The organism is Streptomyces sp. S3(2020) (assembly GCF_013044505.1).
Taxonomy (GTDB): domain Bacteria; phylum Actinomycetota; class Actinomycetes; order Streptomycetales; family Streptomycetaceae; genus Streptomyces.
Map to the genome: position 1 here is coordinate 1 of NZ_JABERD010000031.1, position 57,671 is coordinate 57,671.

Annotated in this window: 47 protein-coding genes and 1 tRNA gene (1 of these 48 running past the window's edge); 21 read left to right on the top strand and 27 right to left on the bottom strand. The window is 68.7% G+C overall.

Annotated elements, in window-relative coordinates; translation table 11 throughout:
- A partial coding sequence (locus HLK59_RS13080) for a MerR family transcriptional regulator (RefSeq protein WP_171141550.1) occupies window positions 1–838 on the bottom strand: 838 nt, incomplete at its 3' end.
- A 382-nt stretch (window positions 839–1,220) separates the two neighbouring features.
- Window positions 1,221–1,294: transfer RNA gene (locus HLK59_RS13085), tRNA-Gly, on the bottom strand.
- Between the two features lie 501 nt (window positions 1,295–1,795).
- Between HLK59_RS13085 and dcd the strand changes: the two genes are divergently transcribed.
- From dcd to HLK59_RS13105, 4 genes are all read left to right on the top strand, one after another.
- Window positions 1,796–2,371: a dCTP deaminase gene (gene dcd, locus HLK59_RS13090; protein ID WP_171141551.1), complete on the top strand. Its 576-nt coding sequence runs from the start codon at window positions 1,796–1,798 to the stop codon at window positions 2,369–2,371.
- A 5-nt stretch (window positions 2,372–2,376) separates the two neighbouring features.
- Window positions 2,377–2,886, top strand: a complete 510-nt coding sequence (locus tag HLK59_RS13095) for a phosphoribosyltransferase (protein ID WP_171141552.1) — start codon at window positions 2,377–2,379, stop codon at window positions 2,884–2,886.
- Between the two features lie 808 nt (window positions 2,887–3,694).
- Entirely contained in the window at window positions 3,695–4,681 is a 987-nt protein-coding gene (locus HLK59_RS50940; protein WP_240982369.1) for a hypothetical protein, read from the top strand.
- A 26-nt stretch (window positions 4,682–4,707) separates the two neighbouring features.
- A complete protein-coding gene (locus HLK59_RS13105; RefSeq protein ID WP_171141554.1) occupies window positions 4,708–5,130 on the top strand; it encodes a hypothetical protein in 423 nt (140 codons plus the stop codon).
- Between the two features lie 50 nt (window positions 5,131–5,180).
- On the opposite strand, the gene HLK59_RS13110 is transcribed toward HLK59_RS13105, so the two are convergent.
- Complete coding sequence (locus HLK59_RS13110) at window positions 5,181–6,533, bottom strand: tetratricopeptide repeat protein (protein ID WP_171141555.1); 1,353 nt, start codon at window positions 6,531–6,533, stop codon at window positions 5,181–5,183.
- Between the two features lie 264 nt (window positions 6,534–6,797).
- Here HLK59_RS13110 and HLK59_RS13115 point away from each other — a divergent pair, with 264 nt between their 5' ends.
- Window positions 6,798–7,361, top strand: a complete 564-nt coding sequence (locus HLK59_RS13115; RefSeq protein ID WP_171141556.1) for an ATP-binding protein — start codon at window positions 6,798–6,800, stop codon at window positions 7,359–7,361.
- A gap of 1,004 nt (window positions 7,362–8,365) precedes the next feature.
- Here HLK59_RS13115 and HLK59_RS13120 read toward each other — a convergent pair.
- The gene (locus HLK59_RS13120) at window positions 8,366–9,145 is read right to left on the bottom strand and encodes a GntR family transcriptional regulator (protein WP_171141557.1); all 780 of its coding nucleotides are present in this window, start codon (window positions 9,143–9,145) and stop codon (window positions 8,366–8,368) included.
- 164 nt (window positions 9,146–9,309) lie between these two features.
- Here HLK59_RS13120 and HLK59_RS13125 point away from each other — a divergent pair, with 164 nt between their 5' ends.
- The 4 genes from HLK59_RS13125 (at window position 9,310) to HLK59_RS13140 (ending at window position 12,806) form a co-directional block, all read left to right on the top strand.
- Window positions 9,310–9,657, top strand: a complete 348-nt coding sequence (locus HLK59_RS13125) for a hypothetical protein (protein WP_171141558.1) — start codon at window positions 9,310–9,312, stop codon at window positions 9,655–9,657.
- On the top strand, window positions 9,657–10,958 hold the full coding sequence (locus tag HLK59_RS13130; protein ID WP_171141559.1) for an FtsK/SpoIIIE domain-containing protein: 1,302 nt from the start codon (window positions 9,657–9,659) through the stop codon (window positions 10,956–10,958). The genes HLK59_RS13125 and HLK59_RS13130 overlap by 1 nt, the downstream gene beginning before the upstream one ends.
- Window positions 10,955–11,152 (top strand): hypothetical protein, encoded by a 198-nt coding sequence (locus HLK59_RS13135; RefSeq protein ID WP_171141560.1) that lies wholly within the window; start codon window positions 10,955–10,957, stop codon window positions 11,150–11,152. Before HLK59_RS13130 ends, HLK59_RS13135 begins: the two co-directional genes overlap by 4 nt.
- Before the next feature lie 100 nt (window positions 11,153–11,252).
- Window positions 11,253–12,806 carry a replication initiator gene (locus HLK59_RS13140; RefSeq protein ID WP_346779721.1) on the top strand — a complete coding sequence of 518 codons (1,554 nt, stop codon included), beginning with the start codon at window positions 11,253–11,255 and terminating at the stop codon, window positions 12,804–12,806.
- Window positions 12,807–12,971: 165 nt separating this feature from the next.
- Here HLK59_RS13140 and HLK59_RS13145 read toward each other — a convergent pair whose 3' ends face one another.
- Complete coding sequence (locus tag HLK59_RS13145) at window positions 12,972–14,435, bottom strand: recombinase family protein (protein WP_206327084.1); 1,464 nt, start codon at window positions 14,433–14,435, stop codon at window positions 12,972–12,974.
- A gap of 187 nt (window positions 14,436–14,622) precedes the next feature.
- On the opposite strand from HLK59_RS13145, the gene HLK59_RS13150 reads away from it, so the two are divergent.
- Entirely contained in the window at window positions 14,623–15,138 is a 516-nt protein-coding gene (locus HLK59_RS13150) for a hypothetical protein (protein WP_171141561.1), read from the top strand.
- Window positions 15,139–15,499: 361 nt separating this feature from the next.
- Here HLK59_RS13150 and HLK59_RS13155 read toward each other — a convergent pair whose 3' ends face one another.
- Entirely contained in the window at window positions 15,500–16,276 is a 777-nt protein-coding gene (locus tag HLK59_RS13155) for a hypothetical protein (protein ID WP_171141562.1), read from the bottom strand.
- Between the two features lie 250 nt (window positions 16,277–16,526).
- On the opposite strand from HLK59_RS13155, the gene HLK59_RS13160 reads away from it, so the two are divergent.
- Window positions 16,527–16,967 carry a hypothetical protein gene (locus HLK59_RS13160; RefSeq protein ID WP_171141563.1) on the top strand — a complete coding sequence of 147 codons (441 nt, stop codon included), beginning with the start codon at window positions 16,527–16,529 and terminating at the stop codon, window positions 16,965–16,967.
- A 42-nt stretch (window positions 16,968–17,009) separates the two neighbouring features.
- Here the strand turns inward: HLK59_RS13160 and HLK59_RS13165 are convergent, their stop codons facing one another.
- The 3 genes from HLK59_RS13165 to HLK59_RS13175 are packed head-to-tail and all read right to left on the bottom strand — an operon-like array spanning window position 17,010 to window position 20,889.
- Window positions 17,010–17,969 (bottom strand): Yip1 family protein, encoded by a 960-nt coding sequence (locus HLK59_RS13165; protein WP_171141564.1) that lies wholly within the window; start codon window positions 17,967–17,969, stop codon window positions 17,010–17,012.
- Window positions 17,970–18,012: 43 nt separating this feature from the next.
- On the bottom strand, window positions 18,013–19,434 hold the full coding sequence (locus tag HLK59_RS13170; RefSeq protein WP_171141565.1) for an FG-GAP repeat protein: 1,422 nt from the start codon (window positions 19,432–19,434) through the stop codon (window positions 18,013–18,015).
- Between the two features lie 3 nt (window positions 19,435–19,437).
- Complete coding sequence (locus HLK59_RS13175) at window positions 19,438–20,889, bottom strand: FG-GAP and VCBS repeat-containing protein (protein ID WP_171141566.1); 1,452 nt, start codon at window positions 20,887–20,889, stop codon at window positions 19,438–19,440.
- A gap of 208 nt (window positions 20,890–21,097) precedes the next feature.
- Here HLK59_RS13175 and HLK59_RS13180 point away from each other — a divergent pair, with 208 nt between their 5' ends.
- Window positions 21,098–22,300, top strand: coding sequence for an IS110 family transposase (locus HLK59_RS13180; protein WP_171141567.1), 1,203 nt, complete (start codon window positions 21,098–21,100; stop codon window positions 22,298–22,300).
- 42 nt (window positions 22,301–22,342) lie between these two features.
- Here the strand turns inward: HLK59_RS13180 and HLK59_RS13185 are convergent, their stop codons facing one another.
- From HLK59_RS13185 to HLK59_RS13220, 8 genes are all read right to left on the bottom strand, one after another.
- On the bottom strand, window positions 22,343–23,698 hold the full coding sequence (locus HLK59_RS13185) for an FG-GAP-like repeat-containing protein (protein WP_171141568.1): 1,356 nt from the start codon (window positions 23,696–23,698) through the stop codon (window positions 22,343–22,345).
- Window positions 23,699–23,716: 18 nt separating this feature from the next.
- Entirely contained in the window at window positions 23,717–25,162 is a 1,446-nt protein-coding gene (locus tag HLK59_RS13190; protein ID WP_171141569.1) for an FG-GAP repeat protein, read from the bottom strand.
- A 30-nt stretch (window positions 25,163–25,192) separates the two neighbouring features.
- Complete coding sequence (locus HLK59_RS13195) at window positions 25,193–26,677, bottom strand: integrin alpha (protein ID WP_171141570.1); 1,485 nt, start codon at window positions 26,675–26,677, stop codon at window positions 25,193–25,195.
- A 205-nt stretch (window positions 26,678–26,882) separates the two neighbouring features.
- Complete coding sequence (locus HLK59_RS13200; protein WP_171141571.1) at window positions 26,883–27,341, bottom strand: hypothetical protein; 459 nt, start codon at window positions 27,339–27,341, stop codon at window positions 26,883–26,885.
- Window positions 27,301–28,575 (bottom strand): VCBS repeat-containing protein, encoded by a 1,275-nt coding sequence (locus HLK59_RS13205; protein ID WP_171141604.1) that lies wholly within the window; start codon window positions 28,573–28,575, stop codon window positions 27,301–27,303. The genes HLK59_RS13200 and HLK59_RS13205 overlap by 41 nt, the downstream gene beginning before the upstream one ends.
- Before the next feature lie 356 nt (window positions 28,576–28,931).
- Window positions 28,932–29,849, bottom strand: coding sequence for an RNA polymerase sigma-70 factor (locus tag HLK59_RS13210; RefSeq protein ID WP_171141572.1), 918 nt, complete (start codon window positions 29,847–29,849; stop codon window positions 28,932–28,934).
- Between the two features lie 42 nt (window positions 29,850–29,891).
- The gene (locus HLK59_RS13215) at window positions 29,892–30,275 is read right to left on the bottom strand and encodes a DoxX family protein (RefSeq protein WP_171141573.1); all 384 of its coding nucleotides are present in this window, start codon (window positions 30,273–30,275) and stop codon (window positions 29,892–29,894) included.
- Window positions 30,276–30,416: 141 nt separating this feature from the next.
- Window positions 30,417–32,684 carry a 4Fe-4S dicluster domain-containing protein gene (locus HLK59_RS13220; protein ID WP_171141574.1) on the bottom strand — a complete coding sequence of 756 codons (2,268 nt, stop codon included), beginning with the start codon at window positions 32,682–32,684 and terminating at the stop codon, window positions 30,417–30,419.
- 219 nt (window positions 32,685–32,903) lie between these two features.
- Here HLK59_RS13220 and HLK59_RS13225 point away from each other — a divergent pair, with 219 nt between their 5' ends.
- From HLK59_RS13225 to HLK59_RS13245, 5 genes are all read left to right on the top strand, one after another.
- Window positions 32,904–33,884: an MraY family glycosyltransferase gene (locus HLK59_RS13225; RefSeq protein WP_171141575.1), complete on the top strand. Its 981-nt coding sequence runs from the start codon at window positions 32,904–32,906 to the stop codon at window positions 33,882–33,884.
- Between the two features lie 94 nt (window positions 33,885–33,978).
- A complete protein-coding gene (gene dnaK, locus HLK59_RS13230; RefSeq protein WP_171141576.1) occupies window positions 33,979–35,823 on the top strand; it encodes a molecular chaperone DnaK in 1,845 nt (614 codons plus the stop codon).
- Complete coding sequence (gene grpE, locus HLK59_RS13235; RefSeq protein WP_171141577.1) at window positions 35,820–36,485, top strand: nucleotide exchange factor GrpE; 666 nt, start codon at window positions 35,820–35,822, stop codon at window positions 36,483–36,485. Before dnaK ends, grpE begins: the two co-directional genes overlap by 4 nt.
- A 45-nt stretch (window positions 36,486–36,530) precedes the next feature.
- The gene (dnaJ, locus tag HLK59_RS13240; RefSeq protein WP_171141578.1) at window positions 36,531–37,715 is read left to right on the top strand and encodes a molecular chaperone DnaJ; all 1,185 of its coding nucleotides are present in this window, start codon (window positions 36,531–36,533) and stop codon (window positions 37,713–37,715) included.
- A gap of 5 nt (window positions 37,716–37,720) precedes the next feature.
- Window positions 37,721–38,167 carry a helix-turn-helix domain-containing protein gene (locus HLK59_RS13245; RefSeq protein ID WP_171141579.1) on the top strand — a complete coding sequence of 149 codons (447 nt, stop codon included), beginning with the start codon at window positions 37,721–37,723 and terminating at the stop codon, window positions 38,165–38,167.
- Between the two features lie 70 nt (window positions 38,168–38,237).
- Here HLK59_RS13245 and HLK59_RS13250 read toward each other — a convergent pair whose 3' ends face one another.
- The 3 genes from HLK59_RS13250 to HLK59_RS13260 all read right to left on the bottom strand — a co-directional run bounded on the left by HLK59_RS13250 (window position 38,238) and on the right by HLK59_RS13260 (window position 42,650).
- A complete protein-coding gene (locus HLK59_RS13250; protein WP_171141580.1) occupies window positions 38,238–40,235 on the bottom strand; it encodes a PA14 domain-containing protein in 1,998 nt (665 codons plus the stop codon).
- 86 nt (window positions 40,236–40,321) lie between these two features.
- On the bottom strand, window positions 40,322–40,834 hold the full coding sequence (locus HLK59_RS13255) for a hypothetical protein (RefSeq protein WP_171141581.1): 513 nt from the start codon (window positions 40,832–40,834) through the stop codon (window positions 40,322–40,324).
- 109 nt (window positions 40,835–40,943) lie between these two features.
- Window positions 40,944–42,650 carry a PA14 domain-containing protein gene (locus HLK59_RS13260; RefSeq protein ID WP_171141582.1) on the bottom strand — a complete coding sequence of 569 codons (1,707 nt, stop codon included), beginning with the start codon at window positions 42,648–42,650 and terminating at the stop codon, window positions 40,944–40,946.
- Between the two features lie 256 nt (window positions 42,651–42,906).
- Between HLK59_RS13260 and HLK59_RS13265 the strand changes: the two genes are divergently transcribed.
- Window positions 42,907–46,419 (top strand): DNRLRE domain-containing protein, encoded by a 3,513-nt coding sequence (locus HLK59_RS13265; RefSeq protein WP_171141583.1) that lies wholly within the window; start codon window positions 42,907–42,909, stop codon window positions 46,417–46,419.
- 42 nt (window positions 46,420–46,461) lie between these two features.
- Here the strand turns inward: HLK59_RS13265 and HLK59_RS13270 are convergent, their stop codons facing one another.
- A complete protein-coding gene (locus HLK59_RS13270) occupies window positions 46,462–48,159 on the bottom strand; it encodes a fibronectin type III domain-containing protein (RefSeq protein ID WP_171141584.1) in 1,698 nt (565 codons plus the stop codon).
- A gap of 259 nt (window positions 48,160–48,418) precedes the next feature.
- Here HLK59_RS13270 and HLK59_RS13275 point away from each other — a divergent pair, with 259 nt between their 5' ends.
- Window positions 48,419–49,525: a substrate-binding domain-containing protein gene (locus HLK59_RS13275; protein ID WP_171141585.1), complete on the top strand. Its 1,107-nt coding sequence runs from the start codon at window positions 48,419–48,421 to the stop codon at window positions 49,523–49,525.
- A 1-nt stretch (window position 49,526) separates the two neighbouring features.
- Here HLK59_RS13275 and HLK59_RS13280 read toward each other — a convergent pair whose 3' ends face one another.
- The gene (locus tag HLK59_RS13280) at window positions 49,527–50,078 is read right to left on the bottom strand and encodes a DUF4352 domain-containing protein (RefSeq protein ID WP_171141586.1); all 552 of its coding nucleotides are present in this window, start codon (window positions 50,076–50,078) and stop codon (window positions 49,527–49,529) included.
- A gap of 138 nt (window positions 50,079–50,216) precedes the next feature.
- Here HLK59_RS13280 and HLK59_RS13285 point away from each other — a divergent pair, with 138 nt between their 5' ends.
- Window positions 50,217–51,659: a hypothetical protein gene (locus tag HLK59_RS13285; RefSeq protein WP_171141587.1), complete on the top strand. Its 1,443-nt coding sequence runs from the start codon at window positions 50,217–50,219 to the stop codon at window positions 51,657–51,659.
- A gap of 57 nt (window positions 51,660–51,716) precedes the next feature.
- Here HLK59_RS13285 and HLK59_RS13290 read toward each other — a convergent pair whose 3' ends face one another.
- From HLK59_RS13290 to HLK59_RS13300, 3 genes are read right to left on the bottom strand one after another with little or no spacing between them, the layout of a single operon-like run.
- A complete protein-coding gene (locus HLK59_RS13290; RefSeq protein WP_171141588.1) occupies window positions 51,717–52,559 on the bottom strand; it encodes a transglutaminase family protein in 843 nt (280 codons plus the stop codon).
- Between the two features lies 1 nt (window position 52,560).
- Window positions 52,561–53,493 carry an alpha-E domain-containing protein gene (locus HLK59_RS13295; RefSeq protein WP_171141589.1) on the bottom strand — a complete coding sequence of 311 codons (933 nt, stop codon included), beginning with the start codon at window positions 53,491–53,493 and terminating at the stop codon, window positions 52,561–52,563.
- On the bottom strand, window positions 53,490–55,034 hold the full coding sequence (locus HLK59_RS13300; protein ID WP_171141590.1) for a circularly permuted type 2 ATP-grasp protein: 1,545 nt from the start codon (window positions 55,032–55,034) through the stop codon (window positions 53,490–53,492). The genes HLK59_RS13295 and HLK59_RS13300 overlap by 4 nt, the downstream gene beginning before the upstream one ends.
- Window positions 55,035–55,344: 310 nt before the next feature.
- On the opposite strand from HLK59_RS13300, the gene HLK59_RS13305 reads away from it, so the two are divergent.
- The gene (locus HLK59_RS13305) at window positions 55,345–56,382 is read left to right on the top strand and encodes a helix-turn-helix transcriptional regulator (RefSeq protein WP_171141591.1); all 1,038 of its coding nucleotides are present in this window, start codon (window positions 55,345–55,347) and stop codon (window positions 56,380–56,382) included.
- On the opposite strand, the gene HLK59_RS13310 is transcribed toward HLK59_RS13305, so the two are convergent.
- Complete coding sequence (locus HLK59_RS13310; RefSeq protein WP_171141592.1) at window positions 56,345–57,325, bottom strand: helix-turn-helix transcriptional regulator; 981 nt, start codon at window positions 57,323–57,325, stop codon at window positions 56,345–56,347. The genes HLK59_RS13305 and HLK59_RS13310 overlap by 38 nt on opposite strands.
- Window positions 57,322–57,671, bottom strand: the end of a protein-coding gene (locus HLK59_RS13315) for a helix-turn-helix transcriptional regulator (protein WP_240982374.1). It continues 604 nt past the right edge of the window; only the last 350 of its 954 coding nucleotides appear in the window; the start codon falls outside the window, past its right edge — the gene reads right to left on this strand; its stop codon occupies window positions 57,322–57,324. The genes HLK59_RS13310 and HLK59_RS13315 overlap by 4 nt, the downstream gene beginning before the upstream one ends.

Genomic DNA, 57,671 nt, shown 5'->3' on the forward strand with positions numbered 1-57,671 from the left:
GCTCGTGTTGCTGGTGGGTATCATGCTCAGCTCTCACCTTTTTTGTGTTACGGCGCGGTGTATCAGAGGTGTATAGACGAAACTGCGCGTCGGCAGCGTCAGATGTGTACAAGCGACAGGCCCTGACCTCCAGGTGAAGGAGAGGGCCGTCGAAGTGGAGACGGAAGTCGAAGAAGGGACAGCACCTCTGCTCGGCCGCGGCGAGGGCGGCCACGGCTCCGGCCCGGCCGGCGGCCAGGGTCAGCCGTGTCCCGCCGTCGGGAGTCGTGGCGCGCTCGGCTCCAGCGATCGCCGTACGCCACTGTGCCGCCCGCTCGCTCATACCGTCCCCGGTGAGCGAGCAGGCCACGGGGGCGGACCGCTTTCGGACGTCCTCCCGCTCGGGGGACGGGCGCCCGGGGCCGAGTACGACGTCGACGGGGCCGGTCGTCGCCGGGTTCAGGAAGCCGCACTCGGGATCGCAGCGCCCGGCGCGGTCCGGCAGCGCGTCGAGGTGCTCCAGCGCACCGCGCAGCGAGGCGGCGAACGCCTCCAGCTCGGCGACGCGCTGTTCCGCGCCCGCCAGACGGGCGGCGACGCGTGGCCGCAGGTCCGCCCGTACGTCCGCGCAGGCGCCGGACTCCCACACCCCGAGCAGGGCGGCGATCTCCTCCAGCGGCAGGCCGAGGTGCTTGGCCGCGCCGATGAACGCCAGCCGCTCGACCGCTTCCTCGCCGTAGACCCGGTAGCCGGACGGCGTCCGGTCGGCGGGCAGCAGCCCGGCACCCTCGTAGAAACGCAGGGTGGTGGCCGGTACGCCGGAACGCTCGGCGAGCTGGGAGATGCGCATCCTGCTCATGCCCTCGACGGTAGACCTTCGACCCGGCTCGAAGGTCAAGCCCGGCCGACGTCGTTCTCGCAGGCGCTGGACCTCGATGTGCGAGCCCGTGTCGCGTCCTCATGTCAGTCTCCTGGTGGCCTGCTCCTCAACGCCACCCTCGGGACGCGTGGCTGGGCGAGGGGTGTTGCGCGGTCCCCGCGTCCACGGCCGGGACGGCAGACGTGGAGACGGACGCTTGCCGCCGCCTGCGCCGACTGCCGTGAACTGCGGCTTTGCGTAAGCGACTTCGACGCCTCCCGTGTGCCCAATTGCCGCGACTTAGGGCACGCGGAGGGCATGCCGCCCCTGAATTGGACTGGACAACAAACAAACCCCAAGCCGCTGGCCTGGGGTTTCGATGTGGAGCGGGTGACGAGAATCGAACTCGCACTCTCAGCTTGGGAAGCTGATGTTCTACCACTAAACTACACCCGCGTAAGACGCCGATTTAGACCGGTGTCCGAACGCCTCGTCACTGTACCCCATGCCAGACCCCCGGCGCCGGAGCCGCGGGGTCTGTGTGCGTTCCGGGGCGGCGATGGGGCTGCGGGGGCCGGGAGTTGGGGCGTACGGTGGAGGGGTGGGAGAGGGTCCGGGTGAGGTCGGAGTGCCGCCTGGAGAGTCGTTCCGTCCATCCCGTAATGTGGCATTTGTCGTCCGGCGAGCAGCAGCCGGACGCGGCTCTTGGGGAAGGGACTCCAGAACTTGATGGAGCGCACTGTCGTCCGTTGTGCCGATGGGCACCTGTTCAGCACCGCTTCGTTCCCGATGCAGCAGGCCGAGCGGCTCGGTCCCGGACGGCTCGTCCGGTGCCCGCGTTGTGCCCGGCTTCGCAGCGTCGTTCCGGTGACCTTGGAGAAGCAGTGAAGGAGTAGCACCCGGGCGCGCGGAGCGACCGATGTCGGCCGATCCGCGCGCCTTGCGTATCCTCGGGGCGTGCTTCTCTCAGACAAGGACATCCGGGCCGAGATCGACGCCGGGCGGGTACGGATCGATCCCTACGATGAATCCATGGTGCAGCCGTCCAGTGTGGACGTGCGCCTCGATCGCTTCTTCCGGGTGTTCGAGAACCACCGTTACCCCCACATCGACCCCTCCATCGAACAGGCGGACCTCACACGCCTCGTGGAGCCGGAGGGCGACGAGCCCTTCATCCTCCACCCCGGCGAGTTCGTCCTCGCCTCGACGTACGAGGTCATCAGCCTCCCCGACGATCTCGCCTCGCGCCTGGAGGGCAAGTCCTCCCTCGGCCGCCTCGGTCTCGTCACCCACTCCACCGCCGGTTTCATCGACCCCGGCTTCTCCGGGCACGTGACGTTGGAGCTCTCCAACCTCGCCACCCTCCCCATCAAGCTCTGGCCTGGCATGAAGATCGGCCAGCTGTGCCTGTTCCGGCTGTCCTCGCCGGCCGAGTTCCCGTACGGCAGCGAGCGTTACGGCTCCCGCTACCAGGGCCAGCGCGGTCCGACGGCCTCCCGTTCCTTCCTCAACTTCCACCGGACGCAGGTGTGAACGCGGTGAGCGACGTACGGGAGAACCTGACCTACGAGCGGTTCGGCACCGCCGTCCGCGAACTCGCCCAGACCATCGCCGACGACGGCTACGAGCCCGACGTCGTCCTCTCCATCGCCCGCGGCGGAGTCTTCGTCGCCGGGGGCCTCGCCTACGCCCTGGACTGCAAGAACATCCACCTCGTGAACGTCGAGTTCTACACCGGCGTAGGCACCACCCTCGACATGCCCGTCATGCTCGCCCCCGTCCCCAACGCCATCGACTTCTCCTCCAAAAAGGTCCTCATCACCGACGACGTCGCCGACACCGGCAAGACCCTCAAGCTGGTCCGCGACTTCTGCCTCGACACCGTCGCCGAGGTCCGCAGCGCCGTCATCTACGAGAAGACGCAGTCGCTGGTGAAGTGCGAGTACGTGTGGAAGCGGACCGATGAGTGGATCAACTTCCCGTGGTCTGTTTTGCCTCCATGCCGTAAGTCTGGCACGCCTGTCACGCCTTCGAAAGACGCACTCTGAGACTTGGAGTGATCAATCAGCACCAACGACGCGGCGGGAACCTCCAGACTTGGAGCCCAGACGCCTATCGCAGGTGTGAAGGCCCTGCCATAGGGACTTGCCCCGCTTTCGGCGGGTGCGGAGTGGGATAAGACTCAACGCCATACGCGACTCAGGTAAGAACCTATTGCGAACAACCAAAGATGGGTCACAATCGGCTCGTTACTCACATCGCGTGAGTCGACAAGTTTGAGAGCGGCGGGCAGGCACTGTGCAGGACAACCTCGATGTGGTCTTCGTTCACGGACTCTTCTCCAGCCCAGCCACGTGGGACTCCATCGGGTCCCTCATGGTGGCGGATACCGAACTGTCATTCGTGTCCGCACACCAATTCACCTACTCATCGCCTAAGGTTCGATTCCGACCGGATCGGCGTATCCCGGCAATCGATGACATTGCCGATCTTCTAAAGACGTTCGTACATGAACAACTAGGTGATCAAAGCCCTATTTTCTTGGTGGCACACAGTCAAGGCGGGCTAATTGTCCAGCGCTATTTGGCAAGAATGCTGATGGAGGGGCGAGGGCAGGAACTGGAGAGGATCAGAGGGGTTGTGCTGTTCGCCTGCCCGAACAGCGGGTCAGAATTCGCTCTAAGCCTCCGTAGGTCCTGGTGGCAGCGGCACCCTCAGGAGCAAAGCCTTCGCCCCTTCGATAGCTTGGTTACGGACACTCATCGCACAGTTCTGAATCAGATAGTCAATGCGAATAGTATAGGTCCTTCTTCTTGCCGAATCCCTTTCTGGGCATACGGTGGATCGCAAGATAATGTGGTCAAGAGAGCTTCGGCGCAGAGTACGTTCATTCACACCTCGATGCTGCCGGGGGATCACAACAGCATTATCAGGGCTAATGCCATGAATGATGCTGTCTACGCTGTGCTTCGTGCGCGCTTGATTTCAGCGCATTCGGCAGACCAAGAAGTCGGATATGCAAGTATTGCTGCACCTTCGATGACAAGTAAAACGCCGAACGTGGCGCATACGGGCGATCGCGCTAGAGCAGAGAGTTTTCTACAGGCCCTCCCTCCTCTGGCGGGCTGGGTTAGAACTCTGCGAGTTCAAGATTTCTTCAGGGTGAGCGGAAAGACGTCGCGCCTGTTTGATGCAGGGCTCACTAGCATGACGACAAATCCAATTCAGTACGTAGATCCAGATCTTCGCCAAGCGGAGCTTGCTTGTCTTCATTCAGGCGGGAAACTCATGGCAGCAATGATCGACCTACTCTTTGCTGATCCGCTTGACGGCGAGGCTGAGAAGTTTGAGCATCCAGAAGACGCTTGGGTACTCAAGCTTGGGGAATATCAGCCAAGCGTGGATGAGTCGCGTCTTCGCGGTCTACGTGATGACTTCTTCGTGACGTATGACCACTTTGTAAACTTGTTGAATGAACGTGACCTCATTGATCACGACCAACAGCAAGTGCCGAAAGGGAGGATTCTCCAGAGCGCGCCTCAAAGGAAAGAGGCTGCCAGATTGGTGGCTCGATTGGAGGGCTCTAGGGGGAGTCGTCGACTGGCCATCTCTAACACGGGTACTGTCGATGTCCGTGGAGTCTCTGTGGCAATTCCTCCCGAAGCTTCTAGCTTTCAACTGCTCGAAAATGATCTCCCTATCGATGTAATGAGGCCTGGCGATAACGTGAAAGTTCTCGCCGTTGTCGTAATGGGTGGGGGGAAATCGATTTTCGACGTGGAGATCACGGGGACTCTAGAGGATGGGAGCGACGTTCGTTTCTATTCGAAAATCAGCATTTAGTCTGGGGGTAGGCTTTGGAATTCTCCTTGCAGATTACGCTCGATGGTTCTGGGTTCATCCGGCGGGAGTGCCCAGCTTGTCAGGTAGAGTTCAAATGGTTTTATGGTGAGACAGCCGAGAGGCCGGAAAATTTTCTTGAGCCAGAAAGCTACTTTTGCCCATACTGTGCCGAGCCTGCCGCGAAAGATGCTTGGTGGACTCCTGCTCAGTTGAGCTATATGGAGGAAATGGCAAAGGAAGTGGTCAAAGATGAGCTAGAGTATGAATTTTCACGATCGGGCCTCAAGTTTACGCGTGCTGCTAGCTCCGAGCCTTCGACGCCACCCTACGATCCGGACGATATGGTGATTGTTGAACCACCATGTCATCCCTTTGAGCCGCTCAAGGTCATTGAAGATCGACTAGGTGAGCTCCACTGTCTAATGTGCGGCATGGCCTTCACGGTCTAGTGCGGCTTCTCTGGTTTTGGCCGGGTAGTTCAGATGAATCATGGGTGGAATTAAAATGGGAGCTCGGCCCTTGCGGTGCCTCGCTTAATAAGCATGACCTGTTCGTGGAAGTCCCGAGCGGCGGCTTCGCGGGGGTATCGGGACCTTAGTTCCTTATCAAGCTCGTCGGCGACTAAAAGCAAAGACGGGAGGGACTTGCGATCGGCTTCCAAGGCAGTGGTACCCAAGCCGATGGCCTCTTCGATGTCGCCAGTGCGCGCGGCGGCGACTCCAAGGGTGAGCCGTGCCTCTGCCGCTCGCATGGGCGAGATCTCAGTTCCGTCGGGGCCGGTGCTGATGCGGATCACTGACCGGGCGTGGGTTGCGGCGCGCTCGTCGTCTCCGAGGAGACGGTAGGCGTCCATCTCGTAGAAGTCCCACTTGTCGGGGTCGATGATGAAGTGGTGTTCGGGGTGGTCAGGCCTGGGGAGTCGGTCCAGCCTGGCGCGCCCGGCGTCAAGGGATTCGCGGACGAGTCGGCCGTCTCCCATGCGGGCGGCGGCGCGGGCCTTGTGGGCGTAGAGCTGGACGCCGACGGAGTGGGTTTGGTCGGCCACGTGCCCGGCCTCGACCGCATCGAGCATGTCTTGCCAACGGCTCTGGGTGAGGGCGAACCATGCCTCGATCTCCCATGCCCACGCCATGATCTCGCCGTGTCCGGCTTCCTCGCCGATCCGGAGTGCGGCGGCCTTGCTGAGGTTGGCTGCCTCGCGTTGGCCACGGTCGTATTGCACGCATGCGTTCAGCAGGAAGAGCCAGCCGGCATCGACGAGTAGCTCTCGGTGCTGGCGGAGTGTCATCCGGCCTTCGAGTTGCTTGGTCACGTACTGCAAGCCGTTGCGGGTGCGCTCGTGCAGGTAGTCGGCGTCAGCGTAGGGGTAAGCACGGGCCAGTTGATCAATTCCCTGCTCGATCGACTCCAGGGCCACGCTGTTGATGTTGGACATCTCGGTGCGGCGCAGCATCTCGGCGATGTCCCATATGCCTGCGCCGCCCTGGGCGATCAGGGTGCTGGGGTCTTCCGGCTGTGTGGCTCTGGCTGATCGCTCTAGCTCCCATGGGCGGGGGGCGAGCCCTGCTAGGTGACCAGGGATGCGTAGGCCGTCCACCACTTCCAGGATCTTGTGGAACTGGATGATCCGTGGGCGGACGCCCTTGCCATCGGTCTCAGGGCGGGCCATCTTGCCGATGTGCTCCGGCTTGTAGCCGGTGGCCTCGGCGATCTTGGCGTAGCTGATGCTTCCGTGGATCTTGGCGAGTCTGAAGACCTCACCGAAGTCGTGGTTGGAGATCGCCGACCGCACGTCTGCGCGTTCCAGAACGTGAGGCGGGAGAGCTGCCGGTGTCGGTGCAGCTACGGTCATCTCACTTCCCCATCGTGATTGACCAAACGTCTCTTCTAGTCGATCTGCTCTTTCGATCTTCGCGCCCTGTCCGTCTGCCGAGTCTACCCAGGTGAACTCCCAAGCGGAGAGGGCCAAGTGGGGGCGGGGAATACCCAAGGGGCCGGGGGTCCCCAAGAGGGGGGTCCCCCACTAGGGGGAGCGACGGTCGGGAACAGAGGTGCACTCTGGGGCACCCTGCCGGGAGGGTCCCGGTGGACGTGACCAGAGACGGTGGTCCGTGCCATGGACGCGAGGAGAGTGCGGCATGAGCGAGTGGTGGAGGAGTTAGACGCGTTCGCTCATTGGTTTGCGGTGCCCGATCCGTCTTCCGATGGGCACTTCCTGACACTGACCCTCTTCGCTGAGTACCGCGACACAGCGCGAGTGGCACGCGACATGACGGCCGTGTTCCTGGAACGCTCGGGCATGAGCCAGATCGTGGACGATGCTCGCCTGGTCGTCTCGGAACTGGTGGGCAATGTCGTGAACCACGTGGTTCCGGAACCCTGTCTGGCGCAGCCGGGCGGCTCTCGGCGCATCGATGTGATCTTGAAGCTGTGGCCGAAGTGGCTCTTCATCGGCATCAAGGATGAGGACTCGACGCCTCCTTTGCTGCCCATGGGTGAGACGTTTCCGCCGGGGCTCCTGGGCCAGCTGTCAGAGGCGATCTTGCCGGACAGCGGGCGGGGTCTGCTTATCGTGCAGCGTCTGGCGGCGGCGACCTGGTGGACGCCCGAAGACAAGGGCGGCAAGACCGTGTGGTGCCGCCTCGACCTTGATGAGGGAGTCGACGACAGCCCGTCTTGATGATCTCCGGGCTGTCGCCTCCTCGTAACTCCCACGTGTTTGGGAGTGAGCGGCAGTCAGGGGCCGGAGGCTGAGACCTCCGGTGATCGGGGCGTGGCTCCTCGGGACTGTCCGCCGGGTTCCCCACCCGGACCCGAGGGCCATGCTTCACAACCTCATATAGAGACCGGACCACCCCCGCGCCTGGCAGCAACCGGGGTGGTCCGGGAGGGGATACAGCGATCCCCGGTGCCTGATGGTACCGGGGTCGTTGTGCTGTGTATTCGCCCTGGGCCAAAGAGAGTTGACGATCCGTTACTCAAAGGGGCGTGGCAAAGTGACTGGCTCGGGAGTCGATGGGTCCGGTGAGGGACTGGACCTCGGAGTGTGGGTTCGCGGTGTCGACTACATCGCGGGGTGGCGTGAGGCCCGTAAGGCTGCCGACCGGCTGAACTTAGCTTTCCTTGGAGCGGAGTTCGAGCCCTTCGAGTTACGGGCCACGGCTTCCGCGAATGAGGACGGGTGCGGGGTCGTGCGTCTGCTGGGTTCGCCTGGTGCGGTGGAGCGGCTTGCTCGGCTCCTGGAGGTCCTTGGGGACGGCGACGATGGTGCGGCGTGAGGGTTTTTCTGCTGGTGAGCGGTGCACGTGGGCACGTCGCCGGCCGCAGAGACTTTGGGCGGGAGCTGCCATGGGGCGAGTGAACAGGGGGCCTTACGCTCGCCCGCGGATCGGGCAGTCCTTGGAGCTGCCCGCAAGAGCCCGATCGGCCCCCTGTTCTTCGAGGCTCGCCCCATGGCGGCTGCCTAAAGTCTCGGAGGCCGTCGACCCCCAGCCCCGAGGGCCCCTGCCTGCGACCGCTGGTCGACGCCTCGGCTTCTTGGGTGTGCTGCGGGCGGGGGCGTCGGGCGACCGGACGGGACCGGCGGTCACGCCGCACGCCCGGCCGGGGCGGCCGGGCGACCCGGCGCGCCGCAGGCGCGCCCTTGAGGCAGTGAAGGCTGTTTCGACCGATGCTGTTCGGCGCTCAGCTGCGGGCGCGTCGCGCGGGCTGCTTGTCGGCGGTGATCCGGTAGGCGAGTTCGGCGCGGTCGGCTCCGAATCGAAGCTCTTCGAGGAACAGCGGGCGGTCGTCGGCATCGTGTGCAACGCGGGACACGTGCAGGACCGGGGTTGCGTCCGGGAGCTGGAGTGCGGTGCGCTCGTCGGGCAGGGGCATGTGCGCGCGTACCGTCTCGGTCCACGACAGCTTGTATCCGGCTTGGGTGAGCAGCTGGTAGATCGCTGCCGTGGGATGGCACGGCTCCTTGCCGAGCGGCGGGACAGCTTCGACGACCTCGAACGGGATCAGCGTGCGGTGCAGGGCGCGGGTCCCGGTACTCGGGTCGATGAGCAGTCGGTCACAGCCGAACAGGGCTTCCTCCTCCCCGAGTTGGAGGAGTCGGCCGGTGGCCTTGGTGGTACGGGTGCGGTACGTGCTCGGCTCCTCGGCCTTCTGCCAGATATCGCCGTTGGGCATCACGAAACGGCCGTCCGATGTGCGGCTGATGCGGCGCTCGATGGTGAGGGCGGGCTGTCCGCTGGAGCGTACGAAGCTGCCCTTGCCGTGATGGACGTCGATGAGTCCTTCCGCCCGCAGCGCCGCGACTGCGTTGCGCACCGTGGGGCGCGAGACGCCGTAGCGGGCCATGAGCTGGGCTTCGGACGGCAACAGGGACTCGGGCGCGAACTCGCCGGACAGGATCGCTTCGCGGATCGCGGCGGCCACCTGCTGATAGAGGGCTCCGGGGCGCTGGATCTCCGACATCGGGTCATCTCCGGTGTGAGGTCGTAGTCACGTCGCACGCGCGACATCACTCGTCAGCATAAGTAGTTGCAGAGGCACCGTACAGAACTCCATAGTCATAACTCGTAAGGACAAGTGACGTCAGCATTAGAGCTGGCGTTCCGATGGCCAAGGAGGCCAGAGAAATGCAGTCCATTCCCGTGGACACGGCGCGACTCGGCGTACTGCGGTGCGCCAACGTGCCCGAAGCGAAGATCGTCAACTCTGAGACACAGGAGGTGAAGAGGGACCGGGACGGCAACCCGGTCTACACCGTCGCCGTCACCGTGCGGCCGGACGGGCGGCGGATCTCCGTCATAGAGATCGCCGTCAGCGGTGAGCCCCGCGGCATCGAGCCGGGGCACGTCGTCAAGGTCACCGGGCTGACCGCGTTCATGTGGTCGATGGGCGACCGGCACGGCGTCAGCTTCCGCGCCGACGCCATCACGGCCACACCCGCAACTTCCGGGCAGGGCAAGGGCGGTGACGCCTGATGGGGCCGATCCTGCTCGCCTTAGCCCTGGCCGTGCTGGCCTGGCTGCTCGTCGTCGGTGACCTGGTGCGTCGGCATCGTCCGGCCTGGCACTGGTACCTGATCGGCTACCCGCTCACCGCATGCCGGGTGCTGACGACCTGGCGCAAGATCGCCATCCTCAACGACCTGGCTGTCTCCCGTCGTCCGCCGCGCGGACTGCTCGGAGACCTGGTGGTCAAGGGCGATCCGCTGCGGCCGGTGGCTCCCCGGTACTCGTTCCCGCGCGCCACCCGCATGGGCCTGACCGTGATCGTGCGGCTGCACGCGGGACAGACCCCGGCGACGTACATGAGGGCAGCTGACGCCCTGGTGCACGCGTGGAAGGTCCACGCCGTCCGGGTCACCTCACCGGAACGCGGGCTCGTGCTCCTCGCCGCGACGGCCACTGATCCTCTGGAACGGCCCGGCTTGGTCACGGCTCCGGCCGAACTCCTCTCAGCACTCATCGGAGCCCTGGAGACCGGCGGCGCCTGGGTGATGAACCTGCGCCTCGTGCCGCACTGGCTGATCACCGGGGCCACCCGGTCGGGCAAGTCCACACTCCTTGCCCGGCTGATCACCCAGCTGGCGACGCAGCCGGTCGCCCTGGTCGGCATCGACTGCAAGGGCGGCATGGAACTCGGACTGTTCACCGGACGGTTGAGCGCCCTGGCGACGTGCCGACGCGAAGCGGTCGCCGTGCTCTCCGCGCTGGTGATCGACATGCAGGACCGGATGAGCGCGTGCCGGGCGGCCGGAGTGCGCTCGATCTGGGAGCTGCCTGACAAGCTCCGGCCGGTACCGGTCGTCGTGATCGTCGACGAGATCGCGGAACTGTACCTCTCGGACGGCACCCGCGAGAGCAGGGCGGAAGCGGAGCAGTGCTCCACGCTCCTGCTGCGGCTCGCCCAGCTCGGGGCCGCACTCGGCCTGCACCTGGTCGTCGCCGGACAACGCGTCGGCTCCGACCTCGGGCCCGGAGTCACCGCCCTTCGGGCCCAGCTCGGCGGCCGGATCTGCCATCGGGTCAATGACCCCGGCACGGCAGAGATGACCTTGGGCGACCTGAACAAGGACGCCGTGGCGGTCGCCCAGTCGATCACCGCAGGGGAACGCGGTGTGGCTGTCTGCACCGGACCGGACGGCGGTTGGAGCCGGGCACGCTCCCACCTCACCGACACGGATGAGGCCGTGGCCACGGCCCGCAAGTACGCAGCGCTGACCCCGGAACTGCCCGCCATAGACCGCGCCCTCGCAGCGCTGGAAGGAGACGAAACGTGATCAGCACAGGTACGGCCATCTCGCTCGTCGTGCTCTTCGGGATCATCACCTTCCTCCTCGTCCGCTCCCGCGACGTACGCGCATGGGAAGCGGTCTGCATCGCCCTGTTCGGCATGTACCTCGGTGAAACGCCCGTCGCTCTGACGATCAACGGCTTCATCACCTGGTTCCTCAGCGGCTTCTCCCACTTCTGATCAGGAAGGACCCACGTCATGCCCATGCCTCGCGTGAGGTGCCCGAACTGCAAGGGCGACGGAGCACGCAGGACCTGGACCGGACGACTGCGGCGCTGCCGTGTCTGCCGGGGCACCGGAACCATCCGCTGAACCCCGCCCTATTCGACACACGCAAGGGAGTGATCCCCATGCCTCACGGCGCACCACCACCCAACCAACGTGCCGCCGCGGCGGCCCACCCCGGAAGGCCACCACCATCACCCCGGAGTTCACCCCGGCTGACAGGCGCGCCGCCCTCGACCGCGCGGCGCGTCTGCGTCAGCTTCCCGAAGCAGACCGCGACGCGATTCGCCTCGCCCAAGATCCGAAGTTCTCCCGCCTGCTGGAGCAGATCACCGCGACCGGCGGCTGCTCCCACCCCATTCACCTCTCGGGTTCGACCACCACCCTGGACGGCACAACCGGCGAGATCCTCCGCCAGTACGACACTGGCCATGAACCCGGCGAACGCCTCCTCGTCCGGTGTCGCAACCGGCGCGCGACCGTTTGCGCTCCGTGCTCCCGTCTCCACGCCGGAGACACCTTCCACCTCGTCCGCACGGGCCTCCTCGGCGGCAAGAACATCCCCGAGACGATCCGATACCGGCCCCGGCTCTTCGTCACCCTGACCGCTCCGTCCTTCGGGGCCGTGCACCGGCCTGGGGAACTGTGTCGCCCTCGCCGTGATGGCGGCCGGTGTGAGCACGGTCGGCCTCTTGGTTGCGGCGCCGTTCACTTCCCGGATGCTGCCGACGTCGGCCAACCGCTGTGCCCCGACTGCTACGACTACCCGGCTCACGTGCTCTGGCACGCGCACGCCTCCAAGCTGTGGGACCGGTTCGTGATCGACGTGAGGCGGCGCCTCGCCTCCTCGGTCGGCCTCGTACAGTCCCAATTCGCCCGGCACGCCCGACTGTCCTTCGCCCGCGTCGCTGAGTACCAGAAGCGGGCTGCTGTCCACGTGCACGCCGTCGTCCGCCTCGACGGCCCGGCTGGACTCGACGACGAAACCCCGGCCTGGGGCACGGCCGAAGTGCTCACCAATGCTGTGCACGCCTCCGCGCAGCGGGTTCTGGTCCGCACTCCCTACAGCCCGGCCGTGGGTGAGCTGGCTCTGCGCTGGGGCGTCCAGGTCGACGCCCGGCTCCTGCGTGCCGACGGTGACGGACCCGACGATGACGCGGTCGCCTCGTACGTCGCTAAGTACGTCACCAAAGGAGCCAGCGAGACAGGCGCCGGCGTAGACCACCCGCTCTCGACCTGCGCCGACATCGAGTCGGCCCTCGTCAGCGCACACGTCCGGACCCTCATGCGCACCTGCTGGCGCCTCGGCGGCCTCCCCGAGTACGAATCTCTCCGCCTCCGCGCCTGGACTCACGCCCTCGGCTACCGGGGCCACATCCTCACCAAATCCCGCGCCTACTCCACGACCTACGCAGCGCTCCGCGCCGAACGCGCCCAGCACATGGGCCATGCCGACATCCCCGACACGGTCACCGAACGGAGCTGGCGCTACGTCGGCTCCGGCCACACCCCCGGTTCCGCGCTCATCGCAGTCGGGATTGCCGAAGAGCACGTGCTGAACCGCGAGATGGTCCGCGAGTCCCGGAACGGTGGGTGGGCCTATGACTGAGCCGAAGGAGATCATTAGCGGGGAGGAGTGGATAAGGAAGCACCTGGCGCGAGCCCCGGTGCGAAACAGGGAGTGGGCGGAGCGTGTACGGAGACTGCATCGGAAGTGATCGCACGAGGGAGGCCCCGGATGTGACACTCCGGGGCCTCCGTATGGCGCTTGGCGTCACTCTCGCCAGACAGGATCGATCAGGTCTGGATCAAACCTGCGATTCCCTCGCCCGACCGGATTGATGATCACTGCTGACAGGCTGTGAAGAATGATCTCCTGCTGGCGCTCAATGGGGAGATCGAAGAACTCATCCTCTGTGAGATCGGCCGTGTTGCCCTTGGCCTGCTTCTGCTTCTGCTCCTTGAAGAAGCGGGAGCGCTCCAACCTCAGCTCGTCGCGGAGCCGTTCTTTCGGAGGCAGCAACTGCAAGAGTGTGGACACGGTAATTTGCTTGGTTTTCTCGGCCTCCAAGAGCTGAGCGATGTCACCGACGACATCCGCCAACTCCTGTTCCTTTGCCCACTGTTGCTCGATAGGTACGCCTGTCGCGGCAGCCTTCTCGCGCTGTTCCTCAAGTACCAGCCGAGCAATCAGCCTGTCCACGGGCTCGCCCACGCGGCCCACCTTGCCGCAACCGCCGTTGACGACGGAGCATTGATACGTGTACTTCGTGGCCTTGGAACCGGGCTTCCACAGACGGTTGTTCTGCCCTCTGATCTTGTTCTTGCAGAGCCCGCACCGTGCGATCCCCGAGAGCAGGTACCGGCGGGCTAGAGAGCGGCCTGGATCCTTGCGCTTGCGCTCGGCGATGACCACGCACACGGCCTCCCACTCCTCGACTGTGTTGATCGGCTCCCACTCGCCCATGACGGGGCGGCCGTCCTCGCCGAACAAGATCTCGCGGTGGTACGTCTGGTAGCCGACCAAACGAGGGCTGGTGAGGATCTGCTCCACGTGATGGTGTGCCATGCGCTTCGTGCCAGCGCGGGGGTTTCCGAGTCCCTGTTGCTGCCATCGTGTGCGGATAGTGCCGATGCGGACACCAGCGAGTACATCGCGCTGCGCCTCACGAATGGCTTTGGCTGCCTCGGGGTCGACCTTGTTGCGGTCGTCCTTGCGCCACCCATACGGGGCCGCACCTCCGGTCGACTTGCCCTGCTGGGCCAACTCCAAGTGCTTGCGCTTGATCCGGCGTGAGGTGTCGTGGGAGGACTTGTTGGCGAACGCCACCATGACCCGAGCCATGGTCCGTCCGTCGGGTGTCGCGAGGTTGATGTCGTTAGTGACCGTCGCGAACTCCAGTCGCGGGCGCTCGTCGAAGATCTCGATCAACCGCTCAAGGTCACGCGGTTGGCGGGCGAGCCGGTCCAGGTCGTACGCGACCACTCCGTTGATCAGTCCGGCCCGAAGATCCTTCAACATCAGCTCGAATTCGTCGCGCACCACGTTGCGCTTGAACGCGGACACGTCGTTGTCCTCGTAGACCTTCACGGCTTGCCAGGACCGGAGATCGGCAAGCCGCTCGCAGTCGTCACGCTGCCGTGCCACGCCTAACGCGTCGCCCTCGTCATCCCGCGAGATGCGGGTGTAGATCCCCACCTTGCGTGCCACTGTCGGGGCCTCCCCGGCCTGCGCCATGCTGCGACGATGCAAGGGGAAGAGCCTACTACCCTCATTCAGTTCAGTCAGCCTGGAGTGTGTTGCCTCCGGTGGGGAAGTCGGGCGAGGCGCCTAAAGAGAACAAGGAAGCGGTCTAGTACGCCTTCATCGGCGCGTGTCGGCATCCGGCGTTAGCGGAAGTCCTTCACCTGGGTAGCACGTCCAGGTGGACTGGATATCTCCGGTGAGCACCTTGGCTGGTGCCGTGGTCGGCGTGAGTTCCGCTCTGCTCGCTGAGCGCATTCGCTGGCGTCGTGACCAGGAGAAGGAGGGCGTCCAGACACGCAGGGTCGTGTACTCGGAATTCCTCATGGCGCTGAGTCGCGGACACTCAGACATGCGGACGGTTGTGTTCCGATCCGATGGCGCGACCGATGATCGACTTTATGCCGACCTCCATCAGGCTCTGGACGGCTCGGGCATATGGCGGCTGAGGCAGAGCCTGTCCCTCACTGCTTCGGCCGAGATCATCGAGCTGGCGGTGAAAGCCTGTCGCGCGTTGACCGACATGAGGGACGGGCTTGTCGCAGATCCAGACCTCCGAGGGGACGCGTACTTTCAGGTACGGGCCGGTCTCTGGCGGGAGAACGCTCATCTTCGTGAGGCCATGCGCAGAGACCTGGGCATGAACGGCCTGCCGGATCCAGAGGTCGGCCACTACCGATTTCCCGGCGCATCGTGAACAGCCGGCGGGGTCGCCTGGAGCATGCTGCTTCCGGTTGGGGTATCGGGTGAGGCGCCGAGGGAGAACAGGGAAGCGGTCTGGCCTGCCTCTTGTCGTAGTCGCTGCGGGTGCCCTACCTCGCGAGTCGGCCCGTCTGGGCGTACCCCGGCGCAGCAGTGGCCGAAGGCAGCCGGGCTGGCTGCCGTCGTGGCCGAGCTTGTCGGGCTGACGCAGGCCGCGAAGGTGAAGAGGATCATCGTTTCGCCCCTGGCTTTCGACCCCTGTCTCTACTGCTGCCGGATTTTGGGCGGCGCCGTGATGAGCAGGCTGGTCGAGTCTGTGTGGCGCTGACCGGTGATGTGCATTCGGGTGGTCCCGCCTACTGGCCCCGCGCCGCGGGGACAGCCGGGACACCCGCGGCCCCGGTCAGGGCGAGGGGAGTGATGAGGTCCGCCACCACGGCTTGGACGATGACGTCGTTGGCCGCTCGTTCGCTTCCTACGCCGGCGATGTACAGCCGGGCGGAAACGATCAACAGAAGTGCCCACCAGGGGGATTGCAGCCAGCTGAGCGTGGCCGTCAGGCCTACGAGGGCGTAGGCGACGTTCTTTCGGAACTCTGCTTCACCCACGGCGCGGTCGTATTCGTTGAACAGGTCGTAGTTGGCGATCAGCAGTTTCGTGCGCAGCTGGCGTGTCTCACCGAGGATGTCCCGGGCGGCCAGGTTCACCACGAGACGCTCTCCGCGCTCGCGTTCCAGATCCCCGTTCGCGGCGACTTCGGGTTTCGGGGGCACGCGTCCCTGATCGCGCAGAAAGCCCACCAGGTCGTCGTACGCGAGACGCGACACGCGAGGTGTGAGGGTCGTCCTGGCGTCCCAGAACCGAGCGGCCTTCGGGGCTTCCTTCGCGTTCACGGTGACCACGCGGACGGAAAGCATGGCGCCGATCAGATAGGCGAGGAAGGCTCCGGACGCGAGCACTCCGGCGGGACCTATCAGGTCGCCGAGGCGGTACAGCGAAGCCCAGATGCCGTGGGCCTGTCGCGGGGCGGGTACGCGGTCCTCCAGGAGGAGCCAGAGCGTCAGGAGCCAGATGCAGCCTGTCGAGAGTGGCGCTCGGACGTCACGAAGGCCCGGCAACAGATTCGCCAGCAAGTTCTCCCCCTGTCCGGCATGCCGCCCAAGGGGCAAGCAGGCCTCCTGCGCATCCCGAGTATCCGAGACGTGAATCCTCGCCGTCTACGGCGATGGGCTGCCGTCGTCGTCGGGGCCCGGGCCGTCCTGCCAGCCGTCAGCAGGGTGGGCGTTCGGAATGCCGACGGAGAGGTGGCGTGACAGGGTGGAAGGGATTGTTCCGCTCCGAGGGCCGGGGCGGCGGACGGCTCTGCGACCTGAGGAGTCCGACATGGCCAGTGATGTCGTTCCACCCAGAACGGACCGGCCCGCCCCGCGTCCGTGGCATGCGCCCGCCTCGGGCACCACCGTTCTCGCCGCGGCACTGATGATCTTCGGTGGGGCGATGGCGTTGTTCGAGGGGATCGCGGCCGTCGCGAAGGACGACCTGTTCCTCGTGACGCGTCACTACGTGTTCGAGTTCAGCCTCACGGGCTGGGGGTGGGTGCATCTCGTTCTGGGCGCGGTCATGATCTTCGCGGGGTGCGCAGTGCTCGGCGGGGCGCTGTGGGGGCGTTTCTTCGGCGTGCTCGTGGCGGGGCTCGGGGCGATCGCCAACTTCCTGTGGGTGCCGTACTACCCGCTGTGGGCGCTGACCCTGGTCGCCGTCAATCTCTTCGTCGTCTGGGCGCTGTGCGCGGGCATGCACCGTGAGGCCGCCGGGGACGAGTGAGGGCTCCCCGCGACAACGGGGAGCCCCTCTTCGCGTGCTACGTCAGAACGTGCCCAGCTTCACGATCGACAGCAGGGCGATCAGCTGGATCGAGGAGGCGCCCAGGGCCTTGGGCCAGGGGAGGTCGTGGGACCTGGAGACCATCAGCGTCAGGAGGGCGCCCGCCGCCACCCAGGTCGCCCAGCCGACGCCCTGGACGAAGGTCGCGTCGCCGCCGAAGAACATGGCGAGGACCAGACGGGGGGCGTCCGTCAGGGACATGATCAGCATCGACAGGCCCACCGTGGGCTGCCAGGCGCCGTCGCCGCCGAGCTGGCGGGCCAGGGTGTGGGTGACCACGCCCAGGACGAAGGACGACAGGACCATCGCCACGGCCGTCGTCAGGACGATCGGGACCGCGTTGGCCAGGGTGGCGTTTATGGCGTCCTTGCGGGCGCCGTCGAAGCCGAAGACCGCGAGCAGGCCGTAGAGGAACGTCACGATCAGGGCCGGGACCCACATCGTGTAGTCGCGCATCTGGAGGAAGGTCTGGTTGGGGGCCGTGATGATGCCCCTCAGGAGGTCCTTCCAGTGCAGGCGGGGGCCCACCGGGGCGGACGGGGCGGCCGAGCCCGCGCGGTAGGTGCCGCCCTGCTGGTAGGGGTCCTCGCCGACCGAGAAGGCCTGGGTGTGGCCCGGGTTGTTCGCCGCGTACGGGTCGTGGCCGCCCTGGGGCTGCTGCCCGTATCCGCCGTCGCCGAAGTACTCCGGCTCGTCATAGCCGCCGGCCCGGGGAGCACCGTACGGCTGCTGCCCCGGCGGCGGCGCGGGGTAGCCGCCGTACGACGGTCCCTGCGGGGCCTGCTGCCCGTACGGAGGTTGTTGCGGTCGCGTGTGAGGAGCGCCGTTGTCCCGGCCGCGTCCGATCCTGAATCCAGCCACGCCTTCGAACGTACCTGGTCCTGGAGATCCGCGGGCCGGGCCCGGGGGTTCGGGCCCGGCTTTGCTGCCGAGCTGTGACATCCCCTAAGGGGTTGTCATGGCTGTCCCTGACACATCGTGAGGGTCAGCCCGTGATCGGGGTGCCGAGCTCCGGCTGGGGGTGTGCGCCCAGTCCGACGGTGCCCGCGCCGAAGCTGACCACGCCCTTCGTCGTCAGCCGGGTCGAGGTGCCCTTGAGGAACCACACGGCGCCGTCGCGGGCGTTCTCGCCGGGGGCGCCGACGGACAGGTCGGCCTTGCCGTCGCGGTTGGTGTCGGCCAGCTGGACGGCGGTGCCGAACTGGTCGAACGTCTCGGAGGCACCGGGGACGCCCGCGCTGTCCTGCTGGTAGCTGTACGACGTGCCGGGCGACAGGCCCTTCGTGCCGGCCGGGATGATCGTGACCGAACCGGCGTACTCCACGCTGCCGATCGTCTCGTGGCGGGCTCCGACCGCGAGGTCGGCGCGGCCGTCGCCGTTGATGTCACCGAGCGCCACCGACCAGCCGAACCAGTCGCCCTCCTCGCCCGTGCCGGGCACACCGGCCGTGTCCTGGCTGATGGTGACGGCGGCGCGGGAGGTGGACGGGCCGGTCGCGGAGCCGTACGTCACGGTGACGCTGCCGCCGACCGCGCCGCGCGAGTAGTTGCCGCTGACGATGTCGTCGTAGCCGTCGCCGTCGATGTCACCGACCGCGGTGGCGTAGCCCGGGGCCGCGTCCCCGATGTACTTCTTGGCGGAACCCCCGGGCGACAGGTACACCATCTGCCGGTTGTCCGGCGCCGAGTTGACTCCGCTGCCGCCCAGCACCAGGTCGTCGGTCCCGTCGCCGTTGATGTCGCCGGCGGCGAGGGTGAGGATGCCCGCGAACGGGACCAGGCCGCCCGAGGCGAAGCCGGTGCGGCCGGACAGGGTGCTGCCCTTGCCGGTGCCACCGCGGTAGATCGAGATGCCGTTGTAGTTGCCCGAGCCCACGGCCAGGTCGTCGCGGCCGTCACCGTCGAAGTCGCCCGCGGCCAGGTGCTCGCCGAAGTACTTGGGCTTGTCCGCGGTGGGGGCGGCGAGCACGGTGCCGCCGGACAGGCCCGACTTGGAGCCCCACAGGACGGTGACGGAGCCGGAGAGGAGGCCCGCGCTCGTGCCCTCGTTCGGGGTGCCGACGGCGAGGTCCGCGTAGCCGTCGCTGTTGAAGTCGCCGGTGGCCGTGGCCGAGCCGAAGCCGTCGCCGGTCTCCGAGGTACCGGGGACGCCGCTCGAACTCTGCGAGATCACCTTGGAGTCGGCCGCCTTCGGCCCCGTGGCGGAGCCGTAGGTGATGACCACGGCGCCGGTGTACTCGGCGGAGCCGATGGTGGCCAGTCCCGCCGAGACGGCCAGGTCCCGGTAGCCGTCGCCGTTGAAGTCGCCGGGCAGGCCCGAGGGGGCCGCCGCGGCCGGTGCGGACAGGGTCAGCGGGGTGAGGCCCGCGGCCAGCAGGGCCGCGAGCGCCGTCGTACGGACGCGCATGGGTCAGCCTTCCAGGACGTCGCCGAAGTACGAGTCGCCCGCGGGACCGCCCAGGGTCGGGCCGCTGAAGGACTTCGAGCCGGTGGCGGTGATGCCGGAGGTGGTGGACTTGAGGAACCAGACGGCGCCGTCACCGCTGTTCTCGCCGGAGGCGGAGGTGACCAGTTCCGTGCGGCCGTTGTTGTCGATGTCCGTGAGGTGGACCGCGTAGCCGAAGTGGTCGTACGACTCCGCCGTGCCGGGGACGTTCGCCGTGTTCTGCGAGTAGGACTTCGATCCGGTGCCGGTCAGGCCGGAGGCCGAGCCGCGCAGGATCGTGACGGTGCCCGCGTGCTTCGCCGAGCCGATGGTCTCCTGCTCGGAGCCGACCGCGATGTCGGTGTAGCCGTCGCCGTTGACGTCGCCCGCCGACAGGCTCCAGCCGAAGAAGTCGAACTTCTCGGCCGTGCCGGGGACGCTCGCGGAGTCCTGGGTGAACTTCGCCGGGGTGCGGGTGGACAGGCCCGTGGACGCGCCGTAGGTCACCGTCACCGCGCCGCCGAGGCCGCCGTTCGGCTCGGAGGCGTCCTTCTCCATGAAGTTGCCGGTGACGATGTCGCCGTAGCCGTCCTTGTTCACGTCGGCGATGACGCCGGCGTAGCCGCCCGCGAGCTCCTTGCCGGCCTTGAGGGTGGTGGTGGCGTTGCCCGTGTAGAGGACGCTGCGGGTGCGGTAGTCGCCCGAGCTGGTCTCCTCCTGGCCCATGACCAGCAGGTCGGTGCGGCCGTCTCCGTTGACCTCGCCCGCGACGAGCCGGTCGGAGTTGATGCCCGTCTGGTCGTACGTGTCGATCGCCGTGAGGGAAGCGGCCTTGCCGGTACGGGAGACGGGGCCGTGGAAGATGTTCAGCTCCGGGAACGCCAGGTTGACCGCGGCCAGGTCGGTGTCACCGTCGCCGTCGAAGTCGCCGGTGGCGACGGACCAGCCCAGCTCGTTGCGGTTCTCCGGGAGCGGGGCGGAGATGTCGGTGCCGGACTTGATGCCGGTCGCGCCGCCCCAGAGCACGGTCAGGGCGCCCGAGTCGTCGGTCGAGCCGATCTGTTCGCCGTGCACGCCGACCACGATGTCCGTGTAGCCGTCGCCGTCCAGGTCGCCGGTGGTGAGACGGTCGCCGAAGTACTCGCTGCTCTCCGGGGTGCCGGGGATCCCGGCCGTGGCCTGGCTGATGATCTGGCGCTTGGTGGTGTCCAGGCCGCTCTTGGTGCCGTAGACGACGGCGATGTAGCCCGCGCCGGTCTTGCCGGAGACCTTGGCGATCGGAGCGGCGATCACGGCGTCGCGGTAGCCGTCGCCGTTGAAGTCGCCGTCCAGACCGGAGGGGGCGGCGCTCGCGGTCGTCGCGGCCGAGAGGGTGAGCAGACCGCCGGTGAGCGTGGCCGCGACGGCGGTCGCGAGGGCGGTTCTGAGGTGACGCATCGGGTTCCTTAAGAATTAGTGCCGGTCCGGGAGGACCGGGCGTGGCTGATCGGGTGAGTGCCCTCGATGGCTCCAGGAGAATGGCCACCCGGTCCTCCGGGACGCTCCGGCCGCTGATTGAGAGCTGCGAAGCATCGCTGATTAAGGACCTGCCGGCGGGGTGTTCCTCGGGCCATGAAGTAACGGTCTGGCGGAAGGGAGCAGCGCGTTGAGTACAGCGGCTGAGCGGATCTGGGTCGGTATCGACGCCGGCAAGAGCCACCACTGGGCGGTGGCGGTCGGCATCGATGGCGAGAAGCTGTTCTCGCGGAAGGTCGACAACGACGAGACAGCCATCCTTGAACTGATCGTGCTGGCCTGCGGGTCGGCCGAGTCGGTGACCTGGGCCGTCGATATCTCCGGCCGGTCCTCGGCTCTGCTGCTGGCCCTGCTCGTCGCCCACGCTCAGCAGGTGTTCTACATCCCCGGCCGCACGGTGCACCGGATGTCCGCCGCTTACCGCGGCGAGGGGAAGACCGATGCCAAAGACGCACTGGTCATCGCGGACACCGTCCGGATGCGCCGCGATCTGGCACCGGTCCGCACCGAGGACGATCTGGTCACCACGCTCCAGCTGCTGACCGCCCACCGGGCCGATCTGATAGCCGACCGTGTCCGGCTCATCAACCGGCTGCGTGACCGGCTCATGGGGATCAGCCCGGCCCTGGAACGTGCCTTCGACTACTCGGCAGCCAGAGGCGGTCTGGTCCTGCTGACCGAGTACCAGACGCCGGCCGCGATCCGTCGCATCGGTGTCAAGCGGCTGACCACCTGGCTGGAGCGGCGCAAGATCCGCAATGCTGCCACTGTCGCCGCCACGGCCGTTGGGGCGGCCCAGGCCCAGCACACCGCGCTGCCCGGGGAGAAGCGGACGGCCAAGCTGGTCTGCGACATCGCCCACCAGATCCTTGCCCTGGACGAGCGGATCAAGGACAACGACCGGGAGATCCGCGAGACCTTCCGCCTGGACGACCGCGCGGAGATCCTCGAGTCCCTGCCCGGCATGGGCCCCATCTTGGGAGCCGAGTTCATCGCCGCCGTCGGCGACATGAGCAGCTACACGAACCCCGACCGTCTCGCAGCAGCAGCCGGCCTTGCCCCAGTGCCGCGGGACTCCGGCCGTCGTACCGGCAACCTGCACCGGCCCAAGCGCTACAACCGGCGTCTGCGCTGGCTGTTCTACATGTCCGCGCAGACCGCCATGATGCGGCCAGGCCCATCGCGTGACTACTACCTCAAGAAGCGCGCCGAGGGGCTGCTGCACACCCAGGCAGTGCTGTCGCTGGCCCGCCGCCGTATCAATGTCCTCTGGGCGATGCTGCGTGACAACAGACTGTTCACCTCCACCCCGCCAGTCACGCAGACGGCTTGACACGGTCATTGAGATTCTCCTGGAAGAGCGGGAAGGGAAAGGTCAGTTGAGGAAGCCGCCGCCGTATTCCGGCAGGTGGACGGAGCCTGTCGCGGTCGGTGTGGTGCTCGTGCCGCGCATGAGCAGGGCGTCGCCGTTCGCGCCCACCGTCAGGTCGGCCTTGCCGTCGCGGTCGAGGTCGCGCAGGCGGACCGGGGAGCCGAAGGAGACGTAGGAGTCGGCCGGGCCGAGCACCGTCTGCGGGATCCAGGTGGAGCGGCTGCCGGTCAGACCGTCGGAGCCGCCGCGGAAGACGGTGACACCGCCCTGGTCCTCCTTGCCGGCCACGTCCTCCTGCGGCACGCCGACCGCGAGGTCCGCGTACCCGTCGCCGTTGGTGTCGCCGGCCGAGACGGAGTAGCCGAAGTTGTCGCCCGCCTCGGGGGTGCCGGAGACACCGGAGGAGGCCTGGTTGTACGTCATCGAGCCGCTCGGCCCCGAGGACGTGCCGCGCCAGACGCTGACGATGCCCTTGCCGTCGTTGTTGTCGGGCAGGCCGACGGCGATGTCGCCGTAGCCGTTCTTGTCGAAGTCGCCGATCGCGGCGCTCCACGGCTCACTGGCGTACGTCTTGGAGGCGCCCGAAGTCAGGCCGGACGAGGCGCCCTTGAGGTACCAGATGCGGTGGGCGGGCTTGTTGTCGACGAACTGCGTGCCGAGGACGACCAGGTCGGTCCTGCCGTCGCCGTTGACCTTGCCGGCCGCGAGGCCGGTGGAGTACCAGCCCTGGCCCGCCTTGTCGATCTTGCTGACGCTGCCCGTGCCGCCGGCCTTGGTGAAGCCGCCGCGGTACAGCCAGGTCTCCTCGCCGCCGATCAGGGCGAGGTCCGGCGAGCCGTCGCCGTTGAAGTCGCCGGTGGCGAGGGCGCGGCCGAAGTAGCTCCCCGCCCCGGACTTCGGGGCGACGCTGGTGCCGCCGGACAGGCCGGACCTGGAACCCCAGACGATGGTGACCGTGCCGCGGTAGGCCGCGTTGCCGACCTTCTCCATGGGGTTGCCGACGACCAGGTCCGCGTAGCCGTCCTTGTTGAGGTCGGCGCTGCTGATCGACTCGCCGAACTGGTCGTCGTCCTCGCCGGTGCCGGGGATGCCGGGGCTGTCCTGGTGGACGACCTGGGTGCGGGTGGTGTCGAGGCCGCTCGCGCTGCCGTAGACGATGTTGACGGCGCCGCCCTTCCAGCCGTCCGCGCCGGAGATGCCGGAGTAGAAGTGGCGGTACGCCAGGTCCCGGTAGCCGTCGCCGTTGAAGTCGTCGTAGTGCTTGGCGACCGCCGCCGACGCGGGGGCGGCGAGGAACAGCGGGGTGAGGCCCGTTGCCACGAGGGTGACGGTCAGGGCGGCTGCGGTGCTTCTGCGCATGGGTATCGCTCCTGTGGGTCAGCCGATGAGGCCGGCGCCGAACGCGCCGTACCCGCTGGACATGCCGAGGGAACCGGGGCCGAGGGAACGGACGCCGGCGGTGGTGATGCCGCTCGTCGTGCCGCGGAACGACCAGACGGCGCCGGTGCCCTCGTTCTCGAAGCCGGCGGCCACCGTGTAGTCGGCGCGGCCGTCTCCGTCGACGTCCGAGAGCAGGACGTCCGAGCCGAAGTAGTCGGTGGACTCCGGGACACCGGGAACGGCGTAGGTGCCCTGGGAGAGCTCGCGGCCGCCGGAGAGGAGCGGGCCGGGCAGGACCACGGAGGAGCCGGAGTCCTGGATCTCGCTGCTGGTGTCCTTGAAGGGGACGCCGATCGCGAGGTCGTCGTAGCCGTCGGCGTTGAAGTCGCCGAGGGAGACCGCGGCGCCGAAGCCGTCGCCCGCCTTCTCCGTGCCGGGAACTCCCTCGGTGTCCTGGGTGAGTTCGGCCAGCGGGGCGTCCCCGTTGACGGGTCCGCCCGCCGAGCCGCCGATGACGACGACCTTGCCGCCGCGGCTGCCGGACTGGTCGTCCTCCTCGGTGAAGACGTTGCCGAGGGCGATCTCGTCGTAGCCGTCGCCGTCGATGTCACCGAGCGCGATCGACGTGCCGCCGTTCAGGGGGCGCGGCGAGGTGGTGTCGGGGCCGGCGGCGGCGCCGAGGTAGGCGACGCCCCTGGACCAACTGCCCGAGGCGTGCGAGGTGTCGTGGGTGCGGTAGGTGAGGACCAGGTCGGACTTCTTGTCGCCGTTGGTGTCACCGGCCTTCATGGCGTCGACGGAGTACGCCGTCTGAGGCAGGCCGATCTTCTTCACCGTGCCGGTGGTGCCGGACCTGGTGAAGCCGCCGCGGATCACATACGACCTGGTGCCGCCCGTGCCGACGGCGAGGTCGGCCCTGGCGTCGCCGTCGAAGTCCCCTGTGGTGAGGAGCCGGCCCCAGCCGTCGTGGGAGGAGACCGCCGGGTCCTTGACCGCGGTGCCGCCCTTGACGCCGCTCGCGGAGCCCCACAGCACGGTGACGGAGCCGCCGTCGACGTCCGTGCCGACGTCCTCGCCAGGGGCGCCGACGGCGAGGTCGGTGTAGCCGTCCTTGTCGAGGTCGGCGATCGCGAGGGCCTCGCCGAAGCCGTCCTCGGCCTCGGCGGTGCCGGGCACGCCCGTGGTGTTCTGGCTGAGGACGGTGCGCTTGGCGGGGTCGAGGCCGTTCTTGGTGCCGTAGAGGACGGCGACATAGCCGGCCATGCCCTTGCCGCCGACCTTCGCGTAGGGCGCGGCGAACGCGACGTCGCCGTAGCCGTCGCCGTTGAAGTCCGCGGTGTACCGCTTCGGCGAGGCGGCCGTCGCGGACGTCGCGGCCGGGGCCGCGAGCGTGAGCAGGCCGCCGGTGAGCGCCACGGCGGTGGCGATGCGCAGAAGTCGCATGGGGTTCTTCCGTTTTGGGGGTACGTCGGCTCAGTCGGCGAAGTTGGCGCTGAAGGCCGGGGTGCCCGTCGTCAGGACGCCGGAGGTACTCGGGGAGACCGTGCGGGCGCCGGTCGTGGTGATCTTCGTGCCGTTGGAGGGCAGGTAGAGGACCGCGCCGTTGCCGTCGTTCTCGTACGAGCCCGCGATCAGGTCGGCGCGGCCGTCGCCGGTGACGTCGTCGAGCTTGACGTCGAGGCCGAGCCGGTCGTTCGGCTCGTCCTCGCCGGGCACGCCCGCGGTGGACTGGGCGAAGGACTGGATGCCGGAGGCGGTGTTCAGGCCGGCGGCCGAGCCGTACAGGACGGTGACCATGCCGGTGTCGGCGGCGCTGCCGATGCTCTCGCCGGCGACACCGACCACGAGGTCCTGGAAGCCGTCGCCGTTGATGTCGCCGAGGTCCAGCTCGTAGCCGAACCAGTCGTCCTTCTCCGCGGTGCCGGGGACGTTGCCGGTGTTCTGGGTGATCCCGGTGACCGAACCGGCGCCGCTCGCGGAGCCGTAGGTGATCCACACCTTGCCGCCGTCGACGCCGCCCGGGAACGTGGTCTCGCCGTCGCTGGTGGTCTTGTTCCAGTACATGCCGGTGACGATGTCGCCGAAGCCGTCGGCGTTGATGTCGCCGATCGCGGTGATGACGCCGGGCTTGAGGGTCTGCGCGGACGCGGCGGACAGGCCGCTCGCGGTGCCCGGGACCAGGTAGTTGGTGTTCCAGCCGTGGTCGGTCTCGGTCTCGTAGCCGTCGACCACCAGGTCGGTGCGGCCGTCGCCGGTGACATCGCCCGCGGTGAGGTTGAGCGGGCCGCGGGCGGTGCCGCCGGACTTGATCGGGGGCTTGACGGTGGAGCGGCCGCCGACCGCGGTGCCGGAGGCGCTGATGCCGCCCTTGTAGACGTAGATCGTGCTGGAGGTGTTGGCCACCGCGAGGTCGTCCTTGCCGTCGCCGTCGAAGTCGCCGGCGGCGAGGGACTTGCCCCAGTTGTCGTGTGAGGAGACGGCCGGGTCGGCGACGGTCACGCCGCTGCCGGTGATGCCGTTGGCCGAGCCCCAGAGCACGACGAGGGTGCCGCCGTCGGTGTCGCTGCCGACGTCCTCCCAGGGGGCGGAGACGGCGAGGTCGTCGTAGCCGTCGTCGTTGAAGTCGCCGTACGCGGAATCGCCGCCGAAGAGGTCCTCCGTCTCGGCGCTGCCCGGAACGCCGGCCGTGTTCTGGCTGATCACGGAGCGCTTCGCGGACGACACCCCGGTGCCGGTGCCGTACAGCACGATGAGCTGGCCGGCGCCCTTCTTGCCGTTCACGTACGCACCTTCGGCCGAGAAGGCCACGTCGCCGATGCCGTCACCGTTGAAGTCGGCCTTCGGTACGACCGTGGAGTCCGCGGCGGTCGCCGTCGCGGCCGAGAAAGTCAGCAGACCGCCCGTCAGCGCGGCAGCGGTGGCCGTCGCGAGGGCGAGTCGCAGGTGGTGCTGGTGCATGCGGGTTCTCCTGCGGCATGCGGGGACGCCTGGCGGGGCGTCCACAGTCGATGGGGGCGGACCGACCGTGTTCGCCGGGAGTTCTCCTCGGCTACACAGGTCGGTCGGCGCACAGGAGACCTCTGGAGATCCGTAAGGGTTGTACGTGTGTTCGGTAAATTCTTGTGCCCCCTGTGAACTTGTGTCCCCTGTGAAAGGGGGCCGGTCAGCCCGCCAGGTCGTTCTCCTGGGCGACGATCGCGGTGAGGTCCGCGCGGCCGTCGCCGGGGACGTCGGAGGCGAGGAGGGTCGCGCCGAACTTGGCGTAGGCCTCCGCCGATCCCGGTACACCCGGGGTGTTCTGGCTGATGACCTTCCGCTTCGCCGGGTCCGGACCGCTCGCCGAGCCGTGGACGACGGCGACCTGACCGGTGAGGCCCGCGACGGTCAGTGCGGCGAGGGCGGTGGTGGCGCGCAGCGGGTGCTTCGCGGTCAGGGGCTCCAGGAGGAAGGCGGTCGCACAGGGCGCGTGACCTCGATGCGGCGGAATCGCATGGGTGTCACGGGTACGGCGATCAGGGGACCCCCGGCGGGGCCGGTGGGTTGTGCGGGAGTCCGGTGAACTCCCGGGGTTTCCCGCCGGCTTACAGGAACTCCGAGGTGGAGAAGGTGACGGCCGGCTCACTGCTCACGAGCCCCTTCTTCGCGCCGGGGAAGACCGCGACGGTGTCCTTGGTCTCGCCCCGGTACGTCCGCACCGCGAGGTCCGCCCGCCCGTCCCCGTCGAAGTCGCCCACGGCGATGACCCGGCTGGTGCCCACGGCCCCCGGCTCGACGGTGACCATGCCCGACGCCGACAGTCCGGCCGTACGGCCCCGGAACACCTTGATCCGCGACCCGCTGGAGACGAGTTCGCTCAGCCCGTCGCCGTCGAAGTCGGCCGCGTCGAGCATGGAGCCGGGGGAGGCGAGGGTGGCGCGGCCGGCGGTGGGCAGGTCGTAGCGCAGGGCGGTGCCGCCCATCGCGCCGATCGCCGCGTCCAGGGCCTTGCCCTTGCCGAAGCGGCCGAGGGCGACGTCGATGCCGGCCGGCAGCAGGGTGCCGGTGCGGTCCGGTCCGGTGGGGCCGCCGAGGACGAGGGCGGAGGTGGCGGTGCCGTCCGCCGTACGGACGACCAGGTCGTCGTATCCGTCACGGTTCACGTCGGTGGCCGGGCCCGTGGGGAGCTCGCCGGGTGCGGGGACGGGGGCGGCGGCCTCCTTCGGGGCGCCCTTCCTGGTGAACGGGCCGCGCAGATAGGTGAGTCGGGACCCGGAGGCGTGCAGGACGAGATCCTGGGCGTCGTCCCCGTCGAAGTCCCCGCACACCGGCTGGTCCGGCCAGTCGTTGCCGGCCCGGGCGCGTGCCGGGACGACGAGCTTGACCGCCTTGCCGGTCAGTCCTGACGGGGAGCCGAAGAGGATCTGGAGGGGGACCGGCGGCTGCCCCTGCCCGTCGTAGGGCGGATCGGTCGACACGACGAGGTCCGTGAAGCCGTCCCCGTCGAGGTCACAGGTGGCCTCCGCCTCGAACACGGCGGGCAGCTGTCCCTTGGTGGCGACGGCCTGCTTCGCCGGACTCAGCAGCTGTCTCGCGCCCGGAGTCAGCCCGCGCGCACTCCCGTACACGATCCCGATGCCGGCGTCGTCCGCGTGCGCCTGCGCCTTGACCAGGTCGTCGAGTACGAGGTCCCGGTGGCCGTCGCCGTTGAAGTCGTCGGCGACCTCGCTGCCCTTGCCGCGCGGGACGGGCAGCTTCGCCGGAGCGTTCGCGGCACGCACGGGCGGCGTGCTGCGGTCGGCGCTCCCGGTGTGCTGGGTGGGTCCGCAGGAGACGAGCAGGAGAGCGCCACAGAGCACCGCCGTACCGGCTCCGGCCATTCGCACACGCACCGCACACCTCGTCAGCATCATCGACAACGAACCCCGGCAATGATGCACGCGTTCGAGCCCGGGGTTAAGGGGGAGTTCAGCCGGGGTTTGCGGCCGGTGGACCGGGGGAGCGCCGCGACCGTGCCTTCGTGAGGGGCCCTGGCGGGTCCCGGCCTGGCTGCTGTTCGTCGGGAGGTACCGCCCGCCCGCCCTTCAGCGCCGCTGCTCGGAGAAGTACGCCGACACCCCGGAGGGGAGCGACGGCGCCTGCTTCACGGACGCCCCCGGCATCGGGCCCGAGGCCCGCGCCAACCGTTGCCGCCCCGGGCGATCTGGATGGGGGGCCGCCCGCCGAGGGGCCCGTGTCACGGTGTGTTCCGCACCTCGTGGTGGACCGCCCAGGCGTCCGCCACCGGGCCCAGGTGGTGGAGTTTGTCGGGGTTGATGACGTTGCGGATCGTGTGGATCCGTCCGTCGTGGATGTCGAGGACCATGGTGTGGAGCACCTTGCCGTCCCGGTCGTGGAAGACCGCGCCCGGCTCGGAGTTGACCTCGGCCGGCTCGAACGTCACCGCGGCCCGGGCCATCCGGGGGAAGACGGCGGCCAGCAGCCGGGCCACATCGCGCGCGCCGACGACGGACCGGGCCAGCTGCGGGGCCTTGCCGCCGCTGTCCCCGACCAGGGCCACCTCGGCGGCGAGCAGATCCCGCAGCCCCTCCACATCGCCCTCGCGCAGCGCCTCGAAGAACCGCGTGGCCAGCTCCGCCCGCTCCTCGCGGCCGGCCTCGAACCGCGGCCGGCCCTCGGCCATGTGGCGCCGCGCCCGCACCACCAGCTGACGGCACGCCGCCTCCGAGCGCCCCACCGCCGAGGCGACCTCGGGGAAGCCGAAGTCGAACACCTCGCGCAGCACGAACACCGCCCGCTCCAGCGGACTGAGCCGTTCCAGCAGCAACAGGGCGGCCATCGACACCGAGTCCGCCAGCTCCGCCGACCGTTCCGGATCCTGGTAGGGGTCCGCGAGCAGCGGCTCGGGGAACCACGGGCCGACGTAGGCCTCGCGCCGGACGCGGGCCGAGCGGAGCACGTTGATCGAGACCCGGGTCACCGCGGTCGAGAGATAGGCCCTGACCGACCTGGGCTCGGTCGGCGAGGCCTCGAAGCGCAGCCAGGTCTCCTGGACGGCGTCCTCGGCCTCGCTGACGCTGCCCAGGATCCGGTAGGCGATCGAGAACAGCAGCGGCCGCAGTTCCTGGAACTCCTCGGTCCTGGTCCTGACCATGCCGCTCCCCTTGACCGACGTGTTCTCGATTCCCGAGTCCGGTCAGCCGGCGAAGGACTCGGGGCCGAACCGGCCCCACGCGATGAACACCGCGAGCACGAGATAGACCGAGTTCAGCGCCACGAACCCCGGCTCGCCGAGCCGACCGTGGGTGATCATCGCACCGACCATCAGCAGGATCCAGCAGACGGCGGTCACCGGCACCAGCGCAGGGGCGATGCCGACCACGGCGGGCAGGACCAGGCCCACGGCGGCCAGGAGTTCGAGGACCCCGAGGGTCCGGAGGAAACCGGGGCTCACCTGTGCCGTCCACCCTCCGCCGGGGGCCGCGGCCAGCTTCTCCCGGGCCACGAACGTCTTGGTGAGCCCACCGGCCAGGGCGACCGCGGCGAGCAGCGCGGCACCGATCCACAGGGCGAGGTTCATCGTCCACTCCTTGAGTCTGCGAGCGAGTTGTCGTCGTCCTCTACGACAGGACGGCGTCCTCGCCAGTGACATCACCGGGCACGGGAACGACGAGGCCCCCCGCGCCCAGGTGGGTGCGGGGGGCCTCGGGTGCCGATCGGGCTACTTCACCGGCTCCGGTTCCGGGGCGGACTCGGGCTCCTCCGCGTCCTGCGGGTCCACCGGGGTCTTCACGGACTCCAGCAGGAGCTGGGCCACGTCGACGACCGTGACGGACTCCTTGGCCTTGCCCTCGTTCTTCTTGCCGTTGACCGAGTCGGTCAGCATGACGAGGCAGAACGGGCAGGCCGTGGAGACGATGTCGGGGTTGAGGGAGAGGGCTTCGTCGACACGCTCGTTGTTGATGCGCTTGCCGATCCGCTCCTCCATCCACATCCGCGCACCACCGGCGCCGCAGCAGAAGCCGCGCTCCTTGTGGCGGTGCATCTCCTGCTGGCGCAGGCCCGGGACGGCCGACATGATCTCGCGCGGGGGCGTGTAGATCTTGTTGTGACGGCCCAGGTAGCAGGGGTCGTGGTAGGTGATGAGACCGTCGACCGGGGTGACCGGCAGCAGCTTGCCCTCGTCGATGAGGTGCTGGAGCAGCTGGGTGTGGTGGATGGTCTCGTAGTCGCCGCCGAGCTGCGGGTACTCGTTGCCGATGGTGTTCAGGCAGTGCGGGCAGGTCGCGACGATCTTCTTCGCCGAACGGGGCTTCTTGGTCTCCGGGTCGTCGTCGTCCTCGCCGAAGGCCATGTTCAGCGCGGCCACGTTCTCCATGCCGAGTTCCTGGAACAGCGGCTCGTTGCCGAGCCTCCGCGCCGAGTCACCGGTGCACTTCTCGTCGCCGCCCATGATCGCGAACTTGACGCCCGCGATGTGGAGCAGCTCGGCGAACGCCTTCGTGGTCTTCTTGGCGCGGTCCTCCAGGGAGCCCGCGCAGCCGACCCAGTACAGGTACTCGACCTCGGAGAGGTCCTCGATGTCCTTGCCGACGACCGGCACCTCGAAGTCGAGTTCCTTGAGCCATTCCAGGCGCTGCTTCTTCGCCAGGCCCCAGGGGTTGCCCTTCTTCTCCAGGTTCTTGAGCATCGTCCCGGCTTCCGACGGGAACGCGGACTCGATCATCACCTGGTAGCGGCGCATGTCGACGATGTGGTCGACGTGCTCGATGTCGACGGGGCACTGCTCGACACAGGCGCCGCAGGTGGTGCAGGACCACAGGACGTCGGGGTCGATGACGCCGTTCTCCTCGGCGGTGCCGATGAGGGGCCGCTCGGCCTCGGCGAGCGCCGCGGCGGGCACGTCCTTGAGGGCCTCGGCCGAAGCCTTCTCCTCGCCCTCCATCGTCTTGCCGCCGCCCGCCAGCAGGTAGGGCGCCTTGGCGTGCGAGTGGTCCCGCAGCGACATGATCAGCAGCTTCGGGGAGAGCGGCTTGCCGGTGTTCCAGGCCGGGCACTGCGACTGGCAGCGACCGCACTCGGTGCAGGTCGAGAAGTCGAGGAGGCCCTTCCAGGAGAACTGCTCGACCTGGGAGACGCCGAAGACGTCGTCCTCGCCCGGGTCGGTGAAGTCGATCGGCTTGCCGCCCGACGTCATCGGCTGGAGCCCGCCGAGCGCGGTGGAGCCGTCCGCGTTGCGCTTGAACCAGATGTTCGGGAACGCGAGGAACCGGTGCCAGGCGACGCTCATGTTGGCGTTCAGCGAGACGACGATCATCCAGATGAACGAGACGCTGACCTTGATGCCGGCGAACAGGTAGACCAGCGTCTGGAGCGTGGAGACGTCCAGCGAACGGAAGGCGGCGACCAGCGGGTACGAGGCGAAGAACGCGGCCTCGTAGTGGTCCACGTGGTGCATCGCGCCCTCGAGGCCGCGCAGCACGTAGATGACGAGGCCGATGGTGAGGATGACGTACTCGACGAAGTACGCCTGCCAGGCCTTGGAGCCCGTGAAGCGGGACTTGCGGCCGGGGCGCGAGGGCAGGTTCAGCAGGCGGATCGCGATGAGCACGGCGATGCCGAGGCCGGTCATCACGGTGATGAACTCGACGTACATCTCCCACGGCAGCCAGCCGCCGATGACCGGGAGGACGAAGTCGGCCTTGAAGAGCTGGCCGAGGGCCTGGCCCAGGATCGGGATCAGGGTCAGGAAGCCCATCGCCACGAACCAGTGGGCGAAGCCCACGATCCCCCAGCGGTTCATCCGGGTGTGGCCGAGGAACTCCTTCACCAGCGTCACGCTGCGCTGGTAGGGGTTGTCGATCCGGGTGCCGGCGGGCAATGGCTGGCCGAGCATGAAGAACCGGACGAACTGGGCGATGACGCGTGCGAACAGTGCCGCGCCGACCACGGTCAGGACCAGCGACACGATGATCGCGGCGAGTTGCATGTCGGGGCTCCTCGGGCCTGCGATGGGGGGTTCTTTCGAGAGGGGTGAAACGGGGTGGAGCTACATTACTAAGCGGTAACTTATGCAGTTCTACGAGAGTACCCGCATCGTCCCCCGCACTGTAGCCAGGCGTGCGGTGATCTATGTCGCTGAGGGTTGCCTTAAGAACCGACCGTGTTACTCGTATCAAATTGATACATTCGCATCTAATTTAGACCCGTGCTCTACGGGATCGCCGCCGCCACGACCGCCCTCCTCCTCGCCGCCGTCCTCACCGGACTGCTCCGCACCGCCGCCCTGCGGCTCGGGGTCGTCGACCGGCGGTGGCAGCACCGCAGGCTGCCGCTGTTCGGGGGTGTGGCCGTGGTGCTCGCGACCTGCCTGGTGGCCGTCGTGGGGGACCGGACCGGCGTCGCGCCGCTGGGCTCCGGCGTCGTCGAACTGCTCGTCGCCGGGGCGGCGGTCGCCGGGCTCGGGCTCTTCGCCGACGTACGGCGGGTCAAGGCCCGCGCGCTGGTCGCCGGTACGGCGGTGGCGGCGGCCTGTGTCGTGCCGTACGGGGAGACCGGTGTCGCCGGAGGGCTCCTCGCCGTCTGCTGGATCGTCCTGGTCGCTGTGGGTTTCCGGGCCCTGGACCATGCCGACGGTCTCGCGGGGTCCGTCGGGGTCCTCACCGCCTTCGGGGTCGGCGCCTGCGCCGCGGCCGAGGTGATGGACGGGCTCGCCGTCCTGCTGAGCGTGCTGGCCGCCGCGCTGACCGGGTTCCTCATGCACAACTGGCCGCCCGCGCGCGTGGGGCTCGGTTCGTGCGGGTCGCTGTTCGCCGGGTTCGTGCTCGCCTCGGCCGCGGTGGTCACCCGGGCCGGATACGGGCTCGGCTCCAGCGCTGCGGTGCTGTTCGCGCTGACGGCCCTGGTCGCCGCCGAGGTCCTCCTCCTGGCCCTGACCCGCCGCGCCGCCGGCACCCGCCACCTCGCCCACCGGCTCCGGCGGCTGGGGCTCACCCCGCAGGGAGTGATCGTCGTCCTCGGCGCGGGGGCCTTCTGCGGGGTGCTCGTCGCGGTCCTCGTGCACCTCGGGTGGCTCGCCGAGTCGGGGGTCCTCTGGGTGGTCGCGGGCGCCCTGGTCGTCGTACTCGCACTCCTTCGTGCGAAGCCGTCCCCGCAGGTCAGGCCTCGGTTGCGTGTAAGGAACGGATAAGAGTTGAGCCTCCATGACTCAGGTCTGTTGACCGAGCGGCGGACGTCATGCACACTTGAGTCCGTTCCACTCAAGTCAGCTGGAGGAAATCACCATGGCACGTGCGGTCGGCATCGACCTGGGCACGACGAACTCGGTCGTCAGCGTTCTGGAGGGCGGCGAGCCCACCGTCATCACCAACGCCGAGGGTGCCAGGACCACGCCGTCCGTCGTCGCCTTCGCGAAGAACGGTGAGGTGCTGGTCGGCGAGGTCGCCAAGCGCCAGGCGGTCACGAACGTGGACCGGACCATCCGCTCCGTCAAGCGCCACATGGGCACGGACTGGAAGGTCGAGCTCGACGGGAAGCCCTTCAACCCGCAGCAGATGTCCGCGTTCATCCTGCAGAAGCTGAAGCGCGACGCCGAGTCCTACCTGGGCGAGAAGGTGACCGACGCGGTCATCACCGTCCCGGCGTACTTCAACGACTCCGAGCGCCAGGCGACGAAGGAAGCCGGCGAGATCGCCGGTCTCAACGTCCTGCGGATCGTCAACGAGCCCACCGCGGCCGCGCTCGCGTACGGCCTCGACAAGGACGACCAGACGATCCTCGTCTTCGACCTCGGTGGCGGCACCTTCGACGTGTCCCTCCTGGAGATCGGCGACGGCGTCGTCGAGGTGAAGGCCACCAACGGCGACAACCACCTCGGTGGTGACGACTGGGACCAGCGCGTCGTCGACTACCTGGTGCAGCAGTTCAAGGCCGGCCACGGCGTGGACCTCGCCAAGGACAAGATGGCCCTCCAGCGCCTCCGCGAGGCCGCCGAGAAGGCCAAGATCGAGCTGTCGAGCTCCACCGAGACCTCGATCAACCTGCCCTACATCACCGCCTCCGCCGAGGGCCCACTGCACCTGGACGAGAAGCTCACCCGGGCTCAGTTCCAGCAGCTGACCGCGGACCTCCTGGAGCGCTGCAAGACCCCGTTCTTCAACGTCATGAAGGACGCCGGCGTCTCCATCAACGAGATCGACCACGTCGTCCTCGTCGGTGGCTCCACCCGGATGCCCGCCGTCGCCGACCTCGTGCGCGAGCTCACCGGCGGCAAGGACGCCAACAAGGGCGTCAACCCGGACGAGGTCGTCGCCATCGGCGCCGCCCTCCAGGCCGGTGTCCTCAAGGGTGAGGTCAAGGACGTCCTGCTCCTCGACGTGACCCCGCTGTCCCTCGGTATCGAGACCAAGGGCGGCATCATGACCAAGCTCATCGAGCGGAACACGACGATCCCGACCAAGCGGTCCGAGATCTTCACCACCGCCGAGGACAACCAGCCCTCCGTGCAGATCCAGGTCTACCAGGGCGAGCGCGAGATCGCGGCGTACAACAAGAAGCTCGGGATGTTCGAGCTGACCGGTCTGCCGCCGGCCCCGCGCGGTGTCCCGCAGATCGAGGTCGCCTTCGACATCGACGCCAACGGCATCATGCACGTGACCGCGAAGGACCTCGGCACGGGCAAGGAGCAGAAGATGACCGTCACCGGTGGCTCCTCGCTGCCGAAGGACGAGGTCAACCGGATGCGCGAAGAGGCCGAGAAGTACGCGGAGGAGGACCACGCCCGCCGCGAGGCCGCCGAGTCCCGCAACCAGGGCGAGCAGCTCGTCTACCAGACGGAGAAGTTCCTCAAGGACAACGAGGACAAGGTCCCCGGCGAGGTCAAGACCGAGGTCGAGGCCGCCGTCGAGGAGCTGAAGGCCGCGCTCAAGGGCGAGGACACCGCCGAGATCCGTACCGCCACCGAGAAGGTCGCGGCCGTCTCGCAGAAGGTCGGCCAGGCCATGTACGCCGACGCCAACGCCGCGCAGGCCGCGGGTGGCGCCGACGCCGGCACCGAAGCCCCCAAGGCCGACGACGACGTCGTGGATGCCGAGATCGTCGACGACGAGCGCAAGGACGGTGCCGCGTGACCGAGGAGACCCCGGGCTTCGAGGAGAAGCCCGACGTCCCCTCCGGCGCGACCCCCGACGACGCCGAGCCGAAGGCCGCCGCCCCCTCCTCGGAGGCGGGGGCGGCCCAGGCCGGGGACGCAACAGCACAGATCGCCGGTCTGACGGCCCAGCTGGACCAGGCCCGCAAGGCGCACGAAGAGCGCACCGCGGACCTCCAGCGGCTCCAGGCCGAGTTCCAGAACTACCGCCGCCGTGTGGAGCGGGACCGGATCACGGTCAAGGAGATCGCCGTCGCGAGCCTCCTGACCGAACTCCTGCCCGTGCTCGACGACATCGGCCGCGCGCGGGACCACGGCGAGTTCGTCGGCGGCTTCAAGTCCGTCGGGGAGTCGCTGGAGACCGTCGCGGCGAAGATGGGTCTGCAGCAGTTCGGCAAGGAGGGCGAGCCCTTCGACCCGACCATCCACGAGGCCCTGATGCACAGCTACGCGCCGGACGTCACCGAGACGACGTGCGTGGCGATCCTCCAGCCCGGGTATCGCTTCGGCGAGCGCACCATCCGCCCCGCGCGGGTGGCCGTCGCCGAACCTCAGCCGGGCGCGCAGCCGGTCAAGGCCGAAGGGGCCGACGAGACCACGACGGCCGGCGAGGACAAGGACAGCGGCCCTGAGGAGGGCTGAGGTCACCCGTATCGAGCGGAACACCGGAAAGGGGGCGCGTCGAGGATGAGCACCAAGGACTTCATCGAGAAGGACTTCTACAAGGTCCTCGGCGTCCCCAAGGACGCCACCGAGGCCGAGATCAAGAAGGCGTACCGGAAGCTCGCCCGCGAGTTCCACCCGGACGCCAACAAGGGCAACGCCAAGGCCGAGGAGCGCTTCAAGGAGATCTCCGAGGCGAACGACGTCCTCGGTGACCCCAAGAAGCGCAAGGAGTACGACGAGGCCCGCGCCCTCTTCGGCAACGGTGGCTTCCGCCCGGGGCCGGGCGCGGGCGGCGGCAACTTCAACTTCGACCTGGGCGACCTCTTCGGAGGCGGCGCCCAGGGCGGCGGCGCCGGGGGTTCCGGCGGCTTCGGCGGCGGCATCGGTGATGTCTTCGGCGGCCTGTTCAACCGGGGCGGTGCGGGCACCACCCGTACCCAGCCCCGGCGCGGCCAGGACATCGACACCGAGGTCACCCTGAGCTTCACCGAGGCCATCGAGGGGGCCACGGTGCCGCTGCGGATGTCCTCGCAGTCCCCGTGCAAGGCCTGCTCCGGCACCGGCGACAAGAACGGCACACCGCGGGTGTGCCCGACCTGCGTCGGCACCGGCCAGGTGGCGCGGGGTTCCGGTGGCGGCTTCTCCCTCACCGACCCCTGCCCGGACTGCAAGGGCCGCGGACTGATGGCCGAGCACCCCTGCATGGAGTGCAAGGGCAGCGGCCGCGCCAAGTCCTCCCGGACCATGCAGGTCCGTATCCCCGCCGGGGTGACGGACGGCCAGCGGATCCGGCTGCGCGGCAAGGGCGCACCGGGCGAGCGCGGCGGCCCGTCCGGCGACCTGTACGTCACCGTGCACGTCGACACGCACCCGGTCTTCGGCCGCAAGGGCGACAACCTCACGGTCACGGTCCCGGTCACGTTCACCGAGGCGGCCCTCGGCGGCGAGGTCAGGGTCCCCACCCTGGGCGGCCCCTCCGTCACGCTGAAGCTGCCGCCGGGCACGCCCAACGGCCGCACCATGCGCGCCCGGGGCAAGGGCGCGGTCCGCAAGGACGGCACCCGCGGTGACCTCCTGGTCACCGTCGAGGTGAGTGTCCCGACGGACCTGACGGGGAAGGCTCGTGACGCACTGGAGGCGTATCGCGAGGCGACCGCGGGCGAGGACCCGCGGGCGGAGCTGTTCCAGGCCGCGAAGGGAGCTTGATCGAGATGGACGGCCGTCGACGCAACCCGTATGAACTGACCGAGGAGACCCCGGTCTACGTCATCTCGGTGGCGGCCCAGCTCTCGGGCCTGCACCCGCAGACCCTGCGCCAGTACGACCGCCTGGGTCTGGTCTCCCCGGACCGCACCGCGGGCCGGGGCCGGCGCTATTCGGCCCGTGACATCGAACTGCTCCGCGCGGTGCAGGCGCTGTCGCAGGACGAGGGCATCAACCTCGCCGGCATCAAGCGCATCATCGAGCTGGAGAACCAGGTCGCCGCGTTGCAGTCCCGCGTCGCCGAGATGGAGGCCGCCCTGGAGGGCGCCGCCGCGGCGATGCAGCAGCGGGAGGCGGCGGTGCACGCGTCGTACCGCCGTGACCTGGTGCCGTATCAGGAAGTGCAGCAGACCAGCGCGTTGGTGGTGTGGCGGCCCAAGGGGCGGCAGGACTGACGCGGTCCGATCAAGATGAAAGGGGCCCGGAGGACGAACCTCCGGGCCCCTTCATCTGTGCGGGGTGGACTCAGCTGAACGTCCAGCTGCCCGCCGGGGCGGACTCGGTGCCGTCCGCGTAGAGGGCCGTCACCTTGTAGAAGACCGTGCTGTTCGACTTCGCGGTGCTGTCGGTGAACCAGTAGGGGTCGGTGCCCTGCACGTCGAAGAGCTGGACGTACGTCTGCGAGGGGTTGTCCCAGCGGTAGACGCGGTACCCGGTCGCGGTGCCGTGGGTGTCCGCGGACCCGTCGTAGTTCAGGTACACCTCACCGTTCGCGGCGTTCACCGTGAGGATGTCGGTCTCCTCGGCGTACATCTGGTCCGGCGTCATCTTGAACTCGTTGACGTCGTCCGTGGCCGCGGAGGCGAGATCGAGGGCGTTTCCGTCGCTGTCGACGGCGACGACCGCGTAGCGCAGGTTCTGGTCGTCGGGCAGGTTCGGATCCCGGTTGGAGGACTGCGTCGAGCCGTACACCAGGCTGTCGGTGATGTCGGTGTACGGCGACCAGACGCCGTCGGCGTCGACACTCCGGTAGACCTCGTAGTGGTCGAAGTCGTCGGCGGTGCTGTCGTCCCAGTCGAGCAGGATGCCGTTCTCGGCGGATGTCGCGACCAGACCGGTCACCGCGCCGGGCGGTGTGCGGTCACCCAGGTGCTGGACGGTGACGGAGGCCGAGGCGGGGCCCAGGTTGCCGTCGTCGTCCTCGGCGCGGACGTAGTAGGTGTACGTCGCGTCGACGTCGACGTCGTGGTCCACGAACTCGCCGGTGGCGTCGCCGATGTAGGCGCCGTCGCGGTAGACCCGGAAGTTCTCCAGGTCGGCGTCCTGGTCCCGGTTCCAGGACCAGGTCAGGGTGACGGCGGTGTCGCCGCTGGTGGCCGTCAGGTCGTCCGGGACGAAGGTCGGCGCGGTGTCGTCGTAGGTCTCGAACCCGGCGGTGCCGGAGACGGCCGACTCGTTGCCGTGCGTGTCGACGGCGGTGACGACGTAGTAGTACCAGTCGCCGGTCCTGGCCGGGGTATCGGCGAAGGAGGCGCTGGAGGGGGTGCCGATCAGGTTCTCGGCGGTCGGCACGACGGGCTGGGACGTCGAGCGGTACACCCGGTAACCGGCCAGGTCCGACTCGGAGTTGCCGTCCCAGGACAGCGTCACCGTGTCGACCGGTCCCACGCCCCAGTTCTCCTCCACACCGGCCGGCGCGGAGGGGGCGGTGGTGTCGGCGGTGGCCTTGACGGTGGTGACCGCCTTGTCGGTGGAGCCGGCGGAGGTGTTGCCGGCCTTGTCGTAGGCGCGGACCTCGTAGTAGTAGGTGTCGCCGTTCTTCGGTGGGGTGTCCGTGTACGAGGTGGCGGTGGTCGTGGTCAGCCGCGTCCACGTGTCACCGGTGCGGCGGTAGACCTTGTACCCGGCGAGGTCCATCTCCTTGTTCTTCGCCCAGGTGAGTTCGGCCTCGCCGGTGGTCTCGTCGTACGTCACCGAAGTGCCGGTCGGGGCAAGGGGCTTGACCTTGTCGGCGGTGGCCGAGGTGCGGGGCGTGTAGCCGAACTTGACCTTGGCGGAGCCGGTCCAGTTGACGTAGTCGATCCGCAGGGTGTGCTTGCCCTTGGGGACGGTGACGTTGACGGTCTTGCTCACCGTGGTGGAGGTGTTCTTCCACAGGTCGATCTTGCGGGCGTTGTCGGTGCCGGGGTCGAGGTAGACGCGGATGCCGTCGAGTCCGGAGGCGGAGAACGTGAACGGGCCGCCGGAGCCGAAGTCCCTCGTCACCGTCCACCGCACGCCGAAGTTGTTCGACGGCAGGCCCGAAGCCGGTGCCTTGGTGCCCCAGTTCTGGTCGACGGCGCTGTCGCAGTCGGTCTTCTTCGGCGTTCCGGAGAAGCTCGTGTTCGCGAAGAACTGCCGCTTGAAGACCGGCGAGGCGCAGGTCGTCGCGGCGGAGGCGGGCGTGAGCGTGAGCAGGGTGCCCGCAGTGGCGAGGACGACGGCGGTCGCGGTGGCCGTGGTCGTACGTCTGGCTGGGTTCATCGGTTCCTTCGGTCGTGATCGTCAACGGAAGGCAAAGCCGTTGACGATCACGACCGACCGGACCGCGCATTGGTTGTACGGCGTACTCAGGGAAACGCGTCGAAGACGCTGTCGACGGCCGCCGTCCACATCGACTCCGCGCCCGTGCCGAACGCGGCGGCCAGCGCGTACCCGACGGCCGCGTCCATGGCGTCCGGCTTGGCGTCCGAGCGCCAGTCGGCTGCCACCCGGCCGTCGCCCTTCGAGTGGAAGTCGCCCAGCCGCCGCCCGTCGCGCAGCAGTCGGCTGTCCGGCATGGAGTCGGGCACCAGCCGCCAGTGCCGGCCCGCGTGCCGGACGTCGACCCGGTACGAGCGCCGGATCAGCCGTCCCCGGCCGGGGGCCAGCGCGGCCGCCTCGCCTCCGACGGTGAGGATGAGCAGACCGGCGTCCCGGGTGCCGATCGGGGTGTGCTCGTCGGCCTTGGTGCCGTTCGCCCGGCTCAGCACGACCCGCGGTATCGCCTCGCCCTCGACGACGACCTCACCCCGCCGGCTGTTCAGACGGACGGTGAGCGGGCCGAAGAGGGCGTCCGTGACGGAGCCTTCGCTGATGGTCATACCGTCCTCGTGGAGTCGTCAGGAGTTCGGAGCTCTGACTGTCCAGTCGCCCGCCGGCAGGTGTTCGGTTCCGCTGCCGGGGGTGCGGCGGCAGCCGCCCGACCCGCGGCTACGGCGTGGAGACCGCGTAGTCGCCCGCCGGCACGGACTCGGTGCCGTCCGCGGCCAGGGTGGTCACCCAGTAGAAGGACGCGGTGCCGCGCAGGGCGCCGGTGTCGTGGTACGAGGTGACATCGCCGGCGACGTCGGCGATCTTCTCGTACGCCTCGGTGGCGGTGTTCCAGCGGTAGACGCGGTAGCCGGTCGTCTCCTGGGAACCGGCGCTCCAGTTCCAGTCGAGGAGATTGCCCTCGTCACCCTCCGCCCCGGACGCGTCCAGTTCCAGCGGAGAACCCTCCGGAGTCACGACGCCCGGCGTCACGTCGAGTTCCGTCGCCGTGACGATGTTGGCCTCGCCCGCCGTCTTCCAGGCGGACCACCAGTTGTCGTCGTACGCGTCCACGAAGAGGCAGGCCTCCTCGCCGTCGGGCAGCGTCGCGTACTCGTAGGACGTGGTGTCGGCGGACAGCCACTCCACCTCGTGCACGGAGCAGACCTTCTCCTCGTCGTCGCCCAGGAGTTCACCCCGGTAGACGACGTAACGCCCCAGGTCGGGCGCCGGGTTCGGGTCCCAGGACAGCGAGAAGCCGTACCCGGTCGGTGTGACCTCCAGCCCCGTCACCGCGGGCGGCGCGGTGGTGTCCGGGCGGGTGGTCGTGACGGCGGCGGAGCGCGCGGACTCGTTGCCGGCCGCGTCGAGGGCGGTCACCCGGTAGGTGTACGTGCTCTCCTCGGCCGCCGAGGTGTCCAGGTACGAGGCCGTCGTCGGGTCGCCGATCCCGACGTACGAACTGCTTCCCTTCGGCGCCCGGTACACCCGGTAGGACGCCGCTCCGGCGACCTCGGTCCACTCGATCTGGATTCCGGAGAGCGAGAGGGAGGTGTCCAGCCCGGTGGGCACGGCGGGCGCGGTGCGGTCGGCCGTGGTGACGAGCTGGTCCGCCGTACCCGCCGACTCGTTGCCCGCCTTGTCGTACGCGCGCACCTCGTAGTAATAGCTCGCGCCGGTCACCGGAAGCGTGCCGTCCGTGTACGAGGTCGCGGTGGTCGTGGTCAGCGACGTCCAGGCGTCGCCGGTGCGCCGGTAGACCCGGTACCCGGCGAGGTCCATCTCCTTGTTCTTCGCCCAGGTCAGCTTGGCCTTGCCGGTCGCGGAGTCGTAGGCGACGGAAGTCCCGGTCGGGGCAAGGGGCTTGACCTTGTCGGCGGTGGCGGAGGTGCGGGGCGTGTAGCCGAACTTGACCTTGGCGGAGCCGGTCCAGTTGACGTAGTCGATCCGGAGGGTGTGCTTGCCCTTGGGGACGGTGACGTTGACGGTCTTGGAGACGGTCGTCGTGACGTTCTTCCAGAGGTCGATCTTGCGGGCGTCTGCTGTGCCGGGGTCCAGATAGACCCGGATGCCGTCCAGACCGGAGGCGGCCAGGGTGAACGGGCCGCCGCTGCCGAAGTCCCTCGTCACGGTCCAGCGGACGCCGAAAGTGTCCTTCGGCAGCCCGGAAGCCGGGGCGCCCGTGCCCCAGTTCTGGTCGATCACGCTGTCGCAGTCCGTCTTCTTCGGTGTCCCGGAGAAGCCGGTGTTCGCGAAGAACTGCCGCTTGAAGACCGGCGAGGCGCAGGTCGTCGCGGCGGACGCGGGCGTGATCGTGAGCAGGGTGCCCGCGGTGGCGAGCACGACGGCGGTGGAGGCCAGGGCCGTCGTACGTCTGGCTGGGTTCATGCGGTCCTTCAGTCCTGTTCGGCGACGCGCAAGATCAGGCGTCGCGGAACAGGACCCCCTGGGCGATGGATTGGTTGTACGCCGCCGCCCGATCATGATCACTTTTAGATCACGCTTTCTTCGTCACGAAGTTCCCTTATCTAAAAAAATCACCATCGATCTCCCTGTTCTGAGTAAAGGCTCGATAAAGATCGCGTGTATATCTCGTTCCTCATCCCTCACGAATCCAACCGGGGGAACCTGAATGGGAGTTGGAGTGCAGGACAGAAACCGAAGACGTTGGGTCACGGCCGCCGCGGCGATGACGCTGGCCGGCCTTCTGGCGGGCGACCCGTTGGTCTCGTCGCCCGCTGCGCAGGGCACCGGCGCGCAGCAGGACATAGTGAACAGCCCGGCTCGCGCCGTCACGCTCGGTGATGACGCGCCGGACATAGCCGAGCTGCTGGGCCTCAGTGAGGAGCAGGCGGCCCGGCGTAACGCGAAGATCAACGGCAAGCGCGTCGAGCTGGTCTCGCGGCGCAGCGAGACGTCCACCGTGTACGTCAATCCGGACGGAACCTTCACGGCCGAGTCGTTCGCCGGGCCGGTCAGGATCAAGCAGGACGACGGCTCCTGGCAGGACATCGACACCGAACTGTCCGACGAGGGCGCCGCGTTGGAGCCGGTGGCCGCGGCCGCCGACATCACCGTCTCGGACGGCGGCGACAAGAAGCTGGCCTCGGTCTCCGCAGGCGGCGCCTCGATGGCGCTGGGCTGGGAGGAGACCCTGCCCACGCCGACGGTGAAGGACGACACCGCCGCCTATGACCTGGGCGAGGGGCAGACGCTGACCGTCACCGCCCTGAAACAGGGCTTCTCCCAGAGCGTCCTCCTGGACTCGGCGCCCACCGGCGAGCTCGTCTACCGCATCCCCGTCACCCTCAAGGGCCTGACGCTGTCCGAGGCCGACTCGGGACGCCTGCTGCTGAAGGACGCGGCGGGGAAGCTGGTCGCCGAAGCGCCCGCGCCGATGATGTGGGATTCCTCGAAGGACGCGAAGTCCGGCGAGTCCAAGAACCTTGCCCTGGTCGACACCGAGATCGAGACCGCCGCCGACGGCTCCCAGACCCTCGTACTCGCCCCGGACGCCGACTACTTCGCGCAGGACCTGACCTATCCGGTCACCGTCGACCCCACCTCCACCCTGGCCGTCACCACCGACACCTGGGTGGCCACCAACTACAACGACTCGCAGGTCTCCTCGACCGAGCTGAAGTCGGGCACGTACAACGCCGGTGACACGGTGGCCCGTTCGTATCTGAAGTTCGACGTGTCGGGCTACGAGGGCGTCCACGTCATCGACACCGACCTGGCGCTGTACTCGTACTGGTCCTCCTCCTGCGACGTCGGCACCGGCACCGCGGTGCGACGGATCACCGAGTCCTGGTCGTCGTCCACGATCACGTGGGCCGACAAGCCCGCCGCCACCACCACGGGCCAGGTGATCAACACCGCGTCCAAGGGGTACTCCACCAGCTGCCCGGCCGGCACGATGAACTTCGACATCGACACCATCGTCCGTGCGTGGACGAGCGGATCCGCCTCCAACCACGGGCTGTTGGTCCGCGGCACCGACGAGACCGACTCGCTGACCTGGCGGCGTTTCCGCTCCGCCAACTACGTCTCCGGCGACGGCTCGACCGAGCCGCACCTGACGATCACGTACAACTCGTACCCCGAGACCCCCGGCACTCCCGTCCTGTCGCCGTCCACCACCAGTGGCGGCGCCAAGGTGGTCACCTCGCTCACGCCGGTCCTGTCGACGATGGTGAACGACGCCGACCCGCAGCGTCAGCGTGCTCAGTACGCCATCGAGCCCGACCCGGCGTACAACGACACGACCTACACGCTCACCGCCGACACCCCCTACGTGGACAGCATGGAGACCGCCGCTCTCGCCGTGCCCGAGGAGACGCCGCTGGTCGACGGCACCCATCTGCGGGTGCGGGCCCGGGCCTACGACGGCACCGACTACTCGACGGCGTGGGGCTCCTGGCAGACCTTCACGGTCGACACCTCCAAGGCTCCCGCGCCGGAGGTGCCCACGGACCCGGCGACCGGAGCCACCGAGACCACCACCCCGCTGCTCACGGGCGTCGTGACAGCGGCCGGTAACGGTGCCCTGAGCGCCGAGTACCTGCTGTCCGACGCGTCGGGCAACCCGGTGGGAAGCACCCTCACCGCCGGTACCCAGGACGGCGACCGGGCCGTTGCCATGGTGCCGGACGGTCTGCTCACCGACGGCGCCACCTACAAGTGGAAGATGCGCGCCTGCGCCGACGGTGTGTGCTCCGCCTACACCCCTCTGAAGACGTTCACCCTGGACGTGGTCGAGGAGGAGACGGAAACCTCCGCCACCACGGGCACCGCGCCCGAGGCGGTCACCGACCTCAAGGCCGTGGCCGGCGATCACGGCGCCCTGGTGACCTGGTCCGCGGCGGTGTTCACCGGTGACACGGACGACGTCGTCACGTACACCGTCACCGCCGTGGCCGCCGACGGCACGACGGCCGGGACGAAGACCACCACAGGCCGGTCGGCCGTCTTCACCGACCTCGACGAGGGTGTCTCATACTCCTTCAAGGTCACCGGGCAGAACGACTACGGCACGAGCCCGGCCGCCACATCCAACACCGTGGTCCCCGTCGCTCTGGTGGACGGGACGTCCGCGTACGAGATCGCTGTGAGCGCCTACCACTTCGCCCGGGAAGGCCTGGTCTCCGGCAGCTACACCGACTCTGCCGACGCCGCGAGCAACAGCTTCTACGGCCCGCAGTTCGTCGACCTGCTCGCCAGGGACCAGGAGTCGCTCCTGCGGGAGCGGATCGCCGTCTCCGAGGACGACACGGACAGCGACCCGGAGGAGGCCTCGTTCAGTGACGTGCTGGCCATCCCGTCGGCCGACGGCAGCACCGTCACCCTGCGCGCGACGGTGACCAGCACGAACGTCGTCGTGACCGACGTGAGCACCGAGGCAGCCGACCCCACGGACGAGACGGGCAGCTTCGACATGCGCTACACCCTCAGCGCCGGTGCGGAGCCTGAACTGCTCTCCGAGGTCAGCGCGTCCGCCGAGGAGATGGCGGTACGGCCGACCCGCGCCGCGCTCGTCGATCTCGGTAACGCCATCGAGGGGGAGATCATCGAGGACACCGATCCCTCGGCGTTCGACGGTGACTCCACGGACGATGGCAGCGAGACCACCAGCACCGCGGCCACGGTCTCCTTCGACGCCCAGCAGGCAGGCACCTACCTCCGTACCGGAGCGGCCACGTGGGCCGTGGGCCACTGGAACTCGCCCGAGATGTATGACGCGGACTGCACGAACTTCGTCTCCCGCGCCATCCACTACGGCGGTGACGTCAGGATGAAGGGCAAGGGGAACGGGACCTACAAGGACACGGACCTCTGGTGGTACGAGCCGAGCACCTTCTTCCGCGATCAGACCATGACCTGGATCAACGCGAGTTACTTCAGGAAGTTCATGCTGAAGCACATGCTTCACTCGAAGCGCACCACCAGCACCGCGTTCGTGGGTGACGTGATCTTCTACGACTGGACGAACGACGGCAAGATCGACCACACGTCGATCATCACCAAGATCAGCAACGGGAAGATCTATGTGACGCAGCACACCAAGGCCTACAAGTACCGCAGCCTGGCGGCGCAGAAGAAGGTCAAGCCGAAGATGAAGATCTGGATCTACCGGCCCAAGCCGAAGTGGTACTGAGCTGAGGGGCCCGGAGGTTCACCGAATCTCCGGGCCCCTTCGCTACGCGACGGGCTCGGTGACCGTGATGTAGGAGAAGTCCTCGCCGCTGGTGAGACGGGAGTTGCCACCTTCGTCCACGGCGACGACTGCCCAGCGGACGGTCTCGCCCTGGGGGGCGTAGATCTCGTGGGAGTAGTACAGAGTCGGCTCGTCCACCCAGGACTGCCGGACCTCGCCCCACAGTTCGTACTGCCAGCCGCCGTCGACCAGAACACCCCGGTGGACCTCGTAGTGGTCGACGTCCTCCTCGGCGCTGCGCTGCCAGGCGAGTTCGATGTCGGTGCCGTTGATTTCGCCGCGCAGACCGCCGACGGCGGCCGGGGCGAGACCTGAGGCGGGTGCGGTACCGGTGACCGGGGCCGACGGGGCGGATTCCTGGTCCTGGGTGTCCACGGCTGTGACCGTGTATGTGTACGAGGCGCCCTGCTGGACGCCCGAGTCCGTGTACGAGGTCTTCGTGGCGCCGACCTCGTCGACGAGCAGGCCGTCGCGGTAGACCCGGAAAAGGCCGATGTCGCGCGTGACGGGGCTGGTGGGCGCCTTCCAGGACAGCGTGACGCCGGTGCCCGCCTGTGTCGTGGCGGTGAGGCCGGTAGGCGCGGACGGTGCCCAGTCGCCCCTTTCGGCGATGGTGGACGTGGACCTGGCGGACCTGTTTCCGGCGGTGTCGACCGCGGTGACCCAGTAGCTGTACATGAGGCGGTCCTCGACCTTGGTGTCGAGCCATGACGCGCCGCTCACCCTGGCCACCTGCACCACCGGTTCGTCCTGGCCGTCGGTCTCCCAGCGCCGGTGCACGAGGTACTCCGCCGCCCCCGCGACCGCGTTCCAGGACACCGTGACCCCCGGCTGACCGTCGGCGACGCCGACCCCGGTGGGTATCACGGGAGCGGTTCTGTCGGCCGTGGTGACGGGCTTGTCAACGCTGCCGGCGGACTCGTTGCCGGCCCTGTCGTAGGAGCGGATCTCGTAGTAGTAGGTCGCGCCGGTCGTGGGCGGAGCGTCCGTGTACGAGCCGGCCGTGGTCGTGGTCAGCTTCTTCCAGATGTCGTCGCCTTTGAGCCGCCGGTAGACCTTGTACCCGGCGAGGTCCATCTCCTTGTTCTTCGCCCAGGTCAGCTTGGCCTTGCCGGTCGTGGAGTCGTAGGCGACGGAAGTCCCGGTCGGGGCAAGGGGCTTGACCTTGTCGGCGGTGGCGGAGGTGCGGGGCGTGTAGCCGAACTTGACCTTGGCGGAGCCGGTCCAGTTGACGTAGTCGATCCGGAGGGTGTGCTTGCCCTTGGGGACGGTGACGTTGACGCTCTTGCTCACCGTGGTGGAGGTGTTCTTCCACAGGTCGATCTTGCGGGCGTTGTCGGTGCCGGGGTCGAGGTAGACGCGGATGCCGTCGAGGCCGGAGGCGGAGAACGTGAACGGGCCGCCGGAGCCGAAGTCCCTCGTCACCGTCCACCGCACGCCGAAGTTGTTCGACGGCAGGCCGGACGCGGGGGCGCCGGACCAGGTCTGGTCGACGGCGCTGTCGCAGTCCGTCTTCTTCGGGGTGCCGGAGAAGGCGGTGTTCGCGAAGAACTGCCGTGTGAAGACCGGCGAGGCACAGGTCGTCGCGGCGGCCGCCGGCAGGGCGGTGAGCAGGGTGCCCGCGGTGGCGAGCACGACGGCGGTGGAGGCCAGGGCCGTCGTACGTCTGGCTGGGTTCATGCGGTCCTCTGAGCGGAGTGGGAACGGCGGGCGTGGGCCGTCGTGATCACGACTCGCGAGGAACCGCGTTGGTTGTGCTGTCTTTGCCGGTGCGTGGGGTGTCCTGAGGCCACGGATCTACACGGAAGCTACACGCGTTAACGTTGCTATCTCATTTGACGGTTGCTTCTTGACGGATTCGTGAAGGCCGCGTTGGCTTCCGTCAGCTGGGTGTGCAATATGCGCCCACGTCCGGAAGGCACCAGAAGTGAGCTCCCCAATGCGTCGTACCGCCATATGCGTGGCCGTGTCATCGATGGCCCTCTCGCTCTCCGCCTGCGGGGCGCTGGGAGTCTCGGGGGACAGTGCGGACGCGACTCCGACCAAGGGCGACGACGTCACCGTGGGTGTGCTGATGCCGGAGCGGACGAACTCGCGGTACGAGGAGTTCGACTACCCGATCATCCAGAAGAAGGTCGCCGAGCTCACCGACAAGAAGGGCAATACGGTCTACGCCAACGGCGAGGCCGACGCGGCCAAGCAGGCGACCCAGATGGAGAAGATGATCTCCGACAAGGTCGACGTCATCCTGCTGGACGCCGTGGACTCCAAGAAGATCGCGTCCACGGTGAAGAAGGCGAAGGACGCGGGCATCCCCGTCATCGCCTACGACCGTCTCGCCGAGGGCCCCATCGACGCGTACGTCTCCTTCGACAACGAACTCGTCGGCGAGGTGCAGGGCCGCACCCTCGTGGAGTCGCTGGGCTCGGACATCGACACCTCCGACAAGATCGTGATGATCAACGGCTCGCCCTCCGACCCGAACGCGGGCCAGTTCAAGGCGGGCGCGCTCTCCGAGATCAACGGCAAGGTGACGATCTCCGAGACGTACGACGTCGACGGCTGGAAGCCGGAGATCGCCAAGAAGGACATGGCCGAGGCGATCAAGTCGATCGGCAAGGACAACATCGCCGCCGTCTACTCCGCCAACGACGCCATGGCCGAGACCGCCATCGAGGCCATGGAGGAGGCGGGCATCACCGACCTGCCGCCGATCACCGGCCAGGACGCGGAACTGAGCGCCGTGCAGCGGATCGTCACCGGCGAGCAGTACATGAGCGTGTACAAGTCCTACCCGCTGGAGGCCGAGGCCGCCGCGGAGATGGCCGTGGCCAAGGTCCAGGGCAAGGACATCCTGTTCGACTCCCTCACCCAGGACTCCGTCGACAGCCCCACCGACAAGGGCATCCCGGCGCAGCTGGTGACCGTGTCCGCGCTCACGCAGGCGAACATCAAGAGCACGGTCGTCGCCGACGGCATCTACACCGTGGACCAGATCTGCACCGCCAAGTACGCGGCGGCCTGCGCGGCGATCAAGCTCAAGTAGGTCAGCCCGGGACCGGCTTCACCGGCACCAGCACCCCGTTCGGCGCCCGTCCGATCGGCACGGTGCTGGTGAAGCTGGACGGGTCGTTGTCCCCCGAGACGCGCAGGCCGGTGACCTCGGCGTCCTTGGGGACGTCGTACCAGAGCTCGACCTCCATCAGGGTGTGGCCGCCGAGCTTCACCGTGTCCGACTGGCGCCGCACCGCCATCGCGAAGGAGTCGGGCCGGGCCCGGACGCCGGTGACGCCCGCGAGGCGCTGCCGGGCCGACTCGTAGACGTGGTAGTTCGGGTCCCGGTTCTCCACCCGCAGCCGGGCGGCGCAGAACTGCCCCTGCGGCGGCGCGTCGGCGTGCGATCCGGTCACCCCGGTGATGCCGCAGTGCAACGACAGGACGGTGAAGGTGAGATGCCCGTCCTTGTACGCCCGTGAGGGGCTCTGGGAGGGGGACGCGGAGGACGGCGGCGACCCGCCGGAGTCCCCGCCCCCGCAGCCGGCGAGGAGCAGCAGGGCGAGCACGGGGACCGTACGACGGAGCAGGCGCGCTGTCGGCATACGGGCGATTGTGCGCCCCGGGTGGGGAGAAGTGAACGTTCTGGGCGCTTCGGCCCGCGGGGGCTGTGGGTGGCAAGGGCAAGATCAAGAACTGGTCTAGGATGCCGGGCTGTCATGTCTCGAACACGGGGGAAGAACATGCCGGTCACGACCCTGCTGCCCATGAACCTGCCGCTCACGAACACGCCGCCCATCAAGGGGCGCCGCGTGCGCACGCGTGCCGCGGTCGTCGGGCTGTCGCTGTCCATGGCGCTGCTGACGGGCTGCGGCGGCGGCGACGGCACCGAGTCCGCCGCCGACGGCGGCGAGAAGCCCTCCGGGAAGCCGGTGGCGAGCGGCCCGGCGTACCAGGGCGCCGCCCTGCCCGGCTACGCGCGGAAGGCCGCCTGGAGCCTGCCCACGGACAACCCCGAGCTCGGTGTCCTCGACCTCGGCGCGGTCCTGCTGTTCGCCAGGGACGCGAGCGGCGAATACCTCACCGACGCCACCGTGGACGGCGAGCCCGACGACGTCAACCGCGTCCTGTTCTCCTCCGACGAGGCGCAGAAGGTCACGCTGGAGTTCCGGGACGTCAGGACCGGCGCGGTCACCAAGACCCTCGGCGTGACCGCGCAGTCGGTCGAGGGCGTCACCTGGAAGGACGGCGCCCCGGCGATCGCCGTCGGCACGTCCGCGACGAAGGAGTCCGACGGTCTGACCCAGGAGGAGACGACCACCTCGGCGACCCTGTACTCCGTCGACGGCACGAAGCTGGGCGAGACGTCCGGCTACGGGTTCGGCCACGTCGTCGCCGGTTACGCGGTCGCCGCGGCCGACGGGGCCGTGACCCTCACCCCGGTCGGCGGCGGCACCGCCCGCACGGTCCCCTGCAACGGCGACGACGACGCCGAGTGCGACTTCGACGCCGAGACGGGCATCGCGAGCGGCGACAAGACCTTCGCCCCGGTGATCGCGGGCGGCTACTACCCGGGCTTCGAGGCGGCCGGCAACTACGACTACGACCCCTCCGACGTCACCCTCAACGACCTGACCACCGGCAAGCAGGTCTGGTCCTCCGCCGACGCCGAGGTGCCCAAGGGGGTCGTCCTCGACGACGGCGAGCCGAGGGACCGCACGATCCGGGTCGTGAAGGTCAGCGACGGCAAGCTCCTGGTCGCCTGGAAGAAGGACATCGGCCTCAGCCCCGCCCCCCAGGTCTACGCCTGGTACGACCTGGCGAGCGGCGCCCTGACCGCGTCCTACGAGGGCGGGCAGCTCGTCGTGTACTCGGCCGACGGCTCGCTCGCCGCCCTGGACAAGAGCGAGTTCGACACCGGCTTCGACGGCACGGCGCTCTGGAAGACGGCCGACGGCAGCCGTCTGTGGGCCCAGGAGGAGGGCGAGAACGCGCTCGACCCGATCCGCTTCTCCGGCAACGGCGAGGTGCTGTACGGCAGCACGGGTGACGGCGAGCTGGCCGTGGACGTCAAGACCCGCAAGGTGCTCGCGAAGGACCTGACCGCCGTCCCGGACGTGAACGCGCGGACCGGGTACGGGTATCTGGCCACGGAGGACGGCTTCTTCGTCTTCGCACCGGCGTAGTCGCGCCGAGGGGGAGGGGCGGGGCCGGGCACTACCACCCGGCCCCGCCCCTCCCGTTCACGCCACCCGCGTGAACTCCACCGTCACCTCCGGCGGTCCGCCGGGCACACCCCGGTAGATGCCCTTGTGGGGTGTCACGTCGTCGTAGTCCCGGCCGCGCCCCACGACCACGTGCGACTCGGCGGCCCGGGTCCGGTTGGTCGGGTCGTAGCCGCACCAGTCGCCCGCCCAGTACTCGATCCAGGCATGGCTCTGGCCCGCGACCGGCCGGTGCAGCTCCGCCTCCCGCTCGGGGTGGAGATAGCCGGAGACGTACCGCGCGGGCAGGCCCACACCCCGCAGCAGGCCCAGGGTGAGATGGGTGATGTCCTGGCAGACACCGGCGCCCTGCTCCCAGGCCTCGGCGGCGGAGGTGTTCACGCTCGTGGCGCCGGGGAGGTAGGAGACCCGGTCGGCGACCAGGGCGGAGACGGCGACGGCGGCCTCGTGCGGGTCGAGGCCCGCCGCGGCCTTGCGCGCCTTCTTCACGAGCTTCGCGGGGACGGTCGTACGGCCTGTGGGGCCGGCGAACTCCAACAGGCGGGAGTTCACGGTCCGTTCGGCCACCCGCTCCCAGTCGGGGGCGGTCGGCAGGGGTTCCGGCGGGGACGTCTCGACCAGGCTGGAGGCCGTGATGGTGAGGTCCGCGTGGGGGTCCATCAGGTCGAAACCGGTGACCTGGGTGCCCCAGTAGTCCCAGTACGACCAGGTCGCGGTGGCCGGGGTGACGGTGACCCGGGAGTCCAGCGTGGTCTGCCCCGGCAGCGTCAGCGGGGTCATCCGGACCTCGTTGTGCGAGGAGACGGCGGCCTGGGCGTACGAGACGCGGGTGATGTGCCGGATACGGAGGCGACTGGTCATGTCAGGCTCCTTCCTGGGCCCACTCGACGGGCCCCTGGTACGGGAAGAACCGCTCCGCCACCGCCTCCGCCGAGGCCATGCAGGCCTGCTGCAAGTCGCCCAGCAGAGCCGGAAGCTGATCCTGGAGGGCGTGCGAGTCGAGGTACTCCAGGCGGGTGCGCAGCCGGCCGATCGGGCGTCGCGCCGGGTCCTGGCGGGGGCGGCCGAGGGCGCTGAGGCACTCCTCAGCGGTGGTCAGCGCGTGCAGTGCCGAGCGCGGGAAGCCCCGGTCCAGGAGCAGGAACTCGGCCACCCGCGCGCTGTCGCCGAAACCGCTGTGCACGCGCGCGTACGCCTCGTCGGCGCCGGACGCGCTCAGCAGCGTCGTCCAGTCGGGCGCGTGCGCGGCGTCCAGGACCCGCACGGACAGCAGCCGTACGGTCATGTCCACCCGCTCCAGGCTGCGGCCGAGGACCACGAACCGCCAGCTGTCGTCCCGGCTCATCGTGGAGTCGGCGAGCCCGAAGAACAGCGCGGCACGCGCGCGTACCAGCTCCAGATAGGCGTAGGGGCCCGTCCGCCGGGCCGCGCGCCGCCGGTCGGCGAGCGCGTGCCAGGTCGAGTTGAGGCACTCCCACATCTCGGAGGAGACGGCCTCACGGGCGCTGCGGGCGTTCAGCCGCGCCGCGCCCAGCGCGCCCTCGATCGAGCAGGTCGAGCGGGCGTCGAAGGCGAGCTGGTCGAGGACCTGCTGCATGTCGACGCGCTGGTCGCCGGCGTCGACGCCGAGGATCGCGTACAGCGACCGGCAGGCCGCGTCCTCGTCGCGCCAGGGGTCCTCCAGCATGCGGTGCAGATACGCGTCGAGGATGCGCCCGGTGGCGTCCGCCCGCTCGACATACCGCCCGGTCCAGGTCAGCGCCTCGGCTATCCGGGAGAGGATCACGTCGCTCACTGCTGCTGCGCTCCTTCCTGTACGACGGTGGGGGTGCCGTCGGGTCCCAGCTGGCGCGGGGCGACGTCCGGCAGTGTCCCGGGGCTCACCGGCTCGGGTGTCTCCGCCGGGCCCTCGGCGAGGACCCAGGTGTCCTTGGAGCCGCCGCCCTGGCTGGAGTTGACGATCAGGTTGCCCTCCTGGAGGGCGACGCGGGTGAGACCGCCGGGCAGGACCCAGATGTCGTCGCCGTCGTTGACGGCGAAGGGCCTGAGGTCGATGTGGCGGGGTGCCATGCGCTCGCCGGCGAGGGTGGGGGAGGTGGACAGGGCGACGGGCCGCTGGGCGATGTAGCCGCGCGGGTCGGCGATGACGGCCTTCCTGGTCTTCTCCAGGGTCGCCTTGTCCGCCTTGGGCCCGATGACGATGCCCTGGCCGCCGGCCCCGTCGACGGGCTTGATGACGAGCTGGTCGATCTGGTCGAGGACGGCGTCCAACTGCCCCGGCTCGTCGGGCCGGAAGGACTCGACGTTGGGGAGCACGGGCTCCTCGCCGAGGTAGTACCGGATCAGGTCGGGGACGTAGGTGTAGAGCAGCTTGTCGTCGGCGATGCCGTTGCCCACGGCGTTGGCGAGGGTGACGTGGCCCGCCATGGCCGCGCCCATGATCCCCGGGCAGCCGATCACCGAGTCGGGCCTGAAGTGCAGCGGGTCGAGGAAGTCGTCGTCGAGACGCCGGTATACGACATGGACGGGCACCTCGCCGCGGGTGGTGCGCATCCACACCCGGTTGTTGCGGCACACCAGGTCGTGCCCCTCGACGAGCTGCACGCCCATCAGCCGGGCCAGCAGGGCGTGTTCGAAGTAGGCCGCGTTGCTGGGCCCGGGGGTGAGCACGACGACCCGGGGATCCTGGGTGCCCCCGGGGGCGGCGGCCCGCAGCGTGGCGAGGAGCCGCTGCCCGTAACCGTCGACGGGCAGGACGTGCTGCTCGGCGAAGAGGGAGGGGAAGACCCGGGTCATGGCCCTGCGGTTCTCGATGACGTACGAAACCCCGCTGGGCACCCGTACGTTGTCCTCCAGCACCCGGAAGTCCCCGGCCTCGTCCCGTACGAGATCGATCCCGGCGACATGGATCCGGACACCGCCGGGTGGCTCGACCCCGTGGGCGGCCCGGTGGAAATGGGGGGAGTTGAGAAGGAGGCGCCAGGGCACCACACCGTCCTCGAAGGCCCGGCAGTGCCCGTAGGCGTCGGCGAGATACGCCTCCAGGGCCCGCACCCGCTGACTCACCCCGCGTTGTACGAGATCCCATTCGAGGCCGTCCAGGATCCTGGGCACGAGGTCCAGCGGCCAGGGCCGCTCCTCGCCCGCGAAGGCGTAGGTCACGCCCCGGTCGGTGAAGGCCCGGGCCATCTGGTCGGCGCGGAAGCGCAGTTCACTCGGCTCGATCGGCTGAAGGGCCGCCAGCACCGGCTCATAGGCGGTCCTGACCTCACCCGGCCGCACAAACATCTCGTCCCACGCGTCGGCCAACGCGTACGCGTCAAATATGTCCGCCATGAGGGGACGTTAGAGGCGATACGTAACGCGGTGATCACCCGCGCATTTCGGGCAGCGCACGCGGAGAGCGGGATTCCTTTTGCGGAGGCCTTCTGTGGGTACGGCCCACGGGCATCAGCTTGTTGCAACTCGACGGGCGGAGGCGCGGATAATCAGGTGCATACAGGTGGTTTCCCTCGGTCACAGTGGACGGAGCCGTGTTGCGGAGCAGGACCGGTCCGCGCATAGTTGCGGACCCGTAGGGGTGTGTCCGTGCCACGAGCGCGCGCACGCCGGGCACAAGAGGCTGGATGCGGGGGTGGGCTGGGCGATGGCCGGGCACGGGACGGACGAGCACCCACACGGTGCTGACCGACTGTGCGAGGCCGGGGATCGCGTGTATTCCCGGGCCGTACGGCGCGGACGCGTGCCCCGCGAGGACGCCGAGCCGGTTCCCTGTCTGCTGGAGCTGGCGCTGCTGCACCCGGACCCCGACGACATGGACTGGCTCGTGCCGACCTCCCCTCAGGAGGTCATGACACGGCTGCTGCGCGGGGTCCACGACGAGGTGAGCGCGAGTCAGCGGCGGATGGGCTCGGCGGTGGCCGCCTTCGAGTGGTACGCCGGACTGGCGCCGCAGCAGCGCTCCTCGGCCGCGGAGGGCTCCTCGATCCGGGTCCTGGACGGCCTCTCCCGGATCCAGGCCGCGATGGACGCGGCGACGGAGGCGTGCACGACGGAGGTCCTGACCGTGCAGCCGGGCGGTATCCGTCCCGAGCACGAGCTGACGGAGGGTCTGCACCGGGCGCTGGCGCTACGCGGCCGGGGCGTGCGGATGCGGGACCTCTACACGCATGTGGCGCGGCACGGCCAGGGCCTTCTGAACTACCTGGAGCTGATGGGCGAGGCGGTGGAGGCCAGGACCCTCGACGAGGTCATCGACCGGCTGATCCTCTTCGACCGCACGGTCGCCTTCATCCCGGCGAGCCCGGACCGCACCCTCGCCCTGGAGCTGCGCCACCCGGCCCTGGTCGGCTTCCTCGCGACGGTCTTCGAGCGGCTGTGGCGGCTGGCCATCCCGCTGACGGCCCCGCTCCCCGACACGGGCATCGAGGGCATCTCGCACCGCGAGCAGTCCATCGCGGCGCTCCTGGCGGAGGGCCACCAGGACGCGGTGATCGCGGAGCGCCTGGGGATAAGCGTGCGTACCTGCCGGGCCCATATCGCCCGGCTGTCGGAGACCCTGGGCGCGGCCAGCCGCACCCAACTGGGCGTCCGTATCGCCCAGGTGGGCCTGGACGGCCCGGCCCGCGCCGCGGAGGTCGCCGGCCTCACGATCCCTGATCAAGGATCCCCGACCGTCCGATGAGATAGCCGAGCTGGGCCCGGCTCTCGCTGCCGAGGGTGGAGGCGAGTTTGGCGATGTGCTCGCGGGCGGTGCGGATGTTCAGGCCGAGGCGGTCGGCTATGACGGCGTCGGTGTGGCCCTCGACGAGGAGGGCGGCGATGGTGCGCTGGCGGGGCGTGACACCGCCCGGAGCGGGCTGCGGGGCGGCCTGCGGGTACATGGGGGTGGCCATGTGCCAGAGGCGGTCGAAGGTGATGACGAAGTGGTGGATCAGCACCGGATGGCGGACTTCGAGGGCCAGGGTGCGGTCCTTGTTGGCGGGGATGAAGGCGATGGTGCCGTCGACCACGACGAGCCGCTCGGTGACCTGGTCCAGGGTGCGCGCCTCGGCGTCGCCGTCCAGTTGCTCGTAGCGGGCGATCACGGCGGGCGAATGGCGCTGGGTGTGCTGGTAGAGGGTGCGGATGCGGCCGCCGCGGTCGAGCAGCGCCTGGTCGCGGCCCAGGCTCGCGGCCAGCCGGGCGGCCGGGCTGCGGCCGTCGTAGGGCTGGATGGCGAGCAGTTCGTGGGAGGCGTCGGCCATGGCGGTGGTGATGGCCTCGTTGATCCGGGCTATCCCGCTGAGGACACTGATGCCGGGCAGGTCCGAGGCCGTGTTGCGCCGTCCGTCGAGACGCAGGAGCGGCGCGAAGGTCTCGGCCAGCAGCAGCTCGCGCCGGCGTTCGTCGGCGATGCGTTCCGCCGAGGTGCGCAGCAGGCGGTGCATGGCGATCGCCGGGTCGGCGGGCTCCAGACGGGTCGGGTCCGTGACGGCGGGGTGCAGCAGCCCGAGGTCGACGAGACAGGGTGCCGCGCTGATGTCGGTACCACTCACCCGGCCCTCGCGCAGAGCGCGTTCGTAGAGCTCGAGTCCCGTGGCACACAGTTCGTCCACACCGTGTTCGGAGTGTGGAGGCGGGATCACTCCAGGACTCCCTCCTGTTTGAGGATGCCTGATTCCGCGATGAGGTAGCCGAGTTGCGCCCGGCTTCCGCTGCCCAGCGCGGTGGCCAGCTTGGCGATATGGGCGCGGCAGGTGCGGACGTTCATGCCGAGGCGGCGGGCGATCGCCTCGTCCACATGGCCCTCGACGAGCAGCTTGGCGATGGAGTGCTGGATCTCCGTGATCCCGTCGGGTGCCGTCTCGTAGGGGGCGCCGGCGCTCAGCGGTACCGCGCGGCCCCACATGAACTCGAAGACCTTGATCAGGTAGCGGACGAGTCCGGGGTGGCGGAGTTCGAGGGCGACCTCCCCGTCGTCGCGGGTGGGGA

Coding starts and splice junctions, on each gene's coding strand:
- HLK59_RS13115 (WP_171141556.1), top strand. CDS start 6,798: ATGGACGCGAGGAGAGTGCGGCATGAGCGAGTGGTGGAGGAGTTAGAC.
- HLK59_RS13205 (WP_171141604.1), bottom strand. CDS start 28,575: ATGGCCGGAGCCGGTACGGCGGTGCTCTGTGGCGCTCTCCTGCTCGTC.
- HLK59_RS13245 (WP_171141579.1), top strand. CDS start 37,721: ATGGACGGCCGTCGACGCAACCCGTATGAACTGACCGAGGAGACCCCG.
- HLK59_RS13260 (WP_171141582.1), bottom strand. CDS start 42,650: ATGAACCCAGCCAGACGTACGACGGCCCTGGCCTCCACCGCCGTCGTG.
- HLK59_RS13290 (WP_171141588.1), bottom strand. CDS start 52,559: ATGACCAGTCGCCTCCGTATCCGGCACATCACCCGCGTCTCGTACGCC.
- HLK59_RS13170 (WP_171141565.1), bottom strand. CDS start 19,434: ATGCGCGTCCGTACGACGGCGCTCGCGGCCCTGCTGGCCGCGGGCCTC.
- HLK59_RS13175 (WP_171141566.1), bottom strand. CDS start 20,889: ATGCGTCACCTCAGAACCGCCCTCGCGACCGCCGTCGCGGCCACGCTC.
- HLK59_RS13285 (WP_171141587.1), top strand. CDS start 50,217: ATGCCGGTCACGACCCTGCTGCCCATGAACCTGCCGCTCACGAACACG.
- HLK59_RS13190 (WP_171141569.1), bottom strand. CDS start 25,162: ATGCGACTTCTGCGCATCGCCACCGCCGTGGCGCTCACCGGCGGCCTG.
- dnaK (WP_171141576.1), top strand. CDS start 33,979: ATGGCACGTGCGGTCGGCATCGACCTGGGCACGACGAACTCGGTCGTC.
- HLK59_RS13215 (WP_171141573.1), bottom strand. CDS start 30,275: ATGAACCTCGCCCTGTGGATCGGTGCCGCGCTGCTCGCCGCGGTCGCC.
- HLK59_RS13280 (WP_171141586.1), bottom strand. CDS start 50,078: ATGCCGACAGCGCGCCTGCTCCGTCGTACGGTCCCCGTGCTCGCCCTG.
- HLK59_RS13275 (WP_171141585.1), top strand. CDS start 48,419: ATGCGTCGTACCGCCATATGCGTGGCCGTGTCATCGATGGCCCTCTCG.
- HLK59_RS13125 (WP_171141558.1), top strand. CDS start 9,310: ATGCAGTCCATTCCCGTGGACACGGCGCGACTCGGCGTACTGCGGTGC.
- HLK59_RS13145 (WP_206327084.1), bottom strand. CDS start 14,435: ATGGCGCAGGCCGGGGAGGCCCCGACAGTGGCACGCAAGGTGGGGATC.
- HLK59_RS13120 (WP_171141557.1), bottom strand. CDS start 9,145: ATGTCGGAGATCCAGCGCCCCGGAGCCCTCTATCAGCAGGTGGCCGCC.
- HLK59_RS13305 (WP_171141591.1), top strand. CDS start 55,345: ATGGCCGGGCACGGGACGGACGAGCACCCACACGGTGCTGACCGACTG.
- HLK59_RS13270 (WP_171141584.1), bottom strand. CDS start 48,159: ATGAACCCAGCCAGACGTACGACGGCCCTGGCCTCCACCGCCGTCGTG.
- HLK59_RS13210 (WP_171141572.1), bottom strand. CDS start 29,849: ATGGTCAGGACCAGGACCGAGGAGTTCCAGGAACTGCGGCCGCTGCTG.
- HLK59_RS13250 (WP_171141580.1), bottom strand. CDS start 40,235: ATGAACCCAGCCAGACGTACGACCACGGCCACCGCGACCGCCGTCGTC.
- HLK59_RS13195 (WP_171141570.1), bottom strand. CDS start 26,677: ATGCACCAGCACCACCTGCGACTCGCCCTCGCGACGGCCACCGCTGCC.
- HLK59_RS13185 (WP_171141568.1), bottom strand. CDS start 23,698: ATGCGCAGAAGCACCGCAGCCGCCCTGACCGTCACCCTCGTGGCAACG.
- HLK59_RS13220 (WP_171141574.1), bottom strand. CDS start 32,684: ATGCAACTCGCCGCGATCATCGTGTCGCTGGTCCTGACCGTGGTCGGC.
- HLK59_RS13110 (WP_171141555.1), bottom strand. CDS start 6,533: ATGACCGTAGCTGCACCGACACCGGCAGCTCTCCCGCCTCACGTTCTG.
- HLK59_RS13255 (WP_171141581.1), bottom strand. CDS start 40,834: ATGACCATCAGCGAAGGCTCCGTCACGGACGCCCTCTTCGGCCCGCTC.
- dnaJ (WP_171141578.1), top strand. CDS start 36,531: ATGAGCACCAAGGACTTCATCGAGAAGGACTTCTACAAGGTCCTCGGC.
- HLK59_RS13160 (WP_171141563.1), top strand. CDS start 16,527: ATGGCCAGTGATGTCGTTCCACCCAGAACGGACCGGCCCGCCCCGCGT.
- HLK59_RS13300 (WP_171141590.1), bottom strand. CDS start 55,034: ATGGCGGACATATTTGACGCGTACGCGTTGGCCGACGCGTGGGACGAG.
- HLK59_RS13130 (WP_171141559.1), top strand. CDS start 9,657: ATGGGGCCGATCCTGCTCGCCTTAGCCCTGGCCGTGCTGGCCTGGCTG.
- HLK59_RS13165 (WP_171141564.1), bottom strand. CDS start 17,969: ATGTCACAGCTCGGCAGCAAAGCCGGGCCCGAACCCCCGGGCCCGGCC.